Raw genomic sequence first — 56,202 nt, 5'->3', positions numbered from 1 at the left:
GCTGTGCCCCGGGGTCGTCACGACGATGCGCCCGGCACCCCACCGTCGGGTCCAGATCGCGGGCGAGGTGACCGGCCGGTGCCACGGATGCCACGCCTGGGTCGGGTGGGTGGTCACGGCCAGTACGTCGATGAGGTCATCGTGCAGCACCCAGTACTGCTCGGTGACCAGGTCGAAGTCCTCGATTCCCGCGGTGATCGGGTGCTCCCGGCCGAGGTCGGTGACGCGCACCGTGTGCGGCAGGAAGTTGTCCTCCGGACCACCGTGACGCTCACACGGCTCCCGACCCGGATGGGTCGCGAACTGGCCGCCCACCAGATGCAGGTATTCGGATGACGCGCGGAACGAGTCCACGATGCCGCCGTGCCAGCCGGTGAAGCCCATACCGGCGATGACCGCCGCGCTGAGGCCCGCCACCTGCTCCGCGGTGATCTGCGACATCGTCATGCACTGCACGACGAGGTCGGTCTCCGCCATCTCGGCGGCATCGGCGTAGATCTCGGTCGAGTCCTCGATTCGTACGGCATAGCCGCTCCGTTCGAGGAAGGGGAGGAACAACTCCGTCGCCTTGACCGGCTGGTGCCCCTCCCAACCGCCCCGAACCACAAGTGCTCTCCGCTGCGCCACCCTCGCTCCCTCCCACGGTCCGACCGAGCGCCCATCAACGGATCAACCGCTACGGCGGTTACCCCACTGGCGAGGGCTCTGGACCGAGCCCCGGCCGCCGAGGTGCTGACCCTTTCCATGCGGTTGAGGCGAGACGACCTTGCCTTTCGCGCGTCGGGCAGCCCGATTCGCGGGAACGGCAGGCTGCTCGGTCTCGGTCTCGGTCTCGGTCTCGGCCTCGGCCGTTGTTGAGGTGTCGGCAGCCACCGCGGGGGCGTCTTGGGCGGGCTCAGGCTCCGGCATCGGGTTCTCCTTGGATCTGGTGGGGTCCTACGGGCCACCGACGGCCGCTGGACGCGGACTGATCGACGCCGGGGTACGCGCTTTGACGGTAGCGCAACGCCAGGCCCAGGCGAGTGCTCCCCCGCTCCGATGGGACAGTCGTTACCTGCTGCCTGCCGGCGCGGACCGAACCCCAGGCCGCAACCGCATCGCCGCAACTGGATACTTCTTCTGGCCCGATCCGATGGGCGCCCGTGCCGAAGCTCGCCATGGTCGCGCGGCGAGAGTTACGGCCCTGTATGCGGAGGTGGGTATTGGGCCGTCCGGAGAAGCCCGTAGACCCGGCGGCAGGCCCGGTGCAACGGTTGGCGTGGCAGCTACGACAGTTGCGGGAGCATGCGGGCAACCCGAGCTATCGGCTCCTGGCTCGGCGCGCGCACTACTCGGCAAGCACCTTGGCGGACGCGGCGAAGGGTGACCGGCTGCCGTCGCTGGAGGTGACGCTCGGGTACGTCCAAGCCTGTGGCGGCGACCCGGCCGAGTGGCGGGCACGGTGGTCAGCCATCTCCGAAGCGGCGGCCGCCTCCGGCACCGCCGAGACCACCGCGCAGCGCTGCCCGTATCAGGGGCTGACGGCATTCCAGCCCGAGCAGGCGGAGCTGTTCTTCGGCCGTACGGAGTTGGTCGAGCGGCTCTGGGCACGGGTCGATCGGCGGTGCCTGACCGCTGTCGTCGGGGCTTCCGGAAGCGGCAAGTCCTCATTGCTGCGGGCCGGTCTGCTGGGAGCCATCACCGCCGACCGTGGGCTCGCGCAGCGGTGGCAGACCATGTTGTTGACGCCGACCGAATGCCCGCTGGAGGCGTTGGCCGCCGAGGTCGCGAAGTTGACCGGCCAGGATGCCCCAGAAATCCGAAAGGACCTGGCGGCGGATCCCGCGGCGCTCGACATCGCGGTGCGGAGCGCACTGGCGGGCGGCCCGCCGCAGGCCCGCGCGCTGCTGGTGGTGGATCAGTTCGAGGAGGTGTTCACACTCTGCCCCGACAAGGCGGAACGCCGCCGGTTCATCGAGGCGCTGCTGGACGCCGCGCACGGCCCCGACCGCCGCACAACTGTGGTGCTCGGGGTACGCGCCGACTTCCTCGCCCACCTCATGCAGTACCCGAACCTCGCCGCCGCGCTGGACGACGAGGCGTACCTTCTGGTGCGGCCGGTGAGCTCCACCGACCTGCGGGACATCATCATCCGGCCCGCCGCCCAGGTCGGCATCGGCGTCGAAGCCGACCTGGTCAGCACGGTGCTCGCCGATGCCGCCGACGAGCCGGGCGCGTTGCCGCTCGTCTCGCACGCGCTCCTCGAGACGTGGCAACGACGAACCGGGGAGACCCTCACCCTGACGGCCTATCAGGCGAGCGGCGGTGTGCGCGGGGCGATCGCCCAGACTGCCGAGCGGGCCTACGGCGACTTCGGGTCAGCCGAGCAACACGCCGCTCGCCGGGTCTTCCTGCGGCTCACCGCATTGGGCGACGGCACCGAGGACACCCGGCGGCGCATCATGCGTACCGAACTCGACGGTATCGCCGACGAGGCTGTCACTGCCCGAGTTCTGGACAAGCTGGCCGAATCCCGTCTGGTGGTCATGGGCGACGGCACGGTGGAGGTGGCCCATGAGGCACTCATCCGGGCCTGGCCGCGGCTACACCGATGGCTGACCGATGGTCGCGCAAACCTGCTGATCCACCGGCGACTCACCGAAGCCGCGCACACCTGGGCGACGCTCCACCGTGATGCTGGAGCCCTGTACCGGGGAACCCAACTCCTGGGCGCGCGGGCCCTGGCCGAGGACCATCCGGAGGAGCTCAACGAACTCGAAAGCTCTTTCCTGCACGCCAGCTCCGCTCTCGCCGAATCCGAGCAGAACGCCGTCCGGCGTCAGGCCCGCCTGTTCAAGCGCCTCGTCGCAGGCATATCCACGCTGCTCGTCCTCGCCCTGCTGGGCGGCGGCGTCGCGGTACGACAACGCCAGGACACCCGCCGACAGCAGGTGGCCACGCTCTCCGGTGAACTGTCGCTGCAAGCCCGATCCCTGCTCGCCACCGATCCCGATCTGGCCGGCCTGCTGGCCGTCGAGGCCGACCACCTCAACTCGAACACCGAGACCCAGGGCAGTGTGCTCAGCGCGGCGGCCGCGCCCCGCCGCACCGAGCTCAACGTCGGCGGGCCGTCCATCTACACGGTCGCGTTCAACCCGGACCATTCCCTGTTGGCCTCCGCGGCCGGTGACGGCACCATCGGATTGTGGGACCCCGCACGCGGCACGCGGCTCGCCACCCTCTCCGGCCACACCGGTCGGACCGCCGACCTGGCCTTCGCCGACCACGGAAGGCTGCTCGCCTCCGTCGGGATCGACAGGTCCATCATCATCTGGGATGTAGCAACGCGCCAACAGAAGACCCGGTTGACGGAGAACAACCTCGGGTCGGGCATGGCCTTCAGCCCCGACGGGACCAAGCTCGCCGTCGGCCTCGCCGGCGGCCCCGGCACCGACGCGAATGCCGGCCGTGCCGGCGACATCGCCCTCTACGATCTGCGGACCACAACTCGCACAGTGCTCCGCGAGCACCGGAGTCCGGTCAGATCGCTCACGTTCAGCCACGACGGCGCGGTCCTTGTCTCCAGCGACGGGGTGAAGCACCCGGCCGCTTGGCGTGTGGCGACCGGCGCGGTGTTCGCCAGACTGCCCGCCGATCATGTCTTCTCGGTCGCCTTCGGTCCCTCGGGGTACATCCTCGCGGGTTCCGCCGACGACCGCGGGGTGTACCTGTGGGATCTTGCCGGCGGCCAGCCGGTCCGCCTTCCGCCGCTGCCGCTGGCCGGCCGCTACGCATGGACCATCTCCGCACCCACCGACAGCAAGCTCGCCGTAGCCGACGAGAACGGCGCGATCACCATCTGGGACGTGCGACGCCGCGAGTCCCTGCAGACCTTTCAGGACCGCGGCCGCACCGAAACGGTGTCCGTCGCACTGAGCCGGGACGGGGCGATGCTCGCCTCCGCCGGCTTCAACGGAACCATCGTGCTCCACAATCTGGAGGACGCCCCGTTCAGCGGTTTCGCGGCACAGGTCAAAGACCTGAAGATCAGCCCGGACGGAACACGTGTCGCCTCGGCGGGCAGCGACGGCACCGTCCGCCTCTGGGACACCGACGGTAGACAAGTGGCCGCCCTCGCCGGACACGCAGACGAGGTACAGGCCGTCGCGTTCAGCCCCGACGGGCTCCGGCTCGCCGCCGTGACCCGGAACAACATCGTCACGATCTGGGATCTCCAACGTCGACGACACGCCACCCGACCGATCGTGTCCAAGGGAATCGGTGCGTCCACGGATGTCGCCTTTGATCCTGGTGGCCGTCTCGTCGCAGCCGCCACGCTTGGCCCCTTCATCTGGGACGTCGGCGACATCAACAACCCGACCGACATCACGGCCAGGTTCCCGGCGCACATCGTCACGTCGCTGGCCTTCACCCCCGACGGCCGCCGTCTCCTGGGCGCGAGCGTGGGCGGCTTCGTCAACACGTGGGACGTCACCACCGGCAAACTTCTCAGCCGAGTGAAGAGCCAGCAGGGCACAGTGCAGGACATCGCGGTAAGCCCGGACGGCGCTCTGCTCGCGACCGCCGGCGACAGCCGTACCGTCAAGCTCTGGGACGCCGCGACCGGCAGCGAACTCGCCGTTCTGCACGGCCACACCGCGCCCGTCCAGGTCCTTGCCTTCAGTCGCGACGGCCGCAGGATCGCCTCCGCTGGCGACGACGGCACCATCGTCGTCTGGGACACCGTTACCCAGCAACGCGTTGCGACCCTCAGCGGCCATGGCGCGAGAGTCCGCGGGCTCGCCTTCACCGCCGCCAGAACTCTCATCTCCGGCGCGGAGGACGGCCGAATCATCAGCTGGTCGTTCGATCTTCGCGCCGCCAGGGCCCAGATCTGCGCCACCGTCGGCCGTGAGCTGACCCGGCAGGAGTGGGCGACGCACATCCCATCAGAGCGGTACGACCCCTCCTGCGGCACACCGCCGAGTCGCTGACTGAGCTGCGCAGACGTCCGAAGAATTGTCCGGCGTTGTTTGTCCGGCGCCGCCGCTCTGTCGGACAACCCCGCCCCGAACCAGCCTGACTCCAGGACACGAACCGTGCGGTGGGTGTCCACCGAGGAGTCCGACTGCCCGGGAGCAGCCCGACGGGGGCCCGGGCACCGGACGACACTGCGATGAAGGAGAATCTCAATGAAGCGAATGGCAGCACTGTTGGCATTGCTCATGACCGTGCTCGTGGGCACGCTCGTCACCGCCAGCCCCGCCCACGCTCGCAGTGAGCCGGAGTGCGAATCCTACGTCGACGTCAGCAACCAGGCGGGCTATCGGGTCGCCGCGCCGATCGGCAAGTACGGCGTCCTGCCGTGCTCGCTGCTCTGGGGCGACGGCGGGGCGGGCACGGTGGCCCTTCAGTGGGCCCTGAACGACTGCTACCTCGCACCCGCCGGCAAGACGCTGCTCAACGATGACGGTGCGTTCGGCCAATTGACCTTCAACGCGCTGAAGTTCGCCCAGAGCAAGGCAGGCATCAGCGCGGACGGCCAGTTCGGGCCCCAGTCACGCGCATCCCTGAAGTTCCCCGCCTACACGGGCGGAACCTACGGAACCCCTACCTGTGCCCGCCTCGGCCGTCCGCTGCCGTAGCTGCCGCTGGGTACGCGCCGGCGGTGACATCGCAAACGCTGCCACCGCCGGCTCGCCGATCCCCACGTTGCCGATCGTCGTGGAGACCTTCAGAGGTGACGGGCTCAGTCGAGTACCGACTCGCCACCCGGGTAGGCGAACGACGCGCGTGGTGAGTAGAAGCCCCAGACGATTTCCAGCGGATCGGCCGGACGTAGCGCGTACACCGGGTGGTCGGGCGCGAGGAACTCCAGCGACTCGACCTCGAACGGGTCGACCGGTTCCGCCACGAACGGGTAGTTGCCGCTGAGCAACTTGCCGTCCAGCCGGGTGAGGTAGCGCAACTGACCCCGGTTGACGGCGTCACCGGTGCGCCCGACGCGGGCCGTCGTCCTGATCACGGGTACGCCGTCCGCCTCCGTGGTGGCGATCAGCCGGTGCCCCCGTACCTCGATGGTGGTCCTTCCCGGGGTAGCCGGGACGCCCCGGGCGGCGGCGTACGCCCGGACGACCGGGCTGGAGTTGACGTAGTGCGTCCACCAGCGGCCGGGTGTGACACCGTCGGGAGCGTCGACCCCGGAGAGGTCCGGACCGATGTACGTCAGGGAGTAGGCGCCGAAGCCAGAGGTCTGCCCGGCGTCGTCGACGACGTACTGGTTCATGAAGACCTGGTGGTTCGGTGCCGGCCGGAGCCCGTCGGGCACCAGCGCGGCCACCGCGTCGGGGTCGGCCGGCAGCCAACCGAAGTAGAGCATTCTGCTGTTCACGACGAGCTGCGGAGCGACGATTTCGGTCACGAGGGGTCCTTCCGCTGGGCATCGGTCCGTAGTCGCGACGCTACGGAGCCGCCCGCCGCCCGGACAACGACGGATTGCCGACATGCAACCCGTCGTTGTCGGCTCGGCAGGTCACCGTGGATCGGTCGTTACGTCGAGACGACCGTCAGACGGTGCTGCGGGACCACTGCTGGTTGGTGCCGGAGTTGCACGAATACTGCTTGAGGACCACCCCGTCCGCGGTCGCCGCGCCCGGCACGTCCACGCACTTGTTGCTGTGCCGTGCCCGCAGCTGGAAGTAGCCGCCGTTGGCGACCATCTGGAACTGCTGGTTGGCGCCGGTGCCGCAGGTGTACTGGACCAGCTCGGCGCCGTCGGCGGTTGACGCGCTCACCACGTCGAGGCACTTTCCGCTGTGCCGGCTGATGATGCGCCAGTAGCCGCTGCCGGCGTCCTGGAACTGCCACTGCTGCCACGCACTCCCGCCGTACGTGTACTGGCCGACGCGCGCACCGTTGTCGGTGTTCGGTTGCTGCACGTCCATGGCCTTGCCGCTGTGCCGCACATCGATCCGGTAGAACGTGCCCGTCGATGGCGGCGGGGTGGTCGGGCCGCCGTCGACGGTGTCGCCCCACGCGTACCGGATCCGGTCCGCGCCGGAGGTGTTGCGGACGGTCAGGTTGAGGTCGGTGCCGCTGCCGCTGAGGGCGAACATCGAGTACCAGTCGTAGCCGATGCTGCCGGTCTTGCCGCCGAGGGCGGGCCAGTAGGTGCCTCCCATCTGGTTGTCGCGCATGACCTGGGCCATGGCGCGGATGTAGCGCACGAAGTTGTCGGTGCTGCCCGCGTCGGCGTAGTTGCGGCCGTCGTTCATGGGCGCGCCGAACTCGGTGGCGACCGCGCGGGAGGCGCAGGTGCCGAGGCGGGTCTGGATGTGGCTGCGGAAGGCGTCGTAGGTCATCGCGCCGTAGAAGAAGGCGTAGTAGTGGAAGGACAGCAGCGTCAAGTTGAAGCGGCTGTCGTTGCAGATGTCGCGCAGGTCCTGGCTGAAGCCGGTGCCGCCGATCAGCACCCGGCCGGGCACCGCCGAGTAGTGGTAGCTGAGCCAGTTCGCCGCGACGTTGCGCCACTCCGCCGAGCTGTAACCGTGCGGCTCGTTCATCGGCTCGAAGTAGACGTTGGTGTTCGAGCCGTACGTGTTGGTCACGGTGGACCACATCGCGTTCCAGGCGGCGAGGTTCGTGATCCTGCCGCCGGAGGCGGCGCCGTCCTCCCAGTACGCGAGGATGACCTTGAAGCCGCGGGCGGTTGCGGCGTCGATGGCGCCGCGGTACGCCTCCCACCAGGCCGTCCCCACGGTGTGGGTATTGATCGGCAGCCGGACGGTGTTGACCCCCATGGTGGACGCCATGTCGTCGTAGAGGGCGTTGGCCTTGGCGCGCACCGTCGCGTTGCTGTCGGACGAGCTCAGGCCCTGCACGACGAGTGGGCTGGTCTTGAAGTTGTCACCCAACACGGCCCAGTTCATGCCTCGGAACTGGTTGGTGGCGGCGGTGGCCGGCGACGACGTGACGACGACGATGCCAACCAACGCGGTCAGCGCGGCCACCAGGGCGGACAACGCCCGTCGATGTAGTGCCACAGTCGGAACTCCTTGGACAGGGACCAGCTCAGCTGGTCACGCGGAAGGTGGCGTCGGCACGGCTCTGCGCGTCAGCGACCGGGTCGAGCCGGAGCAGGTAGGCGTAGTGCCGGAGGTAGCGGTCGGGGTGGCTGTAGGACTGGAACGATGTCCACGAGGAGTTGGCAAGACCGGCGACCTGTCGGAAGGTGGCGTCGGCGGCGAAGGTGGTCGTGCCGTCGTTGGCTTCCAGCCGGAAGTCGAACCCGTAGTGGCGCAGGTAGTAGCCCGGGTAGTTGACCGACTGGACGGAGACGGTGCCGGAGCCGGCCAGGCCGGGCACCAGCCGCCACTGGCCGTCCTGGGCGGGGCTGACGTTCGGGTCGATGCGGACGTCGTAGTCGTAGTGCCGTACGTACCGGTCCTGGAAGTTGTACGACTGGATCCGGTTGACCGCGGTGGCCGGCCAGCGGGCGAGCACCCGGTTCTGTTCGGCGGCGGTCAGGTTGAGGATCGACCCGTGCCGTTTCTTGGTGCCACCCATCGCGTACGAGCCGGACGCCGGGAGTCGGTAGCTGCCCGGGCTCGACGGGTTGGTGGTCAGGACCGGCAGGTAGCCGCGTCCGCTGGAGTACTGGTCGAGGTAGAGGACCCACTCGTTGCGGGTGTTCATCTTCATCCACATCGGGCCTTCGACCTGGGAGCCGGTCAGCCCGATGCCGGAGAGGTTCCCGAGGCTGGTCCAGGTGCCGAGGATGGAGTTGCTGCCCTCGATGGCGATCTGGCCGTCCCGGGAGGCCCGTATGTAGCGGTAGGAGCCGACACCGGCCGGCACCTCGATGATCTGGGTGTCGATGATCTCCTGGCTTCCGGGACGGTTCACGTAGGTCTGCGGCGTGGTGACGCTGCGGAAGTCCGTGGTGCGCGCGTAGTAGATGCGGTGCTTGGTCACCCCGTTGAGCGGGACGTTCGTCGCCCAGTAGAGGACGTAGTCGCCGGTGGCCGGGTTCCAGATCGCCTCCGGAGCCCAGGCGTTGCGTCCGTCGGGGATCGCGCCGGCGACGTTCAGCAGCCACGGCGTCGACCAGGTGACCAGATCGGTGGACTCCCACACGACGAGGTTGCGGCTGCCGTTGTTGATCGCGGTCGACCAGTCCTGGCCGCAGCCGATGCACAGGTCCGTGGCGATGATCCAGTATCGGTCGCCGCCGGGCGAGCGGACCAGGGCGGGGTCGCGGACACCGCGGGTACCGACGGTGGACCGCAGTACGAGCCCACCGTTGTTGAGGTCGGTCCAGCGTAGGCCGTCGGTGCTGTGGGCGAGGTAGATCTGCTGGTCGGTCGAGGACTCGCCGGTGAAGTGCGCCATCAGGTAGCCGACGGTCGGGTCGAGCGCCGCCGCCTCCTTCGGTGTCGCCGCCGACCATGTGGTGAACAGCAGGCACGCGGTGACCGCAACCGCACCGAGCCGGGCGAGGACTCTCGACATGTGTCTCTCTCCTTCGCGCAGGGGGCGTACGAGTCAGCTAGAGGGTCGGTACGACGGGGCGGATGGTGCCGTCGGTGCTGAACTCCATCCGGTCGATGGCGGTCTCGCGGTTGGTGCCGTTGCCGGCCGGGACCGCGAACCGGTGGTAGGCGATGTACCAGGTGTCGCTGCCGGGTGCCCGGACCACCGAGTGGTGACCGGTGCCCTTGATGCCGACGTCGAGTCGCTTCTGCAGCACCACGCCACGCCTGGTCCACGGCCCGAGAGGGGATGAGCCGGTGGCGTAGGCGACGCGGTAGTCCTCGCTGCGCGTGTCGTTCTCCGACCACATGAAGTAGTAGAGACCGTTGCGTTTGAACACGAACGGCGCCTCGTTGTAGCCGGACGGGGTAATGACCCGCGCCTGCGCCGCGTCGAACGAGACCATGTCGGCGTTCAACCGCACCGCCCGCGCGACGCCCTGCCCCCAGTACAGGTAGGACTGCCCATCGTCGTCGGTGAACACCATCGGGTCGATTGTCTGCCCGCCGGAGAACTGGTCGCTGCGGACGAGCGGTCGGCCCAGCGCGTCACGGAACGGCCCGGTGGGGCTGTCGGCCACCGCCACGCCGAGTTGTTTGGCCGTGTTGCCGCTGGCCGCGCCGCCGCTGAAGTACAGGTAGTAGCGGCCGTTGGCGCTTGCCACCGCGGGCGCCCAGGCCGAGTTGTCCGCCCAGGACACGTCCGGACCGTGGTCGAGGATCACGCCGTGGTCGGTCCAGTTGACCAGGTCGGTGGAGGAGAACGCCTTGTAGTAGGTGCCGGACCAGCTCGCGTAGCCGTCGGTGGTCGGGTACAGGTAGTAGCGGCCGTTGAACACGGCGAGGTGCGGGTCGGCGAAGAGGCCCGGGATCACCGGACCCTTGGTGGTCCTGGGCGCCCAGGGCGCGACGAGGCGGAAGGCGCTGTCCGCCCGGAACGCGGCCGTGTCCTGGTAGGCGTCGAGCCAGAGCGCGAAGTCGCGGTGCCGGATCCGCCGGTTCGGGTAGTTGTACGAGGCGAGCGCCACCGATCCGCTGACCGAGCCGTCCACGGCACAGAAGGTGGCGTCGGCCCGGAACGCCGCGTCGCCGGTGTTCGGGTCGACCCGGAGTCGGTAGTCGCGGTGCCGCAGGAACATGCCGGCCTTGGTCTGGAACGAGTGGCAGGTCGGCGACGCCAGACCGTTGACCACGGTGAAGGTGGCATCCAGCTTGGTCTGGTTGGCGCTGCTGGAGGTGACCGGGTCGAGCTGACCGAGATAGTCGATGTGGCGTACGTACCGTCCGACTTGGTTGACCGCCTCCAGCGAGACGGCGCCGGTCGGCAGCGTGGCGGCGTGCGCCGGCCCGTCGGCCACCACCACGACAGCCGCGGCGGCCACGGCGGAGAGCACGAGGAGGGCACGTGGGCGCATGGTCGATGCTCCCGACAGCGATGCCGCTGCCCTGCCCCGTGAAACCACGGTCCCGACCCCTTCCCGGAAGATCATCTATGTTAGCGTTAACAGCACCGGCAGGCGATCGGGCCGGGATTCTGGCGGTTCTACCAACGGATGACCTGCCCGTACGGGACAGCCTGGCGCGTCATGCCGCTACAGGCACAATGTGTTCGGCTCGTTAAGGTCGCGTTGCGGACCAGTGTTAGCGATCGCATCTACACGTGTCAAGGGATCGACCATGGTCGCTCCCCCGGCTGGAGTCATCGACGGATGATGGAGAAGTCCGCTTCGGTCAGGCATCGTGAGGACCGTGGTCCCTGAGCACCTCACGCACCTGCATGAGCGCGAACCCGAGCAGGTTGAGGCCCCGCCAACAGCCCGGGTCGCCAGCAGCCGGATCGTCGCGGTCCAGGCCGATACCCCAGATCCGGTCGACCGGGCTGGCCTCCACCAGAACTCGCTGCCCGGTGGCCAGCAGAAATGCCCGGAGCGCGGGATGCTGGTCGAACTTCGCGAGGTTGCCGGCCACCACGATCGCGAAACGGTGTTCGCTCCAGGTCTGCTGATCGAAACCCGCGACGCGTCCCCCGAGCACCTTGGCGGCGTGGGGATGCGGCGCGGCGAGGATCTGTTCCGCCATCGCGCCGTCGCCGAACAGGGTGGCCTTGCGCCACATCATGTAGTGCTCGGCAGTGGGAAACCGCAGCTCGTCGACGGTGAACGGCGCCGGCCACCACTGGCTCAGGCACCCTGCGCCGACAGCCCCGTCACGCTCGGGCTGGTGCCCCCAGAAGAACAGGAACTTGACCCGATGACCCTGCGCCTGCGCAGCGACCAGATCCCCGACGCTACGAACCGATGCCAGCATGATGGCGAGTGTGCGGCACCAGCGTTGCGCGTACCCCGCATTTTCGACCGCGACGACGCGCTCGCGGCCGCCGCGACGCCGGGTATGCCCACGGCGCTGTGACAAATTGCCCACGTCCGGCTGCCATCGCATCCGACGGCCGATGCCTACAGTCGGACCATGAGCACGGATGACGGCGTGCGGGTCTGGCTCCGCCGGCTTGGAGCTGAGCACGATCCTGCGGTGGCGGACCGGCACGGGGCCTACTTCCGGGAGCTGTTCGCCTCGTGGGCCCCGATCGCCTCGGAGCAGGTCATCAGCGATGCGCAGCGGGTCCTGCGACCGTGACACCCGAATCGTCGCCTCCGACAGCACGGACCTTCGGCCGCGTACGGGTGCGAGCGGTCTACCCCGGCAGCTTCGATCCCTTCACTCCGGGGCATGTGAATGTGGTCAGCCGGGCGCGTGCTCTCTTCGACGAGGTGGTCGTGCTCGTCGCGGTCAACAGCATCAAGCATCCGGGCAGCGACGAAGAGGAGCGGGCGGCCGCCGTCCGGGCCGTGCTGCCGGTCGAGTGGACCTCGGTCAGCGTTGCGGCGTGGAGCGGTTTGACCGCCACCTACTGTCGTCTCCGGGACGTAGGAGTGATTGTCCGCGGCGTGCGTAACACCACCGACCTCCGGGCTGAGTACCAGCTCGCAGCGATGAACCAGTCGCTGGGTGTACCCACGGTGTTTCTGCCGGCGCAGCCCGAACTGGCCGCGGTGTCGTCGACCGCGCTGCGCACGCTAGGAGCGTGGCGGGCCGAGTAGGGCGGCGATCATCGCTTCGGGCTCGATGGTGGCCGGCCGATCGCTGACCTGCCCATCGCCGAGTTCGATGACCCGCCACACGCCGTCGACGCGTAGGGCGAGGTCCACGGTGACGAAGGGCAACCCGAGCCCGGCGATCATCGGGGCGACCGGCTCCAGGTCGACCTCGACCAAAGGGCGATCGTTCGGGGTGTCCGGATGTGGGCCGATCAGGACGCAGTCGCCGTTGACCCACCAGGTGCGTACCTCCGCAGAGGTGAACCGCTCGAAGCGGCGCAGCACGAACCCGCCCACGAAGTCGTCCTCACGCAACTCCAGGAACCGGCTCGCCACTCTCCAGACTGCCACCGCGTCGTCGAGCTCGGGGAGGAAGGCCGCGTCGTCCCAGTAGTGCTTCATCGACTTGCTGTAGTCACGCAGTACCGCCGGTCCCGCCCCGAGCGTGACGCGCGCATGGTCAAGATCTGCCCGATCCGAGCCGCGGGTCCACACCGACGCGGGAGTGACCGCCACCAACGCCGCATACCAGCCGGGCAGCTCATGTGCCCGCCGATACTGCTCACCACTGGTTCTCAACACCACACCGCGCTCGGCGAGAGCCTCGGCGAACGCCGCGTACCGCTCGCTGCGCAGCATCCAACCGCGATAGACCGCCGCACCGGTGCCCGAGACTGAGGCCACCGCCCGACGTACGTCACCGCCCCGTGCCACCGCGTCGTGGTCGACGACCGCCACCTGGAACCCGGCGGCACGGGCTGCCTCAGCCTCGGCAGTGAAGTGCTCGTCCGGATGGCGTGGACGCAGCGGGTTCGCGGGAACGATCAGGATCACCCTCGTATCCTGCCCCCGGAAACTGGTTGCACGTCGCCGGGGTCGTCGTCGGCCACGGTTTCGAGAGGCTCTGCCTGCACCGCATCTCGCTGGAGGTGTTCGCCTTCAACCCCCGGGCCCGGCGGGTGTACGAAAAGGTCGGCTTCGTCGCCGAGGGTGTGCTGCGGCAGGTCCTGCGCGACGGCGACGACTGGGTTGACGCCACGGTGATGTCGATCCTCGCGCCCGAGTGGGCGGCGCACCGGGGACATCCCGAGCGCCGAGGCTAGTACCCGGTGGACCGAAGGCGTCAGGTCTGGATGGAGAACGTGGCGACGACACCGTTGTGGTCGGACCTGGTGTCACCGACGATGTCGTAATCGGTCATCCACATCAGCTGGTACTCGGGCAGCCGCTTCCAGAAGTAGACGTAGTCGATGTGCCGGTTGCCGTGCGTCCCGGTGCCCTTCTCGCCGTAGAGGTTGTAGTTGGAGCGCAGATTCGGCAGCTCGTTGGCCTCGAAGACCTGCCACGGGAACTTCGCGTACCCGTAGCTCCGGTCGGCGCTGAAGTCGACGTTCAGGTCACCGCTCACGATGACCTGACCCTCGTCCTGCTTGTCGACCGCCAGGTCCTTGAGACCCTGGAACTGCGCCTCGGCACACCTGGTGCGCGGTAGGTCCTCCGGCCGGCCGGCGGTTTCGATGCTGGCCACCGCGTGGGCGTTGATGTGGGTCACGTTGCGGCCACTGGCCTTGTGCCGGTACTTGACCCAGTTGTTGTAGCGCGCGGGCGGCACCTCGCCCGGACCGTTGGTGTCACAGACGAAAATCGAGCCCTTGTCGAGTACGTCGAACATGCCCTTCTTGGCGATCAACGCTTCGCCAGCCTGGTTGGTCCCGCCCGGCGCGTACAACCACCAGCCGTTGTCGGCGGCCCAGCTCTCCAGGAACGCCTTGCGGGCGCCGACCTCGTTGAGACCGACGAGGTCCGCCTTGGACGCGATCAGGTTCAGGTCGTGCACAAAGTCGGCCTGGCTCAGCCCGTAGTAGATGTTCAGCGTCGCCGCCTTGAATCCCACGCTCGCGGCAGCCGCCGGGGCCGCCGGCAACAGGGCCGCCACCAGCGCGACCGCGCCCGCGAGAGCGCGGAGGGCGCGGAGGGCGCGGGCCGACCAGTGCGTTGTCCTGCGCATCGAGTTCCCTTCGCACGGACCGCCGTCGATGGCGGCCAACGCACCTTATCGATTCGAGTCGACACCAGAAGGAACGCCCGGTTACCAAGGCCCGACAGACCTGGGTCGAAGAGTGCGGGGTGCCCGGCTCCTCCGGTGGTCGGGGTGGAGCTATGCGAACGTGAGGCCCTCGGATCGGGCCCGCTTGAGCTCGGAGAAGGCCCGGCAACCGGCGAGGAGGCGGACGCCGTCGAAGACGCGGACAGCCTCCTCCCCACGAGGGATCGAGGTCAGCACGGGACCGAAGAAGGCCACGTCGTCGACGACGACCGTCGGGGTGCCGAGGTCCTCGCCCACCAGTTGCTGCGCGCGGGCGGTGCTCGCCCGCATCTGCGGGTCGACGTCACTCCGATGGGCGGCCTCGGCCAGGTCGGCGGGGAGGCCGGCCTCGGCCAGGGCCAGCGGGACGACGGTGTCGAAATCCTTGTCGCCGTCGTCGTGAATCCGGCGGCCGAGCGCCGGGTACAGCAGGGCAAGTGCGGCGGAGCCGTGTTGCGCCGCTGCCGCCACACACACCCTGGCCGGCCCCCACGCCCGGTCGTTGAATTCGCGGTACCAGGGCTCCAGGTCCCGATGCTCGTTGATCACCGCGAGGCTCATCACCTCGAACCGCAGAGCGAGCGGCCGCATCTTGGCGACCTCCATGAGCCAGCGGGAGGTGATCCAGGCGAACGGGCAGGACGGATCCACGTACGCCGTGACCACCGGAGCTGACGTTCGGGTCGATTTGCCTTCCATGGAAGACAAGTTATCTTCCCCGGAAGGTAAGATGCAACAGTGAATGACGACCGGATCACCGAGATCGTTGGTCAGTGGGGCCGCGAGCGACCAGACCTCGACCCCACTCCGCTGCTGATCATCGGCCGCATCCAGCAGTTGGCCGCCGTACTCGATGTGGCTCTGCGGCCGCCGTTCGCCGCGGCGGACCTCGGCAACGGTGACTTCGACGTGCTCGCGGCGCTGCGCCGCGAGGGCGAGCCCTACACGCTCACGGCCGGCCAGTTGAGCCAGCGGATGCTCGTGACCACCGGAGCGGTGACCAAGCGGGTGGATCGGCTGATCGCCCGCGGCCTCGTGTCCCGCTCGGTCTCCGCAGCCGACGCGCGCGGCAGAGTGGTCGGGCTGACTCCGGCCGGGGTGGCGTTGACCGACCGGCTCATCGAGGAACACCTGGCCAACGAGGCGGCCATCCTTCGTGGCCTCACCGACAACGACCGCAGAACCCTTGAGCGCCTCCTGGCGGCGATGAACCGGACCCTGGACTCCGGAGAGTTCGGACCTAGCGACGGAGGTCCGGCCGGAGAACGGCCTCGGTCGTGATCGGCCAACGCCCGGACTACCATTCCGCCATGGACGAGATCACCCGCGGCGTACGCATCAGACGCGGCGGCCCGGCCGACGCACCCGCCGTCCTGGACATGCTCGACTCCGCGGTGGTCTGGATGAACGAGCGCGGCAACACCGAGCAGTGGGGCACGACGCCGTTCTCGGAGAAGCCCGAAAGGGCCGCACAGGTCGATCGGTACCTGACCGAAAACCTTCCGTACATTGCGGAAGTGGACGGGACCCCGGCCGCGGCCCTGGTGTTGGACTCCGGGCCCGATCCGCGGGTACCGATCGCGCCTGTGGAAGAACCCGAGCGGTACGTCCGCCTCCTGGTCTCCGACCGACGGTTCGCCGGCCAGAAACTCGGGTCGGCCCTGTTGGCACATGCCGTGGAGGAAACCCGGCGAGCCGGCGTGCGGTTGCTTCGGGTCGACTGCTGGGCGGGCGGCGGAGGCGAGTTGGTGGCGTACTACGAGCGCCACGGGTTCACTCCCACCGAGACCTTCCTGGCCGGATCCTGGCCAGGGCAGGTGCTGGCCCAGCGGGTCGACTGAACCGCTCACCTCGACTCGGTTACTGCATGATGGTGACCGGTGGGTGCTCCTGCGAGGCGGTGCACCGGTAGACCTGGAGTGTGTAGCCACGACCGATTTCCACCTGGGTCGGGGTGTGGTCGACCGACTCGTCCTCCTCAGTGATGGGACGCCAGCTGCGGCTGTCGCCGTCCCACTCGGCGCTGGGAATGGTGAGAAGGGGTTCCAGCGGAGCGCCACAGCACCGGAGCTCGTTAGGATCTGCAGGGTCCCGGAAGGTGAAGAAGGCGGCCCAGCCCCCGACCTTCCAGCCGGGCGCGACTGACAGATCGCCCCGGTAACCCGGTTGCTTCTCGTCCGGTGACTGGAGGAGTTTCCTCTCTCGGGAGATGATGAGTTCCGCCAGCTCGTCATCCAGCTCGTGATAGGCCGGGTACTCGATAACCTGCTCTGGATGCAGAACGCAAGGGACCGGCACGTAATAGTCCTGGCCGATGTAGGCCGGTTCGGGCGGGTGCGTCAGCAGGTTCCGCACGCTTGTGGACTGCCGCCACCGGAGGTGCACCGCCGACCGCGCATCCATGATTTCGTCGAACGGGCACCACAGCACCTGAAGCATGTCCGCGCCATCGGGACAGGGCAGATCAGGGACGTCCCGGGCGTAGAGCTGCGCCAACGGGATGAGCGGCAGCGGCTCCACCGACAGCAGCGACGGGTCGTAACCGGCATCTACGCGGTCAATGACCACCTTCTCATCGGGAGTGAGCAGATTCGTTCTCGGCGGCCTGGGCCGTTGCCATGCCGCGGCGAGGATGCGTCGACGCGTGCGGACGTCCTCCAGCATCGTCAACTCGTACGGCTCGTGCTCGTCGCCGCAGGTCGGCCAGGCCTCGCCCACCGGCCACAGCAAAGGCCCACCCACCGAGCTGTCATGCACGGTCGGGTGTCCTGGGCGGGGATGAAGGCGGGTGGCGGTCCTGGCCATCGCTGCCAGTTCCGGAAACAACGAGACCACATCCAACGGACGCGGTGGGGTGGTGGGCGTCATGATCCCCTCTCCTGATCACCGGGCTGCATCCAACCACGTGGCGCTGACAGGAGAGGAGCCGTCACCCCTCGGTCACGGACGAGGCATCCGCTCATCGGCATGAGCTGGTCTGACTGCCGTGGGCGACGAGACTAACCGCTTGTGGATTCCAGCTGTTCGAAGGCCATGCTCCACCAGGACTTCGGGTCGGCGAACGCGGACGAGTCGACGTCCATCAGGTCCGCCCGGATCGCGGCGGCGCGGGCCGCGCGAGCCCGACCGCCGGGGTCGGTCGCGATGAGCCCTCCGAGCCGGTAGAGGAACTCGACGAACGCGGCGAAGGTCGCGTTGACCGCCTCGAAGTTGGGGGTTTCCAGGTCCAGCAATACGACGGCGCCGGTCAGCGCGTCGAGGCAGAAGAGCAGCTGCGGGTCCTCGGGCGAGCTTCCGAGGACGATGTGGATGCGCGAACCGGCGTCGCCGATCTCGATGTTCAGCTTGGAGAACAGCTCCATGCCGGGGACGTCGACGTCGACCGTGAACAGGATCGGCACGTCGACCGGGATGGCCCCGAACGGCGGGAAGACCTCTGGCGTCAGCGGGCCGAGGACGTCGTCGAACCGGTCGACCGGGAAGTAGATCATCCCGTCGGCGCCCCAGAGCGCGGTGAGCTCCTCATGCGTCGCGGTCAATCGTCCGCCTCCTCGTCATCGTCACCGGGCGTGGTCAGACCGTGCTCGTCGAGGAAGCCCCACCACTCGTCGTCGTCGAAGCCGACCTCGCCGTACCCGGCGCCGAAGACGTAGTAGGCGAGGAACGAGTCGAGGTCTGGCGCGACGTCGAGGAACATCTCCCGCATGAACCACTCGTCGGTGGTCTCCGCCGGGAAGTACCAAACCGCGCCGGTGTCACGTCGGATCAGCAGCGGCTCGTCGTTCAGTGTGCCGATGACCAGCCACTCGGCGGGTTCGTCGGCGACGCCGGTGAACTCGGGCATCTGCTCGAGGTAGTACTGGATGTCGTCGAGGTCCGCGACCGCTGGCAGGTCGAACGCGCCGGCCAGGATGCCGTTGGCGGTCTCCAGCAGCTCCCGGACCGGCTGCGGCAGCTCGGCGGGAATCTGGTCGGCCGGAGCGCCCTCGTTGATCTGGGCCCACGCCAGCGTCGCGGGCTGGTCCGCCTCCAGGTCGGTACGCAGCTCCGCGATGAGCTCCCGCAGCTCGGGATTCAATCCACTACCTCTATTCGGATCGGGGTGCCATCGGGCAGGTTCTTGATCTGATGCCAGATTTGCCCGCCGACATCCCAGTTTGTTCTGCCGTGCAGGAGCTTCAGATTACTAACGTCGTCGGCGCCGCCAAGTTGCAGCTCCCACACATGGTCGGGCTGCTGCTTGCGGAGCCGGGCCGCGAGGGCGTTCGCCATCTTCTTGTCGTGGGGCCAGTACTTGTCGAAGATCTTCTGCCGGATGCGCTTCTTGTAGTCGGCCGTGATCTTCTTGTCCCGGCCGACCGGGTTCGCCTGCTTGAACAGCTTGCCCTCGTCGCTGAGCTTCTTCAGCGCGTTCATCTTGCGGTCAAACTGGCCGCGGGCGTGGAACGACCTGCGCTGCACCTTGATCGTGACCTCGGGCAGGTTGTTGTTACGCACCACCGGCTTGGCGGCGGCTTTCTTCACCGCCGCCCGGACGCCCTTGCCAACCTTCGGCTTGCCCGCGCCGCCGCGCTTCTTCGAGCTCTTCGGCGCCCTGCTAGGCATCGAGCAGCTCCTGGATCACCTGGTCGATCAGCAGGCCGACGATCTCTCGCGTGATCATCTGGAAGATCGGCACCTCGGCCAGTGACGCGCCGAACGTGACGACGGCGGTGGCGATCGCCTGAGCCACCGCGAACGCGAGGATCGCCAGCTGCACGATCACCTGGATCTTCAGCGCGAGCACGATCGCGGCGGCGATGATCAGCCCGGTGCCGATCAGCATGGCGGCCTGGGAGTAGTCCGGCAGCGTTCCGGGACCGCTCTCCGGTTTGGACCACCACTGCTGGAACGCCTGCACCGACTCGCCCTGGTGCTGTGACCAGACCGCCGCCGCAGCCGAGCTGGCCTCCCCGGAGGCGTCGGCGACCGTGCCGGAGAAGTCCAGCCAGGCCTGGCCCATCTCGAACAGCTTTTCCTCGTCGGCCTCGGGCCAGGTGTAGCCGATCCAGCCGAGCGCCGTGATCAGCTCACCCGGCAGTTGAAGTCCCATGCCGTCACCCCAGCATTCCCTGGATGTCCCGCAGCGCGCCCGCGGAGGCTTCCTCGACCAACTCGAAGTTGTCGGCCATCTGCGTCAGGTCGCTACCGGCCGAGCCGATCTCCTCGGCGGCCACGCCGATGCAGTCCAGGACCCAGGTGGAGGCCTCCGTGTACGCGATGCCGATCAGCGAGCCGATGTCGTCGGCGCCCCACGGCTCGCCGTACCCCTGCATCTGCGCCTCGAAGCTCTCCAGCTGCCCGATGAAGCGTTCGGCGGCGCCGATGACCTCGTCACCGCCGGAACGCAGCAGCGCGGGATCGACCTCGAAGCCGTTCATCGGGAACTCCCTCGGGCCATCCGCTCCTGCGCGTCCGTGAGCGCCTGCAGGAACGCGCCGAGCCGCGGCACGGCCGTGTCGCGAACCTGTTCGAGTTGCTCGGTGAGCTGCGAGAGGTCGCCGGAGGCCACCGCCGGGCCGCCACCGCGCATCGAGTCGATCGCCGCGTTCACGGCCGCGATCACGTGGTCACAGAGCTCGGCCGCGCCGAGCCGCATCATCCGCGGGTCCAGCGTCAGCGACTCCAGCCGGCCATCGGCGCCGAACTCGGCACGGACCTGCCCCTCGGCGGACTCACCGACCCGGCGCAGGCGCGCGGCCTCCTCGTCCTCCGGTGCAGTGCCGGCGGCGCGCAACGCGCCAACAGTCGCGTCCAGCATGCGAGCGAACTCCCCGCTCGCCGGCTCGTTCACCGACATGGGCCCTCCCTCGATTGCCTCCGAGACAGTGGAAAGCGTAGTCAGATCCGGCAAACAGTGTGGACCCGCGAGGCAGGCAACCCATCGAGGGCCGTCGACGGTCTCATCCCGCTACCCCGAACGTTTCCGTCAGGCGGTGGCCAACCGGACCATGAACTGGCAGCCGTCGGGGGTGTTTCGCACCTCGACCCGACCTCCGTGTGCCTCCACCAGGCCGTGAACGATGGCCAGCCCGAGCCCTCCGGACGCCCCACCGTCGCCCGGCCCGGGCGTGCGGGCCGGCTCACCTCGAAACGCGATGTCGAACAGCCGGGGAAGGTCGGCCGGGGGGATGCCGCCGCAGGTGTCGGCGACCGAGAGCCAGGCGTGGTCGTCCTCTCGGCCGGCTTCGATGCGTACGGTGCCGTCCTCCGGGGTGTAGCGGACCGCGTTGAGCAGCAGGTTGGCCACGACCCGGGCCAGCTCCGGTTCGCTCGCGGCGACCATGGGCCATCCCGACTCGCTGGCCACCAGCTTGATCCGGCGAGCGTTTGCCAGCGGGGTGGTGCTGGCCAGCGCGTCCGAGACCACCTCTCCGAGCGGCACCGCCGTCAACGACAACCGCAGCGCTCCCGCGTTGATCCGGGACAGCTCGAACAGGTCGTCGACGAGTCGGGTCATCCGGTCGGTCTCCAGCCGGATCCGTCGGTGGTACTCGTCGACCGTGTCCGGATCACGAACCACCCGGTCCTCCAGCGCCTCCGCCATGGCCCTCAGCCCGGCGAGCGGGGTACGTAGGTCGTGAGAGACCCAGGCGACCAGGTCGCGTCGGCCCTTCTCCAGTTGCCGTTCCCGCTCCCGGGCCTGGTCGCGCCAGACCGCGGCGCGGGCCAGTCGTCGGCCGAAGTGCCCGCCGACGGCGAGGCTGACCACCGCTGCCGCCGCGACGGTGGTCAGGACCACCTCAAGGTCGTGCGCGGAGAGGAACATCGCTTCCGCGACCGCCATCACCCCGACCGCGACGGCGACCACCGTGGTGGTGAGCAGCACGCTGAGGTGCACGGTGATCGAGCTGCGCCGAAGAGCGCGGAGCAGGACCGCGCCGGCGAGCCCGATGCCCAGTGCCGCACCGAGGGCGATCGCGAAGATCAGAAGTACGTCACGCATGGGCCGGCTCGTAGCGGTAGCCGACGCCCCAGACGGTCACGATCCGCCGCGGATGGGCCGGGTTGGCCTCGATCTTCTCCCGCAGCCGGCGTACGTGCACGGTCACTGTCGAGTGGTCCCCGAAGTTCCAGCCCCAAACCTGCTCAAGGAGTTCGGCCCGGCCGAACACCCGGGACGGGTGCCGCATGAGGTGGACGAGCAGGTCGAATTCGCGCAACGTCAGGGCCAGGTCGGCACCGGCGAGGCGGGCGGTGCGGGAGGTCGTGTGCACCACCAGGTTGCCGTCGGTGAGCGCCTCCGGCCGCTCGGGTGGCGTCCCACCGCCGGCGCGACGGAGCACTGAACGGACCCGCAGCACGAGTTCCCGGGGGGAGAAGGGCTTGGTCAGGTAGTCGTCCGCGCCGAGCTGCAGCCCGAGGATCCGGTCGGACTCGTCACCGCGCGCGGTCAGCATGACGATCGGTACGCCGTCCGGCCGTACCCGCAGCGCCCGGCACACCTCCAGGCCATTGATCAGGGGCAGCATCAGGTCGAGCACGACCAGATGCGGTGCCTCCCGCTCCACCGCCGCCAGCGCCGCCGCACCGTCGGCCGCGAGACTCACCTGGAAGCCGTCGTTCTCGAGATAACGACGAATGACGTCGCTCACGGTCTGGTCGTCGTCGACCACCAGCACGCGCTGTGTCACGAACCTCCCCCGTTCCGGCCCGTCAACGTCTCCCCCAGTTGTCCATCGACCCAGCGTAGCCACGCACCGGGGTCGGCCCGCACCGGCAAATCTTGCGAGGTTCTTACGGCTGCGTGCGGAGACCCACCCCGGCGTACGTGAGGTCATACGGTGACCGGAATGCGGATCCTTGTCACCGGTGCGGCCGGATTCATCGGCTCACACGTCGCCGACCTGCTCAGCGAAAATGGGCACGAGGTGGTGGCCGTGGACGCGCTCCTGCCCGAGGCGCACGCTACGACAGCACCGCCCTGGGCCGAGCGGCACGACCTCGTGGTCGGCGACGTACGCGACGGCGAGCTGCTGACCCGGCTGCTGGCCGGGGTCGACGCGGTCTGCCACCAGGCAGCCATGGTCGGCCATGGCATCGACCCGGCCGACGCCCCCCGGTATGCCGCACACAACGACCTCGGCACGGCCACCCTGCTCGCGGCGATGCACGCCACCGGGGTACGCCGACTGGTGCTGGCCAGCTCGATGGTGGTCTACGGCGAGGGTCGCTACCACTGCCCCACCCACGGAGTCGTCCGGCCAGCCGGCCGCCGGGCCGTCGACCTGGCCGAGGGCCGGTACGAGCCACCCTGCCCTCGCTGCGACCAGGCGCTCTCCCCCGGTCTCGTGCCCGAGGACGCGCCTCTGGAGCCGCACAGCACGTACGCCGCCACCAAGCTGGCCCAGGAACACCTCGCCGGCGCGTGGGCCCGGCAGACCGGCGGATCGGTGTGGGCCCTGCGGTACCACAACGTCTACGGTCCCCGGATGCCCCGTGACACCCCGTATTCGGGGGTCGCGTCGATCTTCCGGTCCGCCCTGGCCGCCGGGCGACCGCCCCGGGTTCTGGAGGACGGCCGGCAACGGCGCGACTTCGTGCACGTGACCGACGTGGCCACGGCCAACCTGCTGGCCCTCACGACCCCGGCACCGGATCCCCTGACCCCGGTCAACGTCTGCTCGGGCGAACCGCACACCGTCGGCGAGTTGGCCCACGAGCTGGCGTCGGCGATGGGCGGGCCATCGCCCGTCACGGTCGGGGGCGGGCGGGCGGCGGACGTACGGCACGTGGTGGCCGATCCGGCCCGCGCCGCCCGGCTGCTCGGTTTCACCGCCCGAATCGGCTTCGCCGCCGGCATCGCCGACTTCACCACGGCGGTGATGCGGGATCCGGCATCGGTCACGACACCGTCCACAGTAGGTGGTTGACGGCGAGCGCCGTGGCGGCCTGGGCCGCCAACCACCACCGTCGGTGGCCGTGGGGCAGGTGCGCGGTAGCGACAAGCAGCCAGACGGCGAACGGTAGCCAGATCCGCTCCACCTCGGCCTTGCTGAGCCCGGACAGGTCCGCCGCGAGCACGGCCACCGCCGCCGCGATGGGCAACCACACCGTGGGTCCGGCGCTGGCGATCCGCTGTCGGAGGGCCGTCGCGATGGGTGGGTACGGTGCTCGCGTCGACACGGCCGTCACCGTCCGCCGCAGGGCCGGCCCGACCACCGGGCCGGCCGAGAGCAGCAGAGCGGCGAGATTCGCCCAGAACCAGTAACCGTACGGACGTTCCGCCGCCCACCCCTGGTAGTACCGACGCGCCACCAGGTGGTAGCCGTCCAGCCACCAGAACCCGGCGAGGGTGAACACGGCGACGACGGCCCCGACCGCCGTCGCCGCGACCAGGAGCACGCCGAGGCGATCCCGCGCCCGGAGCAACGCCACGGTCAACGCGAGCACCCCGACCAGGACGAACCCGTACGACAGGTAGAGCGCGAAGCCGAGGAGCAACCCGCCCAGTGCGGCCCCTGGTCGGCCACCCACCGCCAGCAGCGCCAGCCCGGCCGCGACCACCGCGGCGAAGATCCCGTCCGCGGACGCGCCCACCCAGACCGCCCCCGGGAAGAGCACCAGGAACGGCCACACCGCCCGGGCCGCGTCCTCGGCGCCGAGCGCCCGCAACGTCACCGGAACCGACACCGCGACGGTGGCTCCGAGCACCACGCAGGCCAGCCCGGCGGCGCTCCCGCCGCCCAGACCGATCCGCTCCAGCCAGACGAAGAGCAGCAACGCTCCCGGTGGGTGACCAGCGGTGTGGGTGGACCACGAATCGGGTTGGAAGTCGAGGATCCGGTCGGCGAAGCCGGACAGCAGGAGGCTGACATCCGTCACCCGGGGCACCTCGTGCAGGTACTCGGCCTGCACGGTGAGCCGGTCGGTCAACCCCGCGGACCAGCCGTCCACCAGGGCCAGCGACAGCGTCCAGAGCACCGAGGCGAGATAGCCGACGAGTAGCAGCCGCCGCCACGGCATGTCGGTTCCCCAACGCGTGCCCCGCCAGACGAACAGCGCCGCGACCAGAAGCGCGGCGGGAGTACCGGGCCCCAGATGGGGTTGCCAGGCGGCGTAGAGCGGCGCCGCGTCGGCGTGGAGCCGTACGCCCTGCTGGTTGAGCAGCGCGCCGACGGCGACGGCGACGGCGAGCAGGGCCACCTCGGCGCCGAGGACGATCAGGTCGGCGGACCGGGGTCGTCCCGGCCGGATCATCATGGTCATGGTGACGGCCGACGATACGACCTCTGACCAGGGATCCGACAGCCAGACGGTGAGACGTCAGGGAGTCGTAAGATCCGTTGCCGCGTAAGCGATTCGTAAGGACGAACGGCGGTCCGGACGGCCCGGGGCGGGCCTAGCGTCGCCGGTATGCACACAACGATCGACGTGGTGCTGCCGTGTCTGGACGAGGCGGCCGCACTGCCTGCCGTACTGAGCGGGCTGCCACCCGGCTTCCGCGCCATCGTGGTCGACAACGGCTCCACGGACGGTTCGCCGGTCGTCGCGGCCGCGTACGGGGCCCGGGTCGTCCACGAGCCGAGACGCGGGTACGGGGCGGCCGTGCACGCCGGCCTGCTGGCGGCGGAGGCGGATCTGGTCTGCGTACTCGACGCGGACGGGTCGTTCGATCCCGCCGAGTTGCCCAGGCTCGTCGCGGCGGTGCTCGACGGTCGGGCGGATCTCGCCGTCGGGCGGCGTCGGCCGGTGTCGGCGGATGCCTGGCCGTGGCATGCCCGCACCGGGAACGCGCTGGTCGCCGCGTTGCTGCGGCGTCGTGGGGTGCCGGTGTACGACATCAGCCCGATCCGGGTGGCCCGCCGGGCGGCGCTGCTGGGCCTCGGTGTCAACGACCGCGCGTTCGGCTACCCCCTGGAGCTGCTGCTCCGGGCGGCCGGAGCGGGCTGGCGGATTCTCGAGCTGGACGTCGCGTACGCGCCTCGGGCCGCCGGCACCAGATCGAAGGTCTCCGGGTCGGTGCGGGGCACGTGGCGGGCGACGCGGGACTTCGCCGGAGTGCTGCGCGCCGACGTCGGTGGTGGCCGGTGAACGTCCTGCTCCTGGTCGCGAAGGCACCGGTCCCCGGGCTGGCCAAGACGCGCCTCTGCCCGCCCGCTGATCCCACCCAGGCGGCCCGGGTCGCGGCGGCGTCGCTGTTGGACACCCTCGCGGCGGTGCGCTCCACCGCCTCGACCATTCCCGTGTTGGCCCACACCGGTCGGTTCGCCGATGCCGAGTACGGCGCGGAGCTGACCGCCGCGGTGGCGGGTTGGCACCTGGTTGCGCAGCGCGGTGGCACGTTCGCCGACCGGCTGGCGAACGCCCACGCCGACACCGCTGCGGCGTTTCCCGGCCGACCGGTGCTGCAGATCGGCATGGACACGCCGCAGATCCGGCCGGCCCTGCTCACCACCGCGCTGGAGCGGCTCGCCGAGCACGAGGCGGTGTTCGGACCGGCGCTCGACGGCGGCTGGTGGGCGCTCGGGCTACGCGATCCGTCGTACGCGAGCGCGTTACGCGAGGTGCCCATGTCGACCGACGACACCGGTCGCCGTACCCTCGCCGCCCTGCGCGGGCACGGCATGGACCCGGCGGTCCTGCCCGTTCTGCGGGATGTCGACGACTGGTCGTCGGCGCTGGCGGTCGCGGCCGACCTCCCCGGCACCCGGTTCGCGGAGGCGGTCGCGTCGGTGCGCGGCCAGCTGGTGAGCGGACGCCCCCGGTGACCTCGACGATCAGTCTCGACGGTTTCGGTGTGGCGCTGGGCAGACTCGGCGGGTGGCCCGCCGACCATGACGCGTGCGGCACGCCGGTCCCCGCGATGGCTGCGGCCCAAACCGACCACTGGCTGGTGCACACCGACGGGCGACGTGACCTGTTGCCGGTGCGGCGTTGGCACGGCCCGCCGGAACCGGCAGTCGAGTCCGTTGCCGCACGCTGCGCCGGACCCACCATCGATCTCGGCTGCGGCCCCGGCCGGCTGACCAGGGCACTCGCCCAGCGCGGCCTCGTCGCACTGGGGGTGGACATCTCCGCCGAGGCGGTACGGCTGACCCAGGGCCGGGGTGTGGTCGCCCTGCGACGCGACGTCTTCGAACCACTTCCCGGCGAGGGAAGGTGGGCGCACGCCCTGCTCATCGACGGCAACATCGGCATCGGCGGCGACCCGGTCCGACTGCTACGCCGGTGCGGCGCCCTGATCGCGGCCGACGGGACGCTTGTGGTCGAGGTGCAACCCCCGGGGGCCGGGCTGTGGCGGGGGCAGGCGTACGTCCTGTCCGGATCGTCCGGCGATCGGGAACTGCGGGGGCCGGCGTTTCGGTGGGCACGGGTCGGGGCGGAGGCGGTGGCCCGTACCGCCGCCGCCGCCGGCCTGCGGGTCGCCGACCGTTTCCGGTTCGGTGCCCGCTGGTTCGCCGAACTGGCGCGCTCATGATCCGCCGGCCACGCCTCCCGGTCCCCGAGGACTTCACGGCGCCCTCGCACTCACCGCTGGTCGCCGCCCGGCTCGGCCTCTGGCTCGGGGTGGCGTTCGGGCTGTGTTTCGGCACCGGACTGCTCAGTCACTACATTCAGCACCCGCCGGGCTGGTTCGCCTGGCCGACCCGACCGGTCAACCTGTACCGGGTCACCCAGGGCGTCCACGTGCTCTCCGGTGTGGCGGCGATCCCGTTGCTGCTGGCCAAACTGTGGAGCGTCTACCCCCGGCTGTTCGTCCGTCCGCCGGTGCGCCAGCCGATCCGGTTGTCCGTCCATGCTCTCGAACGGGTCTCCGTCCTGGTGCTGGTCTGCGCCGCGTTCTTCGAACTGGTCACGGGCCTGTTCAACGTCGCCCAGTCGTACCCGTGGGGCTTCTTCTTCCCGACGGCGCACTACGCGGTCGCCTGGCTGGTGGCGGGCGCGGTACTGCTGCACGTCGCGGTGAAGCTCCCGGTGGCCCGCGCGGCGCTGGGCACGCCACTGCGGGGCCGGACAGCGGCGCGGGCCGCGGCACCGGGGCGTGACGAGTCGTCCGAGCGACGGGCGTTCCTGCGTACCTCGGTGGGCGTCGCCGGCATCGCCGTGCTGGCCACCGCCGGGGTCACCGTGCCGTGGTTACGTCGGGTGTCGCCGCTGGCCTGGCGTTCCGCGTCCGGGCCGCAGGGCATACCGATCAACCGTACGGCGGCTGCCGCGCGCATCGCCGTTCCACCGGACTGGCGGCTGGAGATCGTCTGGCCGGGCGGGCGACACACCCTGTCCCTGGCCGACCTTGCGGCCCTGCCGCACCGTACGGCGGAGTTGCCGATCGCCTGCGTCGAGGGCTGGAGCGCATCGGCCCACTGGACCGGCGTGCCCGTCGTCGAGCTGCTCCGGTGGGCCGGCGCACCGACCGGCCGACCGGTTCGGGTCACCTCGCTGGAGACCGACGGCCTCTACGCGGCCAGCACCCTGCCGGCGGCCCATGCCCGCGACCCACTGACCCTGCTCGCACTGAGGATCAATGGCGAGCAGCTGTCGCCGGACCACGGGTACCCCTGCCGACTCATCGCGGCGAGCCGGCCGGGCGTCCTGCAGACCAAGTGGGTGGCCCGGCTGGAGGTGCTGCGGTGAGGGCCGTCCGGCTGCTCCTCCTCGTGCTCGGTGCCGCGGCTACCGCGTACGGCGGTTGGCTGCTCCTCCCCCAGCTCGGCACCACACTGCCGTGGCTGATCGGCGGCCCGGTGCTGCACGACGTCCTGGTGGCACCGCTGGTGGGACTGGGCGGGCTGGCGCTGGGTCGGCTGGTGACGAACCGGTTACGCCTGGCCTGGATCGCCGCGGGCCTGATGGCCAGCGCGACGTTGCTGCTGATCGCGGTGCCCCTGCTGTGGCGACCGCCCTCGGCGCCGCCGAACCCGGGCCTGCCGGACCGCAACTACCCGGTGGGGCTCGCTGTCGGGCTGACTGTCCTCTGGGCCGCGATCGTGCTCATTCTGGTCGTCGCCACCACTGTCGACCGGCGCGTCACGGACCGACGAACCAACCGTCCCTGAGTAGGGCCCACGCGCTCCGCACAGGTCGCCCAGGAGAGGTACCCATGTCAGCAGCAGACACCAGCACGACCGGCCACCCGCCGATCGGCGTGATCGGCGGATCCGGTTTCTACGAGTTCCTCGACGACATCACCGAGCACGGCGTCGACACCCCGTACGGACCGCCGAGCGACGTGCTGTCCATCGGGAGTCTCGCCGGGCGGCCGGTGGTGTTCCTGCCCCGCCACGGACGCCGGCACACCCTTGCCCCACACCGCATCAACTACCGGGCCAACCTGTGGGCGCTGCGCGCACTCGGCGTCCGCCAGATACTCGCACCCGGTGCCGTGGGCGGCCTGCGACCGGACCTGGGCCCCGGGACCCTCGTCGTACCGGACCAACTCGTGGACCGGACCAGCGGCCGGGAGCAGACCTACTACGACGGACGGCCAGGCGCGGACGGGCAACTCCCCCAGGTCGTCCACGTGCCCTTCGCCGACCCCTACTGTCCGGTCGGACGAGCCACCGTCCTCGACGCCGCCCGCAACGCCGGTTGGCAGCCGGTCGACGGCGGAACCATGGTCGTCATCGAGGGGCCCCGGTTCTCCACCCGAGCCGAATCACGGTGGTACGGCCGGGAGGGCTGGTCGGTCGTCGGCATGACCGGCCACCCCGAGGCGGTGCTGGCCCGCGAGCTGGCACTGTGTTACACCGCGCTGTCCCTGGTGACCGACCTCGACTCGGGCGTCGAGGTCGGTCAGGGCGTGACCCAGCAGGAGGTGTTCACGGTCTTCGCCCGGAACATCGACCGCCTGCGGCTCCTGCTCGGCGACGCGGTGAAGACGCTGCCGGCGGACCAGGGAGTCTGCCGGTGCGCACAGGCCCTCGCCGGTACGCCGTCGTAAGTAATCCGAAAGGATTCGCGACCCGTTCGACGGCGACCGCGGCCGTACGCTGCGGGGGTGGGAAAACGGATCTTCCGGTCGCCGGTGGCCCGGGCCGGCCTCGCCGGCGCTGTCGTCGTGGCGGTGCTGGCCCTCTACTGGTTCCAGCCGTGGAAGCTGTTCACCGACACCTACGTCGACGAAGCGGTCCCCCGCGCAGCGACGACACCGGCCACCCCGTCGCCCACATCACCGACCATCTCGGCCCCGGCAGCCACCCCAGCCGGCAACGAGATCCTGACGGCCGGCGAGTTCGTCACCCATGAGCACCGGACGACCGGCACTGCCGAGCTCCACCGGCTCGCCGACGGACGCCACCAGCTCGTCATCCGGGACCTGAACACGTCGAACGGTCCGGACCTGCGGGTGTGGCTGACCGACCAACCGGTCATCCGGGGCACCGCCGGCTGGCGGGTGTTCGACGACGGCGAATGGGTCGAACTGGCCAGGCTCAAGGGCAACAAGGGCAACCAGGTGTACGAGCTACCGGCATCGGTGGACCCACGCGACTTCCGGAGCGTCTCCATCTGGTGCAAGCGATTCGCGGTCTCCTTCGGCGCGGCGGATCTCACGAGCGCCTGACCGGGCCGTCCCGCAACCTGCCGGACACAGCATTGACATCTGTCACTATGCGATCTAGCGTCGGGGCGAATCGATTCGACGTCGAGCCGGGTGCTCCGGCACCGTCCGGCGATCGGTCGCGTGGTGTTCGGGCGCACGTGTGACCACCATCGATTCGACGACCGACTGGTCCCGCGTGGGCGGCGAGACCAGTGACGGAAACCCGTGTCGATGAGCCGGCCGGGCGCCGTCGGCACACCGCGTCCTCCGGGTTCGTCCGCAGTGAACGTGGTCGGCGGGGCTGACCTGCGGTGGCGCGTCGTGGCGGCGTGCGGGTTGCCGTGGACCCCTTTCAACGAGTTCGTGCCGAGTGGCGGGAGCCCCTTCATGACAAGACGTAGACCCATCCTTGGATTGCTCGCGACGGCCGCGGCCGTCGTCGTGACCGTGAGCGCGGCGGCACTGGCGGGTGGCTTGAGCAGCACCGCGTCGGCCGCGGACATCGGAGCGGCCGCAGCGACCGCCGGGTGCGGCAAGGCGCCCACGTTGACCAGCGGCCAACGGTCCGTCCAGAGCAGCGGCCAGAACCGCAGTTTCATCCTGAGGATTCCGGACAACTACGACCGGAACCATGCCTACCGGTTGATCTTCGGATTTCACTGGAACGGCGGCACCGCCAACGACGTCGACGGCGGTGGGGCCGACGGGGCGGCCTGGTCCTACTACGGGCTGCGGCAGCAGGCGAACAACAGCACCATTTTCGTCGCCCCCCAGGGCAACGGCAACGGCTGGGCCAACCCCGGCGGCCAGGACGTCACCTTCGTCGACGACATGATCAGGGTGATCGAGGCAGACCTCTGTGTCGACACCACGCAACGCTTCGCGCTCGGCTTCAGCTACGGCGGCGGCATGAGCTATTCGCTGGCCTGTTCCCGGCCAGGTGTCTTCCGCGCTGTCGCGGTCTACTCCGGCGGGCAGCTCAGCGGGTGCGGCGGCGGCACCCAGCCGGTCGCGTACATGGGCATTCACGGCATCGGGGACCCGGTGCTCAACGTCTCCGCCGGACGCTCCCTGCGTGACACGTTCGTGCGCAACAACGGGTGCACCGCACAGAACCCGCCCGAGCCGAGGGCAGGCAGCCTGACCCACATCACCACCACCTACTCGGGCTGCCGGTCCGGCTATCCGGTGGTCTGGGCCGCCTTCGACGGCGGACACACCCCCGGCCCGGTGGACGGCGGCGGGGACAGCGGAGCCCGGACCTGGACCAAGGGCGAGGTGTGGAGATTCTTCACCCAGTTCGGTAGCACCGACCCCACGACGCCGCCACCGACCACCCCGCCGCCGAGCGGCACCTCGGCCCTGCGCAGCACGTCCTCCGGACGCTGCCTGGACGTCAACGGCGCCTCGCAGGCCAACGGCACGGCGGCGATCATCTGGGACTGCCACGGCCAGAGCAACCAGAGCTGGACCTCGACCGCCGCCCAGGAGCTGCGCGTCTTCGGCGGCAAGTGCCTCGACGTCAACGGCGCCGGCACCGCGAACGGCAGCTCGGTGATCATCTGGGACTGCAACGGCCAGTCCAACCAGAAATGGCGGCTCAACACCGACGGCTCGATCACCGGGGTTGGTTCGGGCCGGTGCCTGGACATGGTCGGCAACGGCACCGCCAACGGCACGCGCGTCCAGATCTGGGACTGCACCGGCGCGGCCAACCAACGATGGAGCCGAAGCTGAGCCCGGCGACGTTCCCGGGAGGCCATCGGTCGGTCCGGCTGTCCACTCACACACAAGGAGGCTCAACCGTGCCACATCGCAAACTCTCCGCCCCCTGGCTGGGGGCAGCCTTGGCGCTCATGGTTCTGATCGCCGTCGGAACGTACGTCGTCACGACCGTCGCACCGGCTGCCGCGGCCACCACTGCCGGCTGCGGCAAGGCGCCCGGACTGAACAGCGGCACCCACACCATCCAGAGCAGCGGGAAGAGCCGCAGCTTCATCCTTCGGCTGCCGGACAACTACAACAACACCTACGCCCACCGGCTGGCCTTCGGGTTCCACTGGTTGGGAGGCACCGCCAGCCAGGTCGCGGGCGGCGGCTCCGACGGAGCGGCGTGGGCCTACTACGGCATGCTCTCCCAGTCGAACAACACCACGATCTTCGTCGCCCCGCAGGGCCTCAACAACGGCTGGGGCAACTCCAACGGTGAGGACGTCACCTTCACCGACGACATGATCCGCATGATCGACAACGCTCTCTGCGTCGACACCACCCAACGGTTCTCGGTCGGGTTCAGCTACGGCGGCGCGATGAGCTACTCATTGGCGTGTTCCCGGCCGACGGTGTTCCGGGCGGTCGCGGCAGTCGCGGCACCGGGGGCGATCAGCGGATGCAGCGGCGGCACCCAGCCCGTGGCGTACCTGGGGATCCACGGCATCAACGACAACATCCCGAGTGGGCGGTCACTGCGCGACAGGTTCGTCCGCAACAACGGATGCGCCGCGCAGAGCCCGCCCGAGCCGAGGGCTGGCAGTCTGACCCACATCACCACCGCGTACTCCTGCCAGCCCGGCTACCCGGTGGTCTGGGCCGCGTTCGACGGCGGCCACCAGCAGGGCCCGGTGGACGGCTGTGCCGGCTGTGAGAGCGGTGCGCGGAGCTGGGTCAAGCAGGAGGTGTGGCGGTTCTTCACCCAGTTCGGGTCGGACGTGCCGCCCACCACTCCCCCGCCGACGACCCCGCCCCCCGGCCAGCAGAACGTGCTGATCGTGGGTAGCCCGTCCGGCCGGTGCATCGACATTCCCAACTCCAGCACCAGCAACGGCGCCCGCCCACAACTGTGGGACTGCCACGGTGGCACCAACCAGCGTTGGACCCACACCGCCAACCGCACCCTGACCGTCTACGGCAACAAGTGCCTGGACGCCAGCGGGGCGGGCAGCAGCAACGGCACCGCGGTCCTCATCTGGGACTGCAACGGCCAAGCCAACCAACAGTGGAACCTCAACGCCAACGCCAACGGCACCATCACCAGCGCCCAATCGGGGCTGTGCCTGGACGCCGTCGGGTCCGGCACGGCCAACGGGACGCAACTTCACCTCTGGGCCTGCCACGGCGGCGCCAACCAGCAGTGGGCCAGGCGCGCCTAGTACCGCACCGCACCAGGCGACGCCCACCATGTCGGCGACGCGCCGCTCGGGTCCTGTCCCGGGCGGCGCGTCGCCGTCAGGCGGTGAGGGCGGCGCAGACCGAGACGTGCGCGGTGGCGATCCGCCAGCCGGCGGGCGGGGAATGACCCGCTCGGCCGGGAACGGACGTCGCCAGGGGCCGGCCGAGGCGACGAGGTACGTCCGAAGCGGCCGCCGGCAAGGGTCGATGGCATCGCCGACACGGGTGCCGGCCGTCGAGGTAGGTGCCTGTCACCCCTCGACACCGGTCGCGGAGTGGGCCGCACCGACCGGTTTCGACTGTGACGATCCGCGCTGCCGCAGGTAGATCGACAGGACCACCATCGACGTGACGGCCAGCAGTTCCGACTGCCAGTTCTGCAGGGTGCGGTTCCAGAAGTCGGGTTGGAGCAGGTACTGCCCCCACGACACCGGATCCTGGAGGTTGCCGAGCTGCTCCTCGTTGTACGCGGCGACCCCGGTGATCGACTGGGCCAGCCACGACAGCGCGAAGATCGCACCCATGACCAGGCCCAGCGAGTGGGAGAAGAGCGCCTGCCGCACCCCACCGACACGGGCCCACGCCGGCGAGGCGTCGGTGGCGTGGGCGCCGACCATCTGGTCCTCGTCCGATTCGCGGCCCACCTTGTCCAGTTTCTTGGACTCCGGTGAGCCCCTCTGCAGCAGCCACACGGTCAGAAAGATGTACAGGAAGAACTGCAGATACTCCGACTGCCAGTTCTCCGTGACGTCCACGGCGAAGCTCGCCGACGTGACGTACCGGCCGAGCGACACAGGCGCCAGACCCTCGCTGAGCTGCCGCTGGTTGAAGTCGCCGTGCCCGGCGAACGCCTGACCGACCAGCGAGAGGAGGAACAGCAGGCCGAAGACCAGGCCGAGGGAGTTGTCGCGGAGAAACCTCTTCACCGGTGCAGGACCCCCAGCGCACCGAAGTAGACCAGGCCGGCGGCGACCACGAGCAGCAGCAACACGAACTGGACCCGCATTCGGCTCAGCCTCCCTGGAGCACACAGTCGTAGGGCTTCTCACCACGAGCGGTGCAGCCGGCAGCGACCACGCGCCAGCCGCCGGGGAAGACCGCGAGGAAGACCGTGTCACCGCTGAGCCGCACCTGCGCCCGCTGGCCGTACACCTCGCTGGCCGACACGCTGCCCGGTTTGGGTAGGTCTTCGGCGAGGATCGCCTCTGCGCACGGTTTGTCCGCCGACTGCTCCAGTTCGGCGAGGGTGTCGGGTGCCAGCAGCGGGCAGGCCGCAGCCGCGTCCATCTCGGCTACGGCGGTCAGCATCCGCACGGCGACGGCGGCCGCCGCGTCACCGCGGTCGGTCACCGAACTACAACCTGCCACGGTCACCAGAACCAGAACCAGAGCCGCGCCCAGCGCGGCACCTGCACCTCTCATTCAGGGTCACTCCCCCCGATTGGCGCTGCCCAATCGACAATGGGATCACCGACTCGCGCTGACCACCGGGATATCCAGGTTTATCCCGGCGCTGGTCACCGCCAGCAGGTAGGTGACGCACGGAGCCGCAGCCTGCAGGGCCAACGTGACCTCGGCAGACTCGGCCGCGCGTTGTGTTCGCAGCAGGGCGCTGATGCCGTGGGCGCTGAAGAAGGTCACCCCGGAAAGATCAAGCGCCAAGCGTGCGGGTCGCCGGGTGATCACGTGTTCGGCCAGCTCGCTGATGAGATGAGCGGTGCTCATGTCCACCTCGCCGGAAACGACGATCAGTGGTGCATGCCGATCATTGTTCAGCTCCAGCGTCATGATCGGTTTGGCGGGCTGAGCATCGTGCCGAGTCGGCTCAGCGTGCCGCCGAGTGGGTTGAGCGTGCTGTGGAGTGGGTTGAGCGTGCTGCCGAGTGGGCTGTTCGAGGATGGACATGACGCCTCCCGATCTGGTTCATCGGTGAGCCGGACCCTCCCGCGCCGTCGAGGCGCGGGCGGCGGACCTGGGCGCATGTCTTGACCCGCGAACAACCCTACCCAGCAATTTCGCCGCTGACACCATTCGAGCGGTGGCGAGTCCCAACCCGGCACCGATCGTTGCGATCCCCGAAGAGGTGCTGCCCGTCCGGTTCGGTCCGCCGGCCTGGGGTTGGCTGCTGCCAACACACGGTCGTCGGTAGTGCTCGCTAGTTTTTTATCGTGGGTAGTGTGAACTTGAAGGAGTGGGCGGCGGCTACCGGCATCTCGTACGCGACGGCGCGGCGGCGTTACGGGTCCGGGACGTTGCCTGTTCCGGTGTATCGACTCGGTCGGCTGATCGTGGTCGGTGAACCGTTGACCGGTGTGGCCGCCGAGGCCGGGCAGAACGTTGTGTATGCGCGGGTGTCGTTGGCCGAGCAGGAGCCGGACCTGGACCGGCAGGTCGCCCGGGTGACCGTGTGGGCGACCGGGCAGCGCCTGGCGGTGGACCGGGTGGTGACCGAGGTCGGTTCGGCGCTCGACGGGCACTGCAGGGAGTTCCTCGGGTTGCTGCGCGACCCGGCGGTGTCGACGATCGTGGTCGAGCGCAGGGACCGTTTCGCCCGTTTCGGCGGCGAGTACGTGGAGGCCGCCCTTGCCGCGCAGGGCCGCCGTCTGCTGGTGGTCGATCCGGGCGAGGTGGACGACGATCTTGTGCGTGACGTCACCGAGGTCCTGACGTCGCTGTGCGCCCGCCTGTACGGCCGCCGCGCCGGCGCGAATCGTGCCCGTCGGGCGGTCGAGGCCGCCACCGGGGACCGGGTGTGAAGACGATCCAGGCGTACCGGTTCGCCCTTGACCTCACCGGCGGGCAGGAACCGTGACGTGCTGGCGCACGCCGGGGCGGCCCGGGTGGCCCACAACTGGGCGCTGGCCAGGGTCAAGGCGGTCATGGATCAGCGGGCCGCCGAACGCACCTACGGTGTGCCGGAGGAGATGCTGACCCCGGCCTTGTCGTGGACGCTGCCCGCGTTGCGTAAGGCGTGGAATGTCGCCAAGCCCGACGTCGCGCCGTGGTGGCGGGAGTGCTCGAAGGAGGCGTTCAACACCGGCCTCGACGCCCTCGCCCGCGGGTTGAAGAACTGGGCCGATTCGCGTTCAGGTAAGCGCGCCGGCCGGCCGGTCGGGTTCCCGGGGTTCAAGTCCCGCCGCCGCAGCATCGGGTCCGTGCGGTTTACCACCGGGACGATCCGGATCGAGTCCGACCGCAAGCATGTGGTGCTGCCCCGGCTGGGCCGGTTGAAGCTGCATGAGTCCGCCCGCAAGCTCGCCCGCCGCATCGACAACGGCACCGCCCGGATCATGTCCGCCTGCGTGCGACGTGACGGCGGCCGGTGGCACGTCGCTTTCTGCGTCGAGGTCGAGCGGCCCGAGCGGCTACCCGCCCGGCCGGGCGCGGTGCTCGGCGTCGACGTCGGCATCAGGCACCTGGCGGTGCTGTCGACCGGCGAGCTGATCGACAACCCGCGGTACCTGACGACCGCGCAGCAGCGGATGCGGGCGCTCGGTCGGGCGCTGGCGCGCAAGACCGGCCCGGACCGGCGCACCGGCCGACGCGCCTCGAAGCGGTGGGAGCGAGCGGCAGCCCGGCTCGGTCGGGCGCATGCCCGGGTGGCGAACCTGCGCCGCGACGGACTGCACAAGCTCACCACGCGGCTGACCCGCGAGTACGGCACGGTCGTGGTCGAAGACCTCAACGTCACCGGGATGCTGCGCAACCGCAAGCTGGCCCGGCACATCGCCGACGCCGGGTTCGCCGAGATCCGCCGGCAACTGACCTACAAGACGGGGTGGAACGGCGGCCGGCTGATCCTGGCCGACCGCTGGTATCCCTCCTCCAAGACGTGCTCGGGCTGCGGCGCGGTGAAAACCAAGCTCGCCCTGTCCGAGCGTGAATACCAGTGCCAATCGTGTGGCCTGGTCCTCGACCGGGACCTCAACGCCGCCTACAACCTGGCCGCGCTCGCGGCTGACGCAACAACCGCCGGGAGTGGCCCGGCGCCTGGACGTGGAGCCGACCGCAAGACCCCGCTCGCGGGGCCGGTGGCATTGAAGCGTCAACCCGGCACCGCGCCAGCGGGTCAGACCGGGACCGTCTCACCGCAAGGCGGGACTGCCAATCGCGCGCTCGCAGAGCGACTGAGAGGCAACGGTAGGGCCATCTGCTGAAAGGGGGGCGGTCGGAGGCGAGGGAGGCGACCATGACGAACGGGATTCGGGAGAAGAGGGCGTGAGTGCGCCGAGGATCGGGGCAGTGGCCGGGTCACTGGCGGTGACCGCGTCGGTGCTGGTGCTGCTGAACGCGTCACACGCCCCGGCGGGCGCGACGACACTGATCGTGAGCCTGGGCCTGCTCCGTACCCCGACGCAGTTGCTCGTCGCGGCCGGCGCGGTGGTGCTGGTCACGGTCGTCGACTGGCTGTACGGACGGGTGTCGGGCCGACCGATGCCATTGTGGGCGGCGCCCGCGTCGTCACCGGAAGGAGGACATCGTGGTGGACCGGATCGCTGACCCGTGGGGTGAGCGGACCCCGTACGGGCCGGGGCAGGAGTGGCCGGTGCGGGTGGACCGGTACCTGGCCGATGGCCGGACCGACACCGACGTGGACCGGTGGGTGCAGTCGGCGTCCGTGCTGCACTCCAACGGCGACGCGCTGGACATCGGCGTCGCCGACGGGCGGATCGTCGGGGTACGCGGGCGGGCTGTGGACCGGATCAACCGCGGTCGGGTCGACCCGAAGGACCTGTACGGCTGGCAGGCCAACCACAGCCCGGACCGGTTGACCCGACCGCTGGTCCGCGACGGCGATCGCCTGGTCGAGTCGGACTGGGACACCGCGATGGGCCGGATCGTGGCCCGGTCGAAGGAACTCCTCGACGGGCCGGGTGGGTGGGGGCACTTCGGCTTCTACACCACCGGGCAACTGTTCCTGGAGGAGTACTACGCGCTGGGTGTGATCGGTAAGGCCGGTCTGGGCACGCCGCACATGGACGGCAACACCAGGCTGTGCACGGCCACCGCGGCGGCGGCGATGAAGGCGAGTTTCGGCACCGACGGACAGCCCGGCTCGTACACCGACGTGGACCACTGCGACGCGATCGCGCTGTGGGGTCACAACGTCGCGGAGACGCAGACGGTGCTGTGGATGCGGATGCTGGATCGACGCCGTGGCCCCAACCCGCCGGCGATGCTGGCGGTGGACCCGCGCGCCACCCCGGTCGCCCGGGAGGCCGATCTGCACCTGGCGGTGCGTAACGGCACCAATGTTGCCCTGATGAACGGCCTGCTCCGGGAGATCATCCGGCGCGGCTGGTACGACCGTGACTACGTCGACGCGCACACCCTCGGTTTCGACGAGCTGTGCCGGATCGTCGACGGCTATCCGCCGCAGCGGGTCGCCGACATCTGCGACGTACCGGCCGCCGACGTGGAGCGCGCCGCCGAACTCCTCGGCACCTCGCAGCGGTTGCTGTCGACCGTGTTGCAGGGCTTCTACCAGTCGAACCAGGCCACCGCCGCCGCCTGTGCCGTCAACAACCTGCACCTGGTGCGCGGCATGATCGGCCGGCCCGGCGCCGGGATCTACCAGATGAACGGTCAGCCCACCGCCCAGAACACCCGGGAGACCGGCGCCGACGGCGACCTGCCCGGCCTGCGCAACTGGGCGAACACCGCCCACATCGAGGAGTTGGCCCGGCTGTGGAACGTGGACGTGGACACCATCCCGCACTGGGCGCCGCCGACGCACGCCATGCAGATCTTCCGGTACGCCGAGCAGGGCTCGATCAAACTGCTGTGGATCTCCGCCACCAACCCGGCTGTCTCGCTGCCGGAGCTGCACCGGATCCGGCAGATCCTGCGTGGGCCGGAGCTGTTCGTGGTGGTCCAGGATCTCTTCCTCACCGAGACCGCCGAGCTGGCTGACGTCGTGCTGCCCGCCGCCACCTGGGGTGAGAAGACCGGCACGTTCACCAGTGTCGACCGGACGGTGCACATCTCCGACAAGGCCGTCGACCCCCCGGGGGAGGCCCGCCCGGACCTGGACATCTTCCTCGACTACGCCCGCCGGATGGACTTCCGCGACCGCGACGGCCAGCCGCTGATCAAGTGGAGCGGGCCGGAGGAGGTGTTCGAGGCGTGGAAGGAGTGTTCGCGGGGCCGGCCGTGCGACTACACCGGCATCACCTACGAGAAGCTGCGCGGCGGCTCCGGGATCCAGTGGCCGTGCACCGACGAGCATCCCGACGGCACCGAGCGTCTCTACACCGACGGACACTTCCCCACCGACCCCGACTACTGCGAGACGTACGGCCAGGACCTGGTTACCGGTGCGGAGTTCACCGAGGCGGAATACCGGGCCAAGGAACCGGACGGGCGGGCGTTCCTGCACAGCGTCGACTACCAACCCTCACCGGAGGTGCCCGACGAGGAGCATCCGCTGCTCCTGACCACCGGTCGCACCGTCTACCAGTTCCACACCCGCACCAAGACCGGCCGCGCCCCGCAACTCAACCAGGCGGCACCGGACGTGTGGGTGGAGCTCAACCCGGCCGACGCGGCCCGGCTCGGCATCGTCGAGGGCGACCTGGTCGGCGTCTCCTCGGCGCGCGGCGCCATCCAGGCCCGCGCCCGGCTCTGCGGCATTCGCCCCGGCGTCGTCTTCCTGCCGTTTCACTACGGCTACTTCGACCAGGACCCCGCCGACCGCACCCCACGGGCGGCGAACGAGCTGACCATCACCGCCTGGGACCCGGTGTCCAAGCAGCCGCTGTTCAAGGTCGCCGCCGTCGCGGTGGCGAAACTCGCCGCCGGGCGAGGCGTACCCTCGCCGGCGCCGACGGTCGGCGGCAGCGCACCACCAGCGGACGCTGACGTGCCGCCCACCGTTGGTGGGCCGGCCACAAGCGGGAAGGAGTGAGCCGTGCACCTCGCCCACTACCTCGGTCTCCTGCACCGCGCGCAGGTCAACCTGGCCGACGCGTTCCGGCAGGTCGCCGACGCGCATGCCGAGGAACCCGACATCGAGCACCTCTGCCAGCAGCAGGCGCGCCGCTGCGACGCCTACGCCGAACAGCTGCACCCGTTCGTGGCCCGCTACTCCGAGGACGCGCCCGACGAACCCGACCGGTTGCACTCGCAACTGTTCACCGGCACCCGCACCGGCGGCATCGGCCTCCTGCGGGACCTCCAGGACCTCTACCTGATGGCCGCCGAGTGCGACATCACCTGGACCGTCGTCGGCCAGGCCGCCTACGGTGTTCGCGACGAGGAACTGCTCGCGGTCGTACGACGCTGCGAGGGTGAAACGGCGATCCAGCTCAAGTGGTTGCGTACCCGGATGAAGGCCGCCGCGCCCCAAGCGCTCGTCGTCGCCGACTGACGGGCCCGAGTATTCTGGCGGACCTGTAGCTCACATCCGCGTACCGGATGTGACGAATCGGCGTCGAGCAACCGGCGTTGGTCCCGGCTCCGCCCCGTTGGGGCTCCGTGCAGCGGTCCGCGACTCGTGGGCTGCCATCCGCGCGCCCACCATCTCGATGTTTGGTTCCTCGACGGGCGCGCCGGCCGTGAGGACCTGCTGCCATGACCCACTCGCCGACGGATCCCGCCGACGCCTTCGCCGAACTCGGCCGGATCAAGCTCGGTGAGACCAGCCTCGACGACGTTCTGCAGCGCGTCGCGGAACTGGCCAAACGGGTGCTGCCCGTGCCGGTCGAGGTGTCGGTCACGCTGGTTCGCGGCGGGACCGGGCACACCGCGGCGTTCACCGACGAGCTGGCTCTCGACATGGACGAGCGCCAGTACGCCCAGGGAAGCGGTCCGTGTCTGGACGCGGCCACCACCGGCGCCATCCTCGCCGTACCCGACCTCGCCGCCGAGGATCGCTGGCCCGACTGGGCGGAGCGTGGCCGCAAGGCGGGAGTCGGCAGCTCCGTGTCGATCGGCATGCCGATCCAGGAGGCGGTCGTCGGCGGGCTCAACGTCTATGCCCGCACCCCGCACGCCTTCGACGACGACACGGTCGCCGTGCTGGAGACCTTCGCCGCGTACGCCGCCGTCGCCCTGGCCAACGCCCAGCTCTACGAGAGCACCGCGAACCTCGCCCGTCAGATGCGGGACGCGATGGCCAGCCGCGCGGTCATCGAGCAGGCGAAGGGCATCATCATGGCTGAGCGCCGGTGCACCTCGAACGAAGCCTTCAACATCCTGGCGAAGGTGTCGCAGGACTCCAACCGCAAGCTCCGCGACGTGGCGCAGGCACTGGTGGACCGGGCAGCCGGAACATCTGGGCGCTGACCCGGCACGGCAACCGGTACCCGCTGCTCCTGCGGCCTTGCCGCCCGTGCCTACCCGGTGTGTCCGGGGATGCTTCGGGTAGGGCACCAGGAACCGAGAGAGAGGGATTCCTGATGCCGAGCACCACCATGCCCATGCTGGAGACATACCCCAAATCGATCAACCTGGACCGCGCGAAGCTGGCGGCGGCGATCGACGCGCTCAACGACTGCGCCCAGGCCTGCACCGCGTGCGCGGACGCCTGTCTGAGCGAGGACATGGTCGCCGAGCTGACCAAGTGCATCCGCACGGACCTGGACTGCGCCGACATCTGCACCACCACCGCTCGGGTGCTGTCCCGACACACCGGCTACGACGCGAACATCAGCCGCAGTCTGCTGGAGGCGTGTGCCACCGCCTGCAAGTCGTGTGGGGACGAGTGCGCCGCTCACGCCGACAAGCACGAGCACTGCCGGGTCTGCGCCGAGGCGTGTCGGGCGTGCGAGCGGGCCTGCCGGGACCTGTTGGCCACCATGAGCTGAACGACAGGCGGGGTCGGTGCCGGCAGCCGAGGGCCGCCGGCACCGACCGCCGGGTCAGCGCTTGGCCTGGTGCTTCGCCATCTGGGGCTGCTCGCCCCGGCCGACCTTGCGCAGCGCGTCGCGCAGCTGTTCCTCGGTCATCTTGGAGTTGCCCTCGATCTTCGCGTCGTGGGCCTGCTGGCGAAGATCGTGAAGCCGTTCCCGGTCACCCATGTCGACCTCCCGTCGGTGGCGCGGGCTGACCCGCGCGTCACTGTCACCCGAGCGCCTTCCCGACGACCGGAGGCGCAAACGGCGCCCGCCAGCGGCCTGTTCCCGGATTTGGACGTTTCTGCCGTGACCTGGGATTACCACTTGAACGAGACGAGGAACGACAGTCGACCGTTGAGGGGAACCGTCATGGCCCGACCCAGGAACGTCAGCGTCGACCTGCTGTCCCTGGACGCCGGCAGCGTCAACCGCCGACTGGCTCTTCGCGGCGGTCGGATCCCGGCCGAGCGTGCAACTCGGCCTCGTCCCCGACGCCGGCCGTGCCCCCTGGACACCGCCGCCCCGGAGCTCGCCCGTCGGTGACGGTGGTTTACACACACCCCGACCCGCTACTCCTCCGGAACGCGGGGCCCGACCTCGCCTCGCCTCAGGTGCTCGGCGTTGCGCTCGGCCTCGCTGTCGGCGTGCGCGGCCCCGGAGCCGGGATCCGTCGTTCGGCGCCCCTCGGCGTCCTGGTACACCGCTCCGGTTTCGAGGGCTCTCTCCTGCTGACTCTGCTCAGGCGTAGTCATGAATTCCCCCTACCCTCCGGCTCCACCAGCAAACGGTCCCCGCCGGTGCCGCTCCCCGCAGGCCTTCCCGACGGTGGTCCCACATACCGGGTGCACCGTCAACGGTCTGCTATGGCTGTGAGCGGTGTGCGTTCTCGACCAGGGCCGAGGCGACGTCACGCACCTTGCGGTTGGCGTTCTGCGACAGTTTGCTCAGGATGGCGAAGGCCTGCTCGGGGGTGCAACGACGCTCGCCCATGATGATGCCTTTGGCCTGTTCGATGACGGCGCGGTTCTTCATCGCCTTCTGCATGTGCCCGGCCAGGGTGGCCTGGGTTTCGTACAGATGGGCGTTGGCCAGGCCGACGGCGGCGAATCCGGCGAACGTCTGAGCGATCGCGATCGCGTCGTCGTCGAAGGCGTTCGGTGCGGTGGCGTAGATGTTCAGCGCGCCGGTGACGTGCTCGTGCACGGGCAGCCCGACCGACAGGGAGCTGTGCGCGCCGGCCTCGGCGGCGGCGAGGGCCCAGCCCGGCCACCGCTGCTCCGTGCCCGTGTCCGGCACGATCAGGCTGGAGGTGCATTCAGCGGCCTGCAGACACGGGCCGTGGCCACGTTCGTACTGCTTCTCGTCCAGGGCCCGGGCGAGCTCGCCGGTGAACGCGGCGGTCTGCGGCTTGTTGCCGTGCAGCAGGGTGACACTGACCTCACTGGCCCCGGGGATCGTGCGCTTGGCCAGCTGCGCGATCCTGTCCAGCAGGGTGTCGAGGTCGATGTCGGCGAGTCGGATACGGCCGAGCTCGGCGAACGCCTTGTGTGGGTCCATGGGTTCGACGTACGTCATCAAAGCGTCCCTAACGAGGGCGCGTACCCCCAGGGGTGGGTGCGCGGATCGCTGCAGGACTCTTCAGGCGGAGTCCGGGATCCGCGCCGCTTTTTGACGCTGGTCTCGACGACGCCCATCGAAGGCGCCGTGCCACAGGTCTTCAGCCTAGCCGTACCGGAACGTCGGCTGTCATCCACGTCCTCGGTGCCGGCGTGCCACCCTCGCGACGGTCAACGGCGGTCCGCAAAGGCGTGACCCTCTCGCAGCACGTGGACGCCGCCATCGACAGTGAAGCTGTCATCGAACAGGCCAAGGGGATCATCGTCGGCGAGCGGCGCTGCACCCCCGAGCAGGCATTCGCCGGCCTGACGACGATGGCGCACGACACCAGCCGCACCGTCCGCGAGGTCGCCCGAGCCATGGTGGAGCACACCGCCGAAAGCGCCAGACAGTAGTCGACAGGGGCCCGCCCGCTCCGGACATCGGCCCTGATCATGGCATCAAGCGACGCAGAACTCGTTGCCCTCCGGGTCACGCATGACGACATGGCCGAGGACGTCGCCGTACCACTCCTCGCGGACCACAGTCGCGCCGGCGGCAACCAGGTCGGGCACCTTCTGCCGGATCAACCGGGCGCGGTCGGCCATGTCCCCGAAGCCTGGACCCGCCACCCGGATGTCGATGTGCATGCGGTTCTTTGCCGACTTCCCCTCGGGGACCTTGAGGAAGGCGATGGCGGGGCCCCGACCGTCCGGATCGACGATTGACGCGTTGTCGGGCTCGTCGAAACCAGGTTCCTTGACATAGCCGAGGGCCAACGCCCAGAAAGCGGCGATCCGTTGGGGGTCGTCGGCATCGCATCCCAAAGTCCAGAGAGTGGCCACCGCGCCAACGTACGCGAGCTATGACACCCTGTCATCGACCTGACCGGGCGTTGCCCGGCGGAGTTGGGGCCTGGCCTGGCCCTATGGACGGCGGCGGGTCAGTGGCCACGGAACGCCTCCTCCAGCCACCATGAGCCGCGCGCGGCGCAGACCTTGGCGTCGATCACCAGCGGTCGGGTACGGGGACCAGCGAGCCAGTGGCGTACCGGCCCGAGATCGCCTACGGTCCGGACGGTCAACCCGTCGCAACCGTAACCGTGGGCGATCGCGGCCAGGTCGGTCTCGGGGAAGGTGACCGTCTCCAACGGGTACCCGTCCGGGCCGAAGTGGTGCACCTCCGCGCCGTACGCCGCGTCGTCGTAGATCACCACGACCAGGGGTAGCGCCAGCCGGACGGCGGTGACCAGTTCGGTCGCGGACATGACGAAGCCACCGTCGCCGACCGCCGCGACGGTGAGCCGGTCCGGTCGGGCGACCGCCGCGCCGAGCGCGCTGGCCAGGCCGAGCCCGACCGACTGGAACGCCTGGGTGAAACAGAATCCGGCCACGTCCGGCACGTCGAGCCACATCGACGGGTAGCCCATGAAGTTGCCGGAGTCGACCACCACCGTCCGGGCGGGCGGCAGCAGGTCGTCCAGGGCAGCCGAGAGCGCCCTCGGGTCGATCGTCGCCGGCGCGCTGCTGGCCTCATCCTGGTACGGAACCGTCCGCCACCGGCCGTGGTCGCGAATCCGTCGGGCCAGTTCCGGCGTACGCCAGCCGCCGTCGACGGACCCCGTGACGTGGTTCCCCAGCCGACCGAGCACCGCCTCGGCGACCGCCGACACCTCGCCGGCCACCGCCAGGTCGACCGGGCGGTTCACCCCGAACGCGGCCGCGTCGTGATCCACCTGGACGACGACGGCCGAGCGCGGGATGAGTTCGCCGTGCCGGGTGGTCCACATGTTCAGCGTGCTGCCCCACGCGACGACCAGGTCCGCCCCGCCGATCAGCTCGGCGGCGAGCGGGGTGGCGAAGCCGCCGGCCACGTCGAGATTCCACGGGTTGCCGGCGAACAGTCCTTTCGCCGCGGCCGAGACCGCGAGCAGCGCGCCGCACGCGTCGGCGAGCCGGGTCAGTGGTTCCCGGGCTGCCCGGGCACCGCGACCCGCGATGAAGACCGGTCGACGTGCTGCCCGGAGCGCGGCCAGCAACGGCTCGACCTGCGGGGCGGTGGTCGGAATCGGCGCGACCGCGGGGACCGGGCCGGACCACGGTTCGGTCACGGCCTGCTGCACCTCCAACGGAAGACCCAGCACCACCGTCGCGCCCCGGGCCGCGGCCCGATACGCCGCGCCCGCGTCCTCGGCCGCGTGCGTCGCGCGTACCCGATGGAAGTCGGCCCCGACCGCGGCGGCGAGCGCCGGCAGGTCGAGAAAGAAGTTCGACCGCGGCGCGGTCGCCTCGGGGGCCAGGACCACCATCGGGGTACGGCTCTTCGCGGCCTCGGTGAGGCCGGTCAGCGCGTTGGTGACGCCCGGACCCTGGTGCACCGAGAGCAGTCCCACCGTCCCGGCGGTGCGGGCGTACCCGTCGGCCATGCTCGCCGCGCCGCCCTCGTGGGCCGCCGCCACGAAGCGGGCGCCGGCCGCGACAAGCGCGTTCGTGACGTGGAAGTTGCCGCTGCCGACCACCCCGAAGACGTGCCGTGCACCGTGTTCGTACAGAACCCGTCCGACCACCTCGGCTACCCGCATCGGTGGCCCGGTCCTACCGTTCGACAAGCGCGAGGACCCGGCACGGGCTGCCGGACCCGGAGACGATCGGCAGCGGTCCGGCGATCACCACCGCGCCGGTCGCCGGCAACTGCGCCAGGTTACGGAGCTGGGTCAGGCCGTACTTGTCCTGGCCGAGCAGGAACGAGTGGCACGGGAACGGCGGGTCGAACGAGTGCGCGGCGCCCGCGTCGGTCCCGACCGTCTCCACCCCGACGCCCTGGATCGGCGACTCCTCGGCCAGCCAGCGGGCGCACTCGACGGAGATGCCCGGGGTGTGCCCGGCGTTGGCGTACCGCTCCGGGTCGTCGCCGTACGCGTCCCAGCCGGTGCGGTAGAGCAGCCAGCCCCCGGTGGGCAGGGGGCCGTGTTCCGCCTCCCACGCCTTGATGTGCTCGACCTCCAGCAGGAAGTCCGGGTTGTCGGCGGCGTCGGCGGCGTGGTCGATCACCACCGCCGGGGCGATCAACTGGCCCACCGGCACCTGCGACACGTCCGCGCCCTGCTGCCCGGTAACCCAGTGCACGGGGGCGTCGAAGTGGGTGCCGGTGTGCTCGCCGGTGGAGAAGTTGTTCCAGTACCAGGCCGGACCGCGGTCGTCGTACCGGCTGATCTCGCTGAGCCGGAACGGCCAGGTCTGGCCGAACTGCTCGGGCAGACCCAGGATCGGGGTTTGGTCCGAGAGTGGAGCGGTGAGGTCGACAACCTGGATCCGGCCGCTGGAAAGAGCGGCGACAAACTCCTGCAGCACCGTCATGCGGCGACGGTACACCGCATTCACAGGCCACGATGGACTCTCGAACTGCGTGTGTCAGCGGCGCTGCCCACCCCGCGGTTCCCGGACCGGCCAGACGGGCTCGGGCGGGCCGAACATCGAACCGTAGCGACATGCATTGGTAAGGTGCGGTCTGTGTCGACACCGCAACCTCCTGGTGCGGTGCGGACCGCAGCTGAGTTCGTCGCCCGGCTGCGCGCACTGAAGTCCGCGTCTGGGCTCTCGTACCGGACGCTGGAACGGAAGGCCCGGCGTGCCGGCGATCAGTTGCCGGCCAGCACCATCGCGAGCGCGCTCAACCGGCTCTCGCTGCCGTCCGAGGAAATTGTGGCCGCCCTGGTGCGGGCGTGCGGTAGCGACGCAGCGGTAGTGCAGGAATGGATCGACGCACGCCGTGCGCTGGTCCAGTGCGATCAACCGGCGGCGGCAGGGGCCGTACCCGGACCGGCTCCGGACCCGTCGGGTGCACCGCCGGGTTCCGAGGAATACGTCAGGCACCGCCTGGACGGCTCACCCGGACGGCAGAGCGCCCCCTTCCTGCTACCACCGGTGGTGTCGCCGTTTGTCGGACGGGACGAGGAGGTGGCCGAGGCCCTCCGGCTGCTCGACCCGGATGCCACGGCCCCGGTGACCCTGCTGGTCACCGGACCGGCTGGGGTCGGCAAGACGGCACTCGCGGTACGTCTCGGGCACCGGCTCGCCCCCCGGTTTCCGGATGGCCAGCTCTACATCGATCTACAGGGCTTCGGCGATGATCCAGCCGATCCCTTCACGGTCCTGGAAGCTTTCCTACGTGCGGTCGGCGTACGAAGCAGCGCGATGCCCCCTGACCTGACCAGCAGGATCCACCTCTACCGCACCTTGCTGGCGCAGCGCGAGATGCTCATCATCCTGGACAACGCGTTGACGACACGGCAGGTCAGCAATCTGCTGCCGAGCGGCAGACGGTGCGCCGCCATCGTCACCAGCCGGAGCACGCTCGCGGATCTGAGCAGCCGGCGCCTACCGCTGAACATCCTCGACTCCACGGCAGGGCTCGCGTTGCTGCGCGAAATGTTGGGTCGGGGCCGCACCACCGCCGAGTCAGAGGCGGCCCGGTTCATCGTGGAGACCTGCGGCGGCCTGCCGCTCGCGGTGTGGGTGGCCGGAGCCCGCCTCGCCTCCCGACCCCACTGGCCGCTGGCCAAGGTCGCCCGAGCACTCGCCGACGAGCAGCGCAGACTCGACGAGTTGGCCGTCGGCGACGTTGCCGTACGGGCCAGCCTCGAACTGACCTACCGAGGAATGTCCGCAACGGCACAGCAGTCTCTGCAACTGCTCAGTCTGCTGCCCGGACCGGACTTCGCCGGATGGGCCCTGGCCGCGCTGCTGGACACCAGCCTGCCCCACGCGGAGGCCATTCTCGATGACCTGGTCGAGGTACATCTGGCCGAGGTCGGTCCCATCGGTGCCACCGGTATCCGCTACGGGCTGCACGACCTGGTGCGGCTGCTCGGTCGGGAGAGGGCGGAACGGGAGATCTCGCGGGAGATCCGGGCGGCGGCGCTCGGCCGCCTTCTCGGTGCCAGCGTGTACCTCGCCGACCTTGCCGCGAACATCCTCAGCGCCGACTTCCACGGCATCACGCAGACAGAACTGATGTCCTGGCGGCTGCCAGCCTCGGACGCCGATCAGCTTCTCGTCGACCCAGTGGTCTGGTTCAACGACGAACGCAGATTCCTCATCGCGGTGGTTCAGCAGGCGCTGGACGCCACCGAGGTCGCGCCCGCCGCCGGGCTCGCCACTTCGTTGACGACGTTCTTCCAGGTCGGCACCCATTTCGGTGACTGGGAACGACTCCAGGGCCGGGCACTCAAGGCGGCCCTGCACTCAGGTGATCGTCGCAGCGCCGCCAAACTTCACCGGTGCCTGGGCGAACTCACCACCATCCTCGATCGCTACCCGGAGGCGCTGTACCACTTCGAGCAGGCCCTCCTGCTCGCCGACGGCCTGGGCCCCGCCTACCGGGCCAGCGCAACGGCCGGGCTGGCGTACGTCCACCGGCTGCTCGGCCAGTACGCGACAGCGGTGCGACACTTCGAGCAAGCCGCCGCCCTCGCCCGCGCGACAGGCAACATCAACTGCCTCGTCTACGCGACCAACGGCATCGGCGTCATCGACCTCGAGCAGGGCCGCGTCGAGGCCGCCAGGAACCGGTTCGAGGAATGCCTACGGTTGAGCCGAACCGCCAACTACCGCCCCGGCGAAGCGCAGGCCCTGCGGGCCCTGGGACAGGCTCACCGATTGCTCGGTGACTATCCGGTCGCGGCCACCTGTTTCCGGCAGGCCGTCTCGATCAGCGAAGACCTCGGGGACAGGCTCACCGCCACACACGCGACCTGTTGGCTCGGAGACCTTTTGGTACGACAGGGTGCACACGCGGAAGGACGCCGATTACTCGCGCGAAGCCTCTGGACCTACCGCGAGTTCGGCAACCTTTGGGGTGAGGCCGCGGTGCTGAACGCGCTCGCGGCCGCACAACTCGCGGCCGGCCGGCCGACCCTGGCCCGACGCCGAGCCGAGTCCGCCGTCAAGCTGTGGCGCCAGGTCGGCTCGCCGACCTGGCTGGCTACCGGCCTCGACACCCTGGCCGAAGCACACCGCATGGCTGGAGACATCGTGCTTGCCAACCGGCTTCGGGACGAGGCAACGGCTACGCGGACAATTCCCGAGGACACCGGCCCCGTCCCAGGTCCGCCCGCCATCGCGAGTTGGTGAGCTTTCCCGTCAGCGGACCAGACAACCGCGACGCCGGCCGCGCAGGTATCGGCGGCACGGCCAGCGTCTACGAACGTGTACGAACAGTGGACGCCCGCCGACCGTACTGGTTCGTACAGATCCGTACACCCAGCGACCACTGACGATCCCTCCCACCGTGCTCGAATCATTCCCGTCGACCTGACGGCACTCAGGCCGACGTTCGGATGGATCGATCGGGTGCCGACACATCACGGGAGGAACAACAATGGGCCGAAAGCTACGAAATGTTGTGGCCACGTTGCTCACCACAGCCGTCGCCGTCGTCGCTACCGCAACTCCGGCTGCCGCCGCCGATGGGAAGCAGCTCGCCACCGACGAGATCGGCCCCGGCCCGCTCGTGGACTGGGTCTGCACGAACAGCAGCGCCAACGCCTATGCGTGCTTCGCCCCGCACGGGGAGTGGTTCCGTATCGAGGACACCTGGGAGGACGGTTATCCCGTCGTCATCGACTGGCGGTTCTTCGACGACGAGGTGAGCCCCAACGGGGCGATCATCCGCCAGGGAAGGATCTGGCACACCGCCGGCTATTACGGCGGCCACCGCTACATGAACAAGTCGTTCCCCGAGAGCCAGCCGGGCGTCACCCTCAAGTCGGTGGTGTTCCGCGCCTGCTCGGGTAACTACCCGAGCAACAGCATCTTCCCTGAGAGCTGCTCTGAATGGGTCAGCGTGGGCACCTGACCTGCGCCTGAAGGTGGCCCGTGTTGCAACGACATGGGCCACCACGCTTTCCGCTCAGGTACCACTCTAGGGGGCCCAATTATGGCTGATGGTCGTTCCGCGGAGCGCGACGAGATGGCGCTACCCGCTCCCACCGATCACGAATCGTCGACGGCTTCTCCGACGTCGATCCTGCCGATAACTCGCCGTATCGCACTCATCGGCGGCACCGCCGCCGCCGTCTCTGCTTTTCTGCCTACGTCACCGGCGAGCGCACGGTCGGCCCCAGCGACACGTGTAGCCGCCACAACGGCGGCCGCTGCCGTCCAGATAGTTTCTCGCGCCCAGTGGGGAGCGAAGCCGCCGCAGCCGGATCAGACGTATACCTGGATGCCCTGGCAGGGAGGCGTCGCCATCCATTACAAGGGCAACACCGACGGGTGGGATCCGGCCGCCAATCACAACGACTGCTTCGGGCAGATGCGCGAGATACAGGACAAGGGCATGGAGGGCGAGGGGAGCGATATCGCATACAACTTCGTCGTCTGCCAACATGGCGTGATTTTCGAAGGTCGCGGTATGGGAATCCGTTCGGCGGCCAACGACACAGAAACCAAGGGGGCGAACCAGGACTACTACGCCATCATGAGCCTCATCGGCTCGACGTCGTTGCCCTGGGGTTCCGACGACCAGCCGAGCGCCGCGATGCTGGCCGCCATCCGAAACCTCATCGGCCACCTGCGGCTGGTCGGCAAGGCGGGACCACGAATCAGGGGACACCGGGATCTGGCCACGACCGAATGCCCCGGAATAGCGCTCTACCAGTACGTTACGAACGGCTCGCTGGAGCCGCCGCCGATCCCGCCGAGCCCTCCGGCGCCTCTGAACACCATCCTGCGCGCTCAATGGGGAGCGCGGCCTCCCGTCGCGGTCACGCGGGTCCCCATCACGACACGTACGGGATTCACGGTCCACTATTCGGCGGGAACGAGCGCGACGACACCGCGGCAGATTCAGAACTACCACATGGACAGCAACGGCTGGTCGGACATCGGGTACAACTTTCTGGTCGATGTGGCCGGCCGGGTCTACGAGGGCCGCGGTTGGGAGGTCGAGGGCGCTCACGCGAGCGGGCACAACGTCACGCACCTCGGCGTGTGCTTCATCGGCTCCGACGGTGACGTCACACCGGCCGTGCTCCGCTCGATCCGGTCTATCTACGATCGCGCCAACGCGCTGAGCGGCAAGACCCTCGCCAAAACCTGGCATGGTGGGCTCTCGGGCAACTCGACCGCATGCCCCGGCTCCCAACTCCGGACCTGGGTTCAGGCCGGCATGGTTTCGGACGACGTTCCCGGGATGACCGACCCTCCGCCGAGCAGCGGTGGCATGGGCGGCGGAATGACGTCCGTACGCACGGTTGCTGCCCAGCAGAAGGCGGTCAACGACGCGGGCTACTCGCCGGCCCTGGTCGTGGACGGGTTCTGGGGGCCCAAGACAGACGCCGGTGTGCGCTGGCTACAGGGTCGACTCGGCGTCACGGCCGACGGACTGTGGGGCCCGAATACGGAGGTCGCGTACCAGGCTCAGATCAACGGCAGCGCTCCCGGCGGCGGCATGTCGTCCGTGCGGTCCACGGCCTCCCAACAGCGAGCTGTCAACAACATGGGCTATTCCCCGGCCCTGGTGGTCGATGGCTTCTGGGGTCCGAGCACGGACACCGGTGTCCGCTGGCTACAGGGCCGACTCGGTGTCACCGCTGACGGTCTCTGGGGTCCCGGCACCGAGGCTGCCTACCAGGCCTACTACGACGAGGGCGCACTCCTGGCCGTCGATGGGGATTTCGGACCGGGAACCATTCGGGCCACCCAGCGCGCCCTCGGCACCACTGTCGACGGACAATGGGGGCCTGCCTCGATCCGCGCCCTGCAAAGCCATCTGAACAACTGGAGCAATGCCGGACTCGCCGTGGACGGTGGGATGGGACCGGGCACGATCAAGGCCCTGCAGCGACACCTCAACACCATGATTGCTGCGGGACTGTCAGTCGATGGGATCTGGGGTTACGCGACCATCGCCGCACTCCAGAAGGCCTTGAACCGCGCACGGTTCTGACGACGGGCGCCCGGGTCGACCATCGAGCTCGACAACGCACCGTCCCATCAACACGTCTGCGTACACGGGCGACGGCTGACCTCCAGCCCGCCGAACGAGGACGCCGCAGGCGTCACGTCACCTTCGACCGCAACCCATGGTCGAGCGTCCTCGGTCGCCGACGGCGGACATGGCACGATGGCCGTGTCCTGCGCCGCCGGTGGCCGGGCACGACGCTGATGGAGTCGGGATGTCAGAACTGGCCGGCCCGCCGGTGCCGGGGTTGGCGAAACTGTGGACGCACGACCCGGTCACCGCCGGCCCGTATCGGCTGGTCGGCCGACTGGGCGCGGGTGGGCAGGGGGTCGTCTACCTCGGTGAGGACGACGCCGGTGACCGGGTCGCGGTCAAGATGGTCAACGTCGATCTGAGTGATCCACGGGCGCGGTCACAGTTCGTGAAGGAGATCGCCGCCGCCCGCCGGGTGGCCCCGTTCTGCACCGCGCAGGTGCTCTTCGCCGAGGTGGACGGCGAGCGGCCCTACGTGGTCAGTGAGTTCATCGAGGGCCTGACCCTGCACCGGCACGTCCGCGAGCGGGGCCCGGTGACCGGTAACGCCCTGCACCGGCTCGCGGTCGGCACCGTCACCGCGCTCGCCGCGATCCACAGTGCCGGGGTCGTGCACTGCGACCTGAAGCCGGACAATGTGGTGCTGGGCGAGGACGGTCCCCGGGTGATCGACTTCGGCATCGCGCGGGCGTTGGGCAACACCGAGACCGCGTCCAGCCGGGTCATGGGGACCACCGCGTACATGGCGCCCGAGCGGTTCCGCAACGACGCGATCGGTCCACCCTGTGACATCTTCGCCTGGGCCGCCACGATCGCCTTCGCCGCCGGTGGTCGGCCGCCCTTCGGCAATGACTCACTCTTCGCGGTGATGCACCGGGTGCTGCACGATGCCCCCGACCTTCCGGCGTTGCCTCCCGTGCTCGACGAGCTGATCCGGGAGTGCCTGGCCAAGGATCCGGCGGACCGGCCGGCTGCCGAGCGCGTGCTGGTGCGGCTGCTCCGGCAGGACGGCAGGGTCACCGAGCCGCTACGTCGGGAGAGCCTGCTCGAGGTGGGCAACGAGACCGCGGGCGCGCCGACACCGAACCACCCGCTCCCCCCGGTCACGCCGACGGCACCGCAGCCGCGTCCAACCCAGACACCGACCCGGCCGACGGTGCCGACCCAGGCCCGGCCGACCCAGCCGGCGCACCTGCAGTCGCAGCCGGCGCACCTGCAGGTGACGGAGCCCGGCGTTCGCGCTGGAGGTGGCGGCGCGTGGCGGCGGCTGCGTGGTGAGGCCCTTGACGCCTGGGGCATCTCGACCGCGCTCTTCCTCGGATCGGTCGGCGCCGCCGCCGGCTACGTCGCGTCGAGCGCGGTCGGCCCGGCCGCTGCGGTCGGGGCGGTCGCCTTCGTCGTGGTCTACCTGGTTCGACTGCTGGTCGCGACGGCGATCGGGAGACGGTCCGACGGCGAGTGAGCGGTGCGTTGGGGTCGGGGTCGCCGAGTGGCGCCGGATCGATAGGTTGACTGCCACCAGCCGCCCGCCGAGGAGGACGTCCCGATGGCCCCAACCGCAAGTCGTACGCGGCAGTGGTTGCCGTACACCGCCGCCGTCACCGCCGGGCTGGTGGTCATCGCCGGGGCGTTCGTGTTCGTCCGGCAGCGCGAAGCGGGCAACGGGGGGGCCCGCACCGACTGCGCCGTCACCCTCCAGGTCAACTCCTCCACGGAGAAGGCGGCTCTGCTTGTCGACCTGGCCGAGCGCTACAACCGCAGCGACCGGTCGATCGATGGCGGCGGCTGCGCCCAGGTGCACGTCAGCGCGTTGAACTCGGGCAAGGCCACGGAGGCGCTGGCCACCGGCTGGACCCACACCGGCCTGCCGCAACCACAGGTCTGGCTGCCGACGTCGAGCCTGTGGACCGGCCAGCTCCGGCTGCTCGACGAAGCCGCCGGGCGGAAGCTGCAGACCCCGGACCAGTACCCGTCGATCGCCAACAGTCCGCTGGTGATCGCGATGCCGCAGCCCAAGGCCGAGCTGGTACGCCAGCGCGGGTCGCTGGGCTGGGGAGAGATCCTGGGCCTCTCCGGGCGGGACGGGTGGGCGGACTTCGGCAAACCGGAGTGGGGCCGCTTCACCTTCGGCAAGGACAACCCGAACCTGTCCACCTCCGGGTTGGCGGCGACCATCGCCACCTACTACGCGGCGGTGCAACGGGCCAGCGACCTGACCCGGTCCGACCTGTCCAACCCCGCGGTCACCCAGTTCGTCCGCCGGATCGAGGCCAACGTGTCGCACTACAGCGACGACTCGGTGGACCTGCTGCGCAGCCTCGCCGAGGCGGACCTGGCCGGCGGGGCGGGCAGCACGGACGACATGAGCGCCATCGTCCTGCAGGAGGAGCTGGTGGACCTCTACAACACGGGTGCGCTGAGCCCTCGGCAGGACGGGCAGGAGCGGGGCCGCCGGCCGAACGTCCCGCTGGTCGCCGTCCATCCCAGGGAGGGCACGTTCAACCTGGACCACCCGTTTGTGGTGCTGCCCTCCGCCGATGAGCGGCAGCGCGCGGCGGCGACCGACTTCCAGAAGTTTCTGACCGAAGGCGACCAGCAGGAGAGCTTCGCCCGCCTCGGCTTCCGGGACCACGAGCGCCGCGCCTCGGCGGAGCTGCTCGCCAGCGTCGGCGCCGAGCCCACCGGCGGGCTGAACTACTTCGAGCCCCCGGACCCGGAGGTGGTCGGCGCGATGCTGGACGGCTGGAGCACGCTCCGCAAGAAGGCCAACATCCTGATCGCCCTGGACACCTCGGGGTCGATGCAGGCGAAGGTCGGCACCCGTACCCGTTTCCAGGTCGCCTCGGCGGCGGCGGGCAAGGGCCTCGCGCTGCTCAACGCCGAAGACCGGGTGGGGCTCTGGTCGTTCTCCTCGGAGACGCAGCAGCGGCCGAAGAGCCCCTACCGGGAGGAGGTGCCGCTCGGCGGGTTCGACCAGAAGCGGATCAACAGCAAGATCGCCGCCCTGCACGTCGAGGGCGGCACCGCGCTCTACGCGACGGTCCGGGCCGCACACCGAGAACTGCTCGACCGGTACGACCCGCAGCGGATCAACGCGATCGTGGTGCTGACCGACGGCAAGAACGAGTACAGCCGGGACAATGACCTGGCCCGGTTGCTCGACGAGGTCGCCCTGGACCCGCAACGTCCGGTGAAGGTGTTCTGCATCGCCTTCGACCGGGAGTCGGACTTCGCCACCCTGGACCGGATCGCGAAGGCGTCGTCGGGCAAGGCCTTCGACGCCACCGATCCCGCAAAGATCGACGAGGCGTTCGTGAAGCTGGTCAGCAGCTTCTGACGCTCCCCCTGGCCGGCGCGTAGGTGTCGCGGCCTGCCAGCCATGGCTGGCAGG

The 56,202-nt window shown here is 69.7% G+C and carries 59 protein-coding genes (1 of these 59 only partly in view); 31 read left to right on the top strand and 28 right to left on the bottom strand.

The window, feature by feature from the left end; translation table 11 throughout:
- Window positions 1-627, bottom strand: the 5' portion of a protein-coding gene (locus PSH25_RS09010; protein ID WP_238658560.1) for a ThuA domain-containing protein. It extends 84 nt beyond the left edge of the window; the window shows 627 of its 711 coding nt (coding positions 1-627); the start codon lies at window positions 625-627; its stop codon lies off the left edge, out of view.
- 617 nt (window positions 628-1,244) lie between these two features.
- On the opposite strand from PSH25_RS09010, the gene PSH25_RS09005 reads away from it, so the two are divergent.
- Window positions 1,245-4,973, top strand: coding sequence for an nSTAND1 domain-containing NTPase (locus tag PSH25_RS09005; protein ID WP_238658559.1), 3,729 nt, complete (start codon window positions 1,245-1,247; stop codon window positions 4,971-4,973).
- 198 nt (window positions 4,974-5,171) lie between these two features.
- Window positions 5,172-5,624, top strand: a complete 453-nt coding sequence (locus PSH25_RS09000) for a peptidoglycan-binding domain-containing protein (protein WP_238658558.1) — start codon at window positions 5,172-5,174, stop codon at window positions 5,622-5,624.
- A 104-nt stretch (window positions 5,625-5,728) separates the two neighbouring features.
- On the opposite strand, the gene PSH25_RS08995 is transcribed toward PSH25_RS09000, so the two are convergent.
- The 5 genes from PSH25_RS08995 to ybiA all read right to left on the bottom strand — a co-directional run bounded on the left by PSH25_RS08995 (window position 5,729) and on the right by ybiA (window position 11,816).
- Complete coding sequence (locus tag PSH25_RS08995) at window positions 5,729-6,400, bottom strand: acetoacetate decarboxylase family protein (protein ID WP_238658557.1); 672 nt, start codon at window positions 6,398-6,400, stop codon at window positions 5,729-5,731.
- Between the two features lie 145 nt (window positions 6,401-6,545).
- Window positions 6,546-8,021 (bottom strand): RICIN domain-containing protein, encoded by a 1,476-nt coding sequence (locus tag PSH25_RS08990; protein WP_238658556.1) that lies wholly within the window; start codon window positions 8,019-8,021, stop codon window positions 6,546-6,548.
- Between the two features lie 28 nt (window positions 8,022-8,049).
- Complete coding sequence (locus PSH25_RS08985) at window positions 8,050-9,489, bottom strand: glycoside hydrolase family 43 protein (protein WP_238658555.1); 1,440 nt, start codon at window positions 9,487-9,489, stop codon at window positions 8,050-8,052.
- Between the two features lie 37 nt (window positions 9,490-9,526).
- Entirely contained in the window at window positions 9,527-10,924 is a 1,398-nt protein-coding gene (locus PSH25_RS08980; protein WP_238658554.1) for a family 43 glycosylhydrolase, read from the bottom strand.
- A 316-nt stretch (window positions 10,925-11,240) separates the two neighbouring features.
- Entirely contained in the window at window positions 11,241-11,816 is a 576-nt protein-coding gene (gene ybiA / locus PSH25_RS08975) for a riboflavin biosynthesis intermediates N-glycosidase (protein WP_238658581.1), read from the bottom strand.
- Window positions 11,817-11,975: 159 nt separating this feature from the next.
- Here ybiA and PSH25_RS08970 point away from each other — a divergent pair, with 159 nt between their 5' ends.
- Together PSH25_RS08970 and coaD are read left to right on the top strand one after the other, a co-directional pair.
- The gene (locus PSH25_RS08970; protein ID WP_238658553.1) at window positions 11,976-12,143 is read left to right on the top strand and encodes a hypothetical protein; all 168 of its coding nucleotides are present in this window, start codon (window positions 11,976-11,978) and stop codon (window positions 12,141-12,143) included.
- A gap of 47 nt (window positions 12,144-12,190) precedes the next feature.
- The gene (gene coaD, locus PSH25_RS08965; RefSeq protein ID WP_238658552.1) at window positions 12,191-12,607 is read left to right on the top strand and encodes a pantetheine-phosphate adenylyltransferase; all 417 of its coding nucleotides are present in this window, start codon (window positions 12,191-12,193) and stop codon (window positions 12,605-12,607) included.
- Here the strand turns inward: coaD and PSH25_RS08960 are convergent.
- Complete coding sequence (locus PSH25_RS08960) at window positions 12,584-13,438, bottom strand: ATP-grasp domain-containing protein (protein ID WP_238658551.1); 855 nt, start codon at window positions 13,436-13,438, stop codon at window positions 12,584-12,586. The two genes, coaD and PSH25_RS08960, sit on opposite strands and share 24 nt — an antisense overlap.
- A gap of 26 nt (window positions 13,439-13,464) precedes the next feature.
- On the opposite strand from PSH25_RS08960, the gene PSH25_RS08955 reads away from it, so the two are divergent.
- Window positions 13,465-13,707, top strand: coding sequence for a GNAT family N-acetyltransferase (locus PSH25_RS08955; protein ID WP_238658550.1), 243 nt, complete (start codon window positions 13,465-13,467; stop codon window positions 13,705-13,707).
- 20 nt (window positions 13,708-13,727) lie between these two features.
- On the opposite strand, the gene PSH25_RS08950 is transcribed toward PSH25_RS08955, so the two are convergent.
- Together PSH25_RS08950 and PSH25_RS08945 are read right to left on the bottom strand one after the other, a co-directional pair.
- Window positions 13,728-14,612 carry an endonuclease/exonuclease/phosphatase family protein gene (locus PSH25_RS08950; RefSeq protein WP_238658549.1) on the bottom strand — a complete coding sequence of 295 codons (885 nt, stop codon included), beginning with the start codon at window positions 14,610-14,612 and terminating at the stop codon, window positions 13,728-13,730.
- 150 nt (window positions 14,613-14,762) lie between these two features.
- Entirely contained in the window at window positions 14,763-15,389 is a 627-nt protein-coding gene (locus tag PSH25_RS08945) for a mycothiol-dependent nitroreductase Rv2466c family protein (RefSeq protein ID WP_238658548.1), read from the bottom strand.
- 39 nt (window positions 15,390-15,428) lie between these two features.
- On the opposite strand from PSH25_RS08945, the gene PSH25_RS08940 reads away from it, so the two are divergent.
- On the top strand, window positions 15,429-15,971 hold the full coding sequence (locus PSH25_RS08940) for a MarR family winged helix-turn-helix transcriptional regulator (RefSeq protein WP_238658547.1): 543 nt from the start codon (window positions 15,429-15,431) through the stop codon (window positions 15,969-15,971).
- 29 nt (window positions 15,972-16,000) lie between these two features.
- On the top strand, window positions 16,001-16,531 hold the full coding sequence (locus tag PSH25_RS08935; RefSeq protein WP_238658546.1) for a GNAT family N-acetyltransferase: 531 nt from the start codon (window positions 16,001-16,003) through the stop codon (window positions 16,529-16,531).
- 19 nt (window positions 16,532-16,550) lie between these two features.
- Here the strand turns inward: PSH25_RS08935 and PSH25_RS08930 are convergent, their stop codons facing one another.
- From PSH25_RS08930 to PSH25_RS08890, 9 genes are all read right to left on the bottom strand, one after another.
- On the bottom strand, window positions 16,551-17,558 hold the full coding sequence (locus tag PSH25_RS08930; protein ID WP_238658545.1) for a hypothetical protein: 1,008 nt from the start codon (window positions 17,556-17,558) through the stop codon (window positions 16,551-16,553).
- A 131-nt stretch (window positions 17,559-17,689) separates the two neighbouring features.
- The gene (locus PSH25_RS08925) at window positions 17,690-18,229 is read right to left on the bottom strand and encodes an SUKH-4 family immunity protein (RefSeq protein WP_238658544.1); all 540 of its coding nucleotides are present in this window, start codon (window positions 18,227-18,229) and stop codon (window positions 17,690-17,692) included.
- Window positions 18,226-18,768, bottom strand: a complete 543-nt coding sequence (locus PSH25_RS08920; RefSeq protein WP_112583474.1) for an SUKH-4 family immunity protein — start codon at window positions 18,766-18,768, stop codon at window positions 18,226-18,228. Before PSH25_RS08920 ends, PSH25_RS08925 begins: the two co-directional genes overlap by 4 nt.
- The gene (locus tag PSH25_RS08915) at window positions 18,765-19,295 is read right to left on the bottom strand and encodes an endonuclease (protein WP_238658543.1); all 531 of its coding nucleotides are present in this window, start codon (window positions 19,293-19,295) and stop codon (window positions 18,765-18,767) included. The genes PSH25_RS08920 and PSH25_RS08915 overlap by 4 nt, the downstream gene beginning before the upstream one ends.
- Complete coding sequence (locus tag PSH25_RS08910; RefSeq protein WP_238658542.1) at window positions 19,288-19,782, bottom strand: WXG100-like domain-containing protein; 495 nt, start codon at window positions 19,780-19,782, stop codon at window positions 19,288-19,290. Before PSH25_RS08910 ends, PSH25_RS08915 begins: the two co-directional genes overlap by 8 nt.
- Window positions 19,783-19,786: 4 nt before the next feature.
- Window positions 19,787-20,110, bottom strand: coding sequence for a hypothetical protein (locus PSH25_RS08905; RefSeq protein WP_238658541.1), 324 nt, complete (start codon window positions 20,108-20,110; stop codon window positions 19,787-19,789).
- The gene (locus PSH25_RS08900; RefSeq protein WP_238658540.1) at window positions 20,107-20,529 is read right to left on the bottom strand and encodes a YbaB/EbfC family nucleoid-associated protein; all 423 of its coding nucleotides are present in this window, start codon (window positions 20,527-20,529) and stop codon (window positions 20,107-20,109) included. The genes PSH25_RS08905 and PSH25_RS08900 overlap by 4 nt, the downstream gene beginning before the upstream one ends.
- 129 nt (window positions 20,530-20,658) lie before the next feature.
- Window positions 20,659-21,675: a sensor histidine kinase gene (locus PSH25_RS08895; protein WP_238658539.1), complete on the bottom strand. Its 1,017-nt coding sequence runs from the start codon at window positions 21,673-21,675 to the stop codon at window positions 20,659-20,661.
- Window positions 21,668-22,363, bottom strand: coding sequence for a response regulator transcription factor (locus tag PSH25_RS08890; RefSeq protein ID WP_238658538.1), 696 nt, complete (start codon window positions 22,361-22,363; stop codon window positions 21,668-21,670). Before PSH25_RS08890 ends, PSH25_RS08895 begins: the two co-directional genes overlap by 8 nt.
- A gap of 159 nt (window positions 22,364-22,522) precedes the next feature.
- Here PSH25_RS08890 and PSH25_RS08885 point away from each other — a divergent pair, with 159 nt between their 5' ends.
- Entirely contained in the window at window positions 22,523-23,602 is a 1,080-nt protein-coding gene (locus tag PSH25_RS08885) for an NAD-dependent epimerase/dehydratase family protein (RefSeq protein ID WP_238658537.1), read from the top strand.
- On the opposite strand, the gene PSH25_RS08880 is transcribed toward PSH25_RS08885, so the two are convergent.
- The gene (locus tag PSH25_RS08880) at window positions 23,574-24,938 is read right to left on the bottom strand and encodes a hypothetical protein (protein WP_238658536.1); all 1,365 of its coding nucleotides are present in this window, start codon (window positions 24,936-24,938) and stop codon (window positions 23,574-23,576) included. The genes PSH25_RS08885 and PSH25_RS08880 overlap by 29 nt on opposite strands.
- Window positions 24,939-25,085: 147 nt before the next feature.
- On the opposite strand from PSH25_RS08880, the gene PSH25_RS08875 reads away from it, so the two are divergent.
- The 9 genes from PSH25_RS08875 (at window position 25,086) to PSH25_RS08835 (ending at window position 33,362) form a co-directional block, all read left to right on the top strand.
- Window positions 25,086-25,763, top strand: a complete 678-nt coding sequence (locus PSH25_RS08875; protein WP_238658535.1) for a glycosyltransferase family 2 protein — start codon at window positions 25,086-25,088, stop codon at window positions 25,761-25,763.
- A complete protein-coding gene (locus tag PSH25_RS08870; protein ID WP_238658534.1) occupies window positions 25,760-26,440 on the top strand; it encodes a TIGR04282 family arsenosugar biosynthesis glycosyltransferase in 681 nt (226 codons plus the stop codon). Before PSH25_RS08875 ends, PSH25_RS08870 begins: the two co-directional genes overlap by 4 nt.
- Before the next feature lie 95 nt (window positions 26,441-26,535).
- Complete coding sequence (locus PSH25_RS08865; RefSeq protein ID WP_274527195.1) at window positions 26,536-27,150, top strand: class I SAM-dependent methyltransferase; 615 nt, start codon at window positions 26,536-26,538, stop codon at window positions 27,148-27,150.
- A complete protein-coding gene (locus tag PSH25_RS08860; protein ID WP_238658532.1) occupies window positions 27,147-28,307 on the top strand; it encodes a molybdopterin-dependent oxidoreductase in 1,161 nt (386 codons plus the stop codon). The genes PSH25_RS08865 and PSH25_RS08860 overlap by 4 nt, the downstream gene beginning before the upstream one ends.
- The gene (locus PSH25_RS08855) at window positions 28,304-28,729 is read left to right on the top strand and encodes a hypothetical protein (RefSeq protein ID WP_238658531.1); all 426 of its coding nucleotides are present in this window, start codon (window positions 28,304-28,306) and stop codon (window positions 28,727-28,729) included. Before PSH25_RS08860 ends, PSH25_RS08855 begins: the two co-directional genes overlap by 4 nt.
- Before the next feature lie 44 nt (window positions 28,730-28,773).
- Window positions 28,774-29,613, top strand: a complete 840-nt coding sequence (locus tag PSH25_RS08850; RefSeq protein WP_238658530.1) for an S-methyl-5'-thioadenosine phosphorylase — start codon at window positions 28,774-28,776, stop codon at window positions 29,611-29,613.
- Window positions 29,614-29,670: 57 nt separating this feature from the next.
- On the top strand, window positions 29,671-30,234 hold the full coding sequence (locus PSH25_RS08845; protein ID WP_372492749.1) for a DM13 domain-containing protein: 564 nt from the start codon (window positions 29,671-29,673) through the stop codon (window positions 30,232-30,234).
- 366 nt (window positions 30,235-30,600) lie between these two features.
- Window positions 30,601-31,950: an RICIN domain-containing protein gene (locus tag PSH25_RS08840; protein ID WP_238658529.1), complete on the top strand. Its 1,350-nt coding sequence runs from the start codon at window positions 30,601-30,603 to the stop codon at window positions 31,948-31,950.
- A gap of 68 nt (window positions 31,951-32,018) precedes the next feature.
- The gene (locus PSH25_RS08835) at window positions 32,019-33,362 is read left to right on the top strand and encodes a ricin-type beta-trefoil lectin domain protein (protein ID WP_372492747.1); all 1,344 of its coding nucleotides are present in this window, start codon (window positions 32,019-32,021) and stop codon (window positions 33,360-33,362) included.
- 270 nt (window positions 33,363-33,632) lie between these two features.
- On the opposite strand, the gene PSH25_RS08830 is transcribed toward PSH25_RS08835, so the two are convergent.
- The 3 genes from PSH25_RS08830 to PSH25_RS08820 all read right to left on the bottom strand — a co-directional run bounded on the left by PSH25_RS08830 (window position 33,633) and on the right by PSH25_RS08820 (window position 35,169).
- Window positions 33,633-34,307: a DUF6766 family protein gene (locus PSH25_RS08830; protein WP_238658528.1), complete on the bottom strand. Its 675-nt coding sequence runs from the start codon at window positions 34,305-34,307 to the stop codon at window positions 33,633-33,635.
- Window positions 34,308-34,392: 85 nt separating this feature from the next.
- Entirely contained in the window at window positions 34,393-34,731 is a 339-nt protein-coding gene (locus tag PSH25_RS08825) for a hypothetical protein (RefSeq protein ID WP_238658527.1), read from the bottom strand.
- Between the two features lie 117 nt (window positions 34,732-34,848).
- A complete protein-coding gene (locus tag PSH25_RS08820) occupies window positions 34,849-35,169 on the bottom strand; it encodes an STAS domain-containing protein (RefSeq protein WP_238658526.1) in 321 nt (106 codons plus the stop codon).
- A gap of 389 nt (window positions 35,170-35,558) precedes the next feature.
- Between PSH25_RS08820 and PSH25_RS08815 the strand changes: the two genes are divergently transcribed.
- The 7 genes from PSH25_RS08815 (at window position 35,559) to PSH25_RS08785 (ending at window position 42,188) form a co-directional block, all read left to right on the top strand.
- The gene (locus PSH25_RS08815) at window positions 35,559-36,137 is read left to right on the top strand and encodes an IS607 family transposase (protein WP_238658525.1); all 579 of its coding nucleotides are present in this window, start codon (window positions 35,559-35,561) and stop codon (window positions 36,135-36,137) included.
- 57 nt (window positions 36,138-36,194) lie between these two features.
- Complete coding sequence (gene tnpB, locus PSH25_RS08810) at window positions 36,195-37,538, top strand: IS607 family element RNA-guided endonuclease TnpB (RefSeq protein ID WP_238658524.1); 1,344 nt, start codon at window positions 36,195-36,197, stop codon at window positions 37,536-37,538.
- Between the two features lie 85 nt (window positions 37,539-37,623).
- Window positions 37,624-37,881, top strand: a complete 258-nt coding sequence (locus PSH25_RS08805; RefSeq protein ID WP_238658523.1) for an HPP family protein — start codon at window positions 37,624-37,626, stop codon at window positions 37,879-37,881.
- On the top strand, window positions 37,862-40,288 hold the full coding sequence (locus PSH25_RS08800; protein ID WP_238658522.1) for a molybdopterin oxidoreductase family protein: 2,427 nt from the start codon (window positions 37,862-37,864) through the stop codon (window positions 40,286-40,288). Before PSH25_RS08805 ends, PSH25_RS08800 begins: the two co-directional genes overlap by 20 nt.
- A gap of 3 nt (window positions 40,289-40,291) precedes the next feature.
- Window positions 40,292-40,750: a hypothetical protein gene (locus PSH25_RS08795; protein ID WP_238658521.1), complete on the top strand. Its 459-nt coding sequence runs from the start codon at window positions 40,292-40,294 to the stop codon at window positions 40,748-40,750.
- Window positions 40,751-40,953: 203 nt separating this feature from the next.
- Complete coding sequence (locus tag PSH25_RS08790; protein ID WP_238658520.1) at window positions 40,954-41,667, top strand: GAF and ANTAR domain-containing protein; 714 nt, start codon at window positions 40,954-40,956, stop codon at window positions 41,665-41,667.
- 113 nt (window positions 41,668-41,780) lie between these two features.
- Window positions 41,781-42,188, top strand: a complete 408-nt coding sequence (locus tag PSH25_RS08785; RefSeq protein ID WP_238658519.1) for a four-helix bundle copper-binding protein — start codon at window positions 41,781-41,783, stop codon at window positions 42,186-42,188.
- Window positions 42,189-42,242: 54 nt separating this feature from the next.
- Here PSH25_RS08785 and PSH25_RS08780 read toward each other — a convergent pair whose 3' ends face one another.
- Window positions 42,243-42,401, bottom strand: coding sequence for a hypothetical protein (locus PSH25_RS08780; RefSeq protein WP_238658518.1), 159 nt, complete (start codon window positions 42,399-42,401; stop codon window positions 42,243-42,245).
- A gap of 186 nt (window positions 42,402-42,587) precedes the next feature.
- Between PSH25_RS08780 and PSH25_RS08775 the strand changes: the two genes are divergently transcribed.
- On the top strand, window positions 42,588-42,761 hold the full coding sequence (locus tag PSH25_RS08775) for a hypothetical protein (protein WP_238658517.1): 174 nt from the start codon (window positions 42,588-42,590) through the stop codon (window positions 42,759-42,761).
- A gap of 26 nt (window positions 42,762-42,787) precedes the next feature.
- Here the strand turns inward: PSH25_RS08775 and PSH25_RS08770 are convergent, their stop codons facing one another.
- Together PSH25_RS08770 and PSH25_RS08765 are read right to left on the bottom strand one after the other, a co-directional pair.
- On the bottom strand, window positions 42,788-42,970 hold the full coding sequence (locus tag PSH25_RS08770; RefSeq protein ID WP_124777181.1) for a ribonuclease: 183 nt from the start codon (window positions 42,968-42,970) through the stop codon (window positions 42,788-42,790).
- Between the two features lie 109 nt (window positions 42,971-43,079).
- Entirely contained in the window at window positions 43,080-43,793 is a 714-nt protein-coding gene (locus PSH25_RS08765; protein ID WP_238658516.1) for a GAF and ANTAR domain-containing protein, read from the bottom strand.
- A gap of 233 nt (window positions 43,794-44,026) precedes the next feature.
- On the opposite strand from PSH25_RS08765, the gene PSH25_RS08760 reads away from it, so the two are divergent.
- Window positions 44,027-44,230: an ANTAR domain-containing protein gene (locus PSH25_RS08760; RefSeq protein WP_238658515.1), complete on the top strand. Its 204-nt coding sequence runs from the start codon at window positions 44,027-44,029 to the stop codon at window positions 44,228-44,230.
- A 45-nt stretch (window positions 44,231-44,275) separates the two neighbouring features.
- Here PSH25_RS08760 and PSH25_RS08755 read toward each other — a convergent pair whose 3' ends face one another.
- The 3 genes from PSH25_RS08755 to PSH25_RS08745 form a co-directional block, all read right to left on the bottom strand.
- Window positions 44,276-44,659, bottom strand: a complete 384-nt coding sequence (locus tag PSH25_RS08755; RefSeq protein WP_238658514.1) for a VOC family protein — start codon at window positions 44,657-44,659, stop codon at window positions 44,276-44,278.
- A 98-nt stretch (window positions 44,660-44,757) separates the two neighbouring features.
- Window positions 44,758-46,395 (bottom strand): thiamine pyrophosphate-binding protein, encoded by a 1,638-nt coding sequence (locus tag PSH25_RS08750; protein ID WP_238658513.1) that lies wholly within the window; start codon window positions 46,393-46,395, stop codon window positions 44,758-44,760.
- Window positions 46,396-46,408: 13 nt separating this feature from the next.
- A complete protein-coding gene (locus tag PSH25_RS08745; RefSeq protein WP_238658512.1) occupies window positions 46,409-47,170 on the bottom strand; it encodes a cyclase family protein in 762 nt (253 codons plus the stop codon).
- A 180-nt stretch (window positions 47,171-47,350) separates the two neighbouring features.
- On the opposite strand from PSH25_RS08745, the gene PSH25_RS08740 reads away from it, so the two are divergent.
- The 5 genes from PSH25_RS08740 (at window position 47,351) to PSH25_RS08720 (ending at window position 56,148) form a co-directional block, all read left to right on the top strand.
- Window positions 47,351-49,945 (top strand): tetratricopeptide repeat protein, encoded by a 2,595-nt coding sequence (locus tag PSH25_RS08740; RefSeq protein ID WP_238658511.1) that lies wholly within the window; start codon window positions 47,351-47,353, stop codon window positions 49,943-49,945.
- Window positions 49,946-50,216: 271 nt separating this feature from the next.
- Window positions 50,217-50,669, top strand: coding sequence for a hypothetical protein (locus PSH25_RS08735; protein ID WP_238658510.1), 453 nt, complete (start codon window positions 50,217-50,219; stop codon window positions 50,667-50,669).
- An 81-nt stretch (window positions 50,670-50,750) separates the two neighbouring features.
- Window positions 50,751-52,763 (top strand): peptidoglycan-binding domain-containing protein, encoded by a 2,013-nt coding sequence (locus PSH25_RS08730; RefSeq protein WP_238658509.1) that lies wholly within the window; start codon window positions 50,751-50,753, stop codon window positions 52,761-52,763.
- Window positions 52,764-52,992: 229 nt separating this feature from the next.
- On the top strand, window positions 52,993-54,273 hold the full coding sequence (locus PSH25_RS08725; RefSeq protein ID WP_238658508.1) for a serine/threonine-protein kinase: 1,281 nt from the start codon (window positions 52,993-52,995) through the stop codon (window positions 54,271-54,273).
- An 84-nt stretch (window positions 54,274-54,357) separates the two neighbouring features.
- A complete protein-coding gene (locus tag PSH25_RS08720) occupies window positions 54,358-56,148 on the top strand; it encodes a vWA domain-containing protein (protein ID WP_238658507.1) in 1,791 nt (596 codons plus the stop codon).
- The last annotated feature ends 54 nt before the right edge of the window (window positions 56,149-56,202 follow it).

Source organism: Micromonospora foliorum (assembly GCF_022229015.1).
GTDB lineage: Bacteria > Actinomycetota > Actinomycetes > Mycobacteriales > Micromonosporaceae > Micromonospora > Micromonospora foliorum.
Note: the sequence above shows the minus strand (reverse complement) of the source record. Positions and strands in the feature narration are given on the sequence as shown.

Excerpts from the sequence above, each read along its gene's own strand:
- PSH25_RS09000 (WP_238658558.1), top strand. The coding sequence starts at position 5,172 with ATGAAGCGAATGGCAGCACTGTTGGCATTGCTCATGACCGTGCTCGTG.
- PSH25_RS08985 (WP_238658555.1), bottom strand. The coding sequence starts at position 9,489 with ATGTCGAGAGTCCTCGCCCGGCTCGGTGCGGTTGCGGTCACCGCGTGC.
- PSH25_RS08980 (WP_238658554.1), bottom strand. The coding sequence starts at position 10,924 with ATGCGCCCACGTGCCCTCCTCGTGCTCTCCGCCGTGGCCGCCGCGGCT.
- ybiA (WP_238658581.1), bottom strand. The coding sequence starts at position 11,816 with ATGCTGGCATCGGTTCGTAGCGTCGGGGATCTGGTCGCTGCGCAGGCG.
- PSH25_RS08970 (WP_238658553.1), top strand. The coding sequence starts at position 11,976 with ATGAGCACGGATGACGGCGTGCGGGTCTGGCTCCGCCGGCTTGGAGCT.
- PSH25_RS08950 (WP_238658549.1), bottom strand. The coding sequence starts at position 14,612 with ATGCGCAGGACAACGCACTGGTCGGCCCGCGCCCTCCGCGCCCTCCGC.
- PSH25_RS08945 (WP_238658548.1), bottom strand. The coding sequence starts at position 15,389 with ATGGAAGGCAAATCGACCCGAACGTCAGCTCCGGTGGTCACGGCGTAC.
- PSH25_RS08935 (WP_238658546.1), top strand. The coding sequence starts at position 16,001 with ATGGACGAGATCACCCGCGGCGTACGCATCAGACGCGGCGGCCCGGCC.
- PSH25_RS08930 (WP_238658545.1), bottom strand. The coding sequence starts at position 17,558 with ATGACGCCCACCACCCCACCGCGTCCGTTGGATGTGGTCTCGTTGTTT.
- PSH25_RS08915 (WP_238658543.1), bottom strand. The coding sequence starts at position 19,295 with ATGCCTAGCAGGGCGCCGAAGAGCTCGAAGAAGCGCGGCGGCGCGGGC.
- PSH25_RS08910 (WP_238658542.1), bottom strand. The coding sequence starts at position 19,782 with ATGGGACTTCAACTGCCGGGTGAGCTGATCACGGCGCTCGGCTGGATC.
- PSH25_RS08905 (WP_238658541.1), bottom strand. The coding sequence starts at position 20,110 with ATGAACGGCTTCGAGGTCGATCCCGCGCTGCTGCGTTCCGGCGGTGAC.
- PSH25_RS08900 (WP_238658540.1), bottom strand. The coding sequence starts at position 20,529 with ATGTCGGTGAACGAGCCGGCGAGCGGGGAGTTCGCTCGCATGCTGGAC.
- PSH25_RS08895 (WP_238658539.1), bottom strand. The coding sequence starts at position 21,675 with ATGCGTGACGTACTTCTGATCTTCGCGATCGCCCTCGGTGCGGCACTG.
- PSH25_RS08885 (WP_238658537.1), top strand. The coding sequence starts at position 22,523 with ATGCGGATCCTTGTCACCGGTGCGGCCGGATTCATCGGCTCACACGTC.
- PSH25_RS08880 (WP_238658536.1), bottom strand. The coding sequence starts at position 24,938 with ATGACCATGATGATCCGGCCGGGACGACCCCGGTCCGCCGACCTGATC.
- PSH25_RS08875 (WP_238658535.1), top strand. The coding sequence starts at position 25,086 with ATGCACACAACGATCGACGTGGTGCTGCCGTGTCTGGACGAGGCGGCC.
- PSH25_RS08865 (WP_274527195.1), top strand. The coding sequence starts at position 26,536 with ATGGCTGCGGCCCAAACCGACCACTGGCTGGTGCACACCGACGGGCGA.
- PSH25_RS08860 (WP_238658532.1), top strand. The coding sequence starts at position 27,147 with ATGATCCGCCGGCCACGCCTCCCGGTCCCCGAGGACTTCACGGCGCCC.
- PSH25_RS08850 (WP_238658530.1), top strand. The coding sequence starts at position 28,774 with ATGTCAGCAGCAGACACCAGCACGACCGGCCACCCGCCGATCGGCGTG.
- PSH25_RS08840 (WP_238658529.1), top strand. The coding sequence starts at position 30,601 with ATGACAAGACGTAGACCCATCCTTGGATTGCTCGCGACGGCCGCGGCC.
- PSH25_RS08820 (WP_238658526.1), bottom strand. The coding sequence starts at position 35,169 with ATGACGCTGGAGCTGAACAATGATCGGCATGCACCACTGATCGTCGTT.
- PSH25_RS08790 (WP_238658520.1), top strand. The coding sequence starts at position 40,954 with ATGACCCACTCGCCGACGGATCCCGCCGACGCCTTCGCCGAACTCGGC.
- PSH25_RS08785 (WP_238658519.1), top strand. The coding sequence starts at position 41,781 with ATGCCGAGCACCACCATGCCCATGCTGGAGACATACCCCAAATCGATC.
- PSH25_RS08780 (WP_238658518.1), bottom strand. The coding sequence starts at position 42,401 with ATGGGTGACCGGGAACGGCTTCACGATCTTCGCCAGCAGGCCCACGAC.
- PSH25_RS08775 (WP_238658517.1), top strand. The coding sequence starts at position 42,588 with ATGGCCCGACCCAGGAACGTCAGCGTCGACCTGCTGTCCCTGGACGCC.
- PSH25_RS08770 (WP_124777181.1), bottom strand. The coding sequence starts at position 42,970 with ATGACTACGCCTGAGCAGAGTCAGCAGGAGAGAGCCCTCGAAACCGGA.
- PSH25_RS08765 (WP_238658516.1), bottom strand. The coding sequence starts at position 43,793 with ATGACGTACGTCGAACCCATGGACCCACACAAGGCGTTCGCCGAGCTC.
- PSH25_RS08750 (WP_238658513.1), bottom strand. The coding sequence starts at position 46,395 with ATGCGGGTAGCCGAGGTGGTCGGACGGGTTCTGTACGAACACGGTGCA.
- PSH25_RS08745 (WP_238658512.1), bottom strand. The coding sequence starts at position 47,170 with ATGACGGTGCTGCAGGAGTTTGTCGCCGCTCTTTCCAGCGGCCGGATC.
- PSH25_RS08730 (WP_238658509.1), top strand. The coding sequence starts at position 50,751 with ATGGCTGATGGTCGTTCCGCGGAGCGCGACGAGATGGCGCTACCCGCT.
- PSH25_RS08725 (WP_238658508.1), top strand. The coding sequence starts at position 52,993 with ATGTCAGAACTGGCCGGCCCGCCGGTGCCGGGGTTGGCGAAACTGTGG.
- PSH25_RS08720 (WP_238658507.1), top strand. The coding sequence starts at position 54,358 with ATGGCCCCAACCGCAAGTCGTACGCGGCAGTGGTTGCCGTACACCGCC.